The organism is Spongiactinospora rosea (assembly GCF_003315795.1).
Lineage (GTDB): Bacteria > Actinomycetota > Actinomycetes > Streptosporangiales > Streptosporangiaceae > Spongiactinospora > Spongiactinospora rosea.
The window spans coordinates 115,344-172,091 of record NZ_QMEY01000004.1; the positions used below are offsets into that span (position 1 = coordinate 115,344).

At 72.7% G+C, this 56,748-nt stretch carries 52 protein-coding genes and 1 riboswitch (2 of these 53 running past the window's edge); of the genes, 25 read left to right on the plus strand and 27 right to left on the minus strand.

Annotated features, from left to right (window positions below):
- The 4 genes from DP939_RS12485 to DP939_RS12500 form a co-directional block, all read right to left on the minus strand.
- Positions 1–454, minus strand: partial view of an acetyl-CoA carboxylase carboxyltransferase subunit alpha/beta gene (locus tag DP939_RS12485; RefSeq protein ID WP_225878203.1) — the 5' portion only. Its footprint begins 1,046 nt before the window's first position; only the first 454 of its 1,500 coding nucleotides appear in the window; it begins with the start codon at positions 452–454; its stop codon lies beyond the left edge, outside the window.
- Positions 451–1,617 (minus strand): CaiB/BaiF CoA transferase family protein, encoded by a 1,167-nt coding sequence (locus tag DP939_RS12490; protein WP_113980838.1) that lies wholly within the window; start codon positions 1,615–1,617, stop codon positions 451–453. The genes DP939_RS12485 and DP939_RS12490 overlap by 4 nt, the downstream gene beginning before the upstream one ends.
- A 191-nt stretch (positions 1,618–1,808) precedes the next feature.
- On the minus strand, positions 1,809–2,711 hold the full coding sequence (locus DP939_RS12495) for a hypothetical protein (RefSeq protein WP_113980839.1): 903 nt from the start codon (positions 2,709–2,711) through the stop codon (positions 1,809–1,811).
- A 70-nt stretch (positions 2,712–2,781) separates the two neighbouring features.
- Positions 2,782–4,068: a hypothetical protein gene (locus DP939_RS12500; protein WP_113980840.1), complete on the minus strand. Its 1,287-nt coding sequence runs from the start codon at positions 4,066–4,068 to the stop codon at positions 2,782–2,784.
- A 174-nt stretch (positions 4,069–4,242) separates the two neighbouring features.
- Here DP939_RS12500 and DP939_RS12505 point away from each other — a divergent pair, with 174 nt between their 5' ends.
- Positions 4,243–4,542: a hypothetical protein gene (locus DP939_RS12505; protein ID WP_113980841.1), complete on the plus strand. Its 300-nt coding sequence runs from the start codon at positions 4,243–4,245 to the stop codon at positions 4,540–4,542.
- Between the two features lie 15 nt (positions 4,543–4,557).
- On the opposite strand, the gene DP939_RS12510 is transcribed toward DP939_RS12505, so the two are convergent.
- Positions 4,558–5,286 carry a CoxG family protein gene (locus DP939_RS12510; protein WP_113980842.1) on the minus strand — a complete coding sequence of 243 codons (729 nt, stop codon included), beginning with the start codon at positions 5,284–5,286 and terminating at the stop codon, positions 4,558–4,560.
- A gap of 331 nt (positions 5,287–5,617) precedes the next feature.
- On the opposite strand from DP939_RS12510, the gene DP939_RS12515 reads away from it, so the two are divergent.
- The 3 genes from DP939_RS12515 (at position 5,618) to DP939_RS12525 (ending at position 8,489) form a co-directional block, all read left to right on the plus strand.
- A complete protein-coding gene (locus DP939_RS12515) occupies positions 5,618–6,832 on the plus strand; it encodes a sensor histidine kinase (protein ID WP_113980843.1) in 1,215 nt (404 codons plus the stop codon).
- A complete protein-coding gene (locus tag DP939_RS12520) occupies positions 6,832–7,473 on the plus strand; it encodes a response regulator (protein ID WP_113980844.1) in 642 nt (213 codons plus the stop codon). The genes DP939_RS12515 and DP939_RS12520 overlap by 1 nt, the downstream gene beginning before the upstream one ends.
- Positions 7,474–7,556: 83 nt before the next feature.
- Positions 7,557–8,489 carry a hypothetical protein gene (locus DP939_RS12525; RefSeq protein WP_147267968.1) on the plus strand — a complete coding sequence of 311 codons (933 nt, stop codon included), beginning with the start codon at positions 7,557–7,559 and terminating at the stop codon, positions 8,487–8,489.
- A 50-nt stretch (positions 8,490–8,539) separates the two neighbouring features.
- Here DP939_RS12525 and DP939_RS12530 read toward each other — a convergent pair whose 3' ends face one another.
- Positions 8,540–12,262, minus strand: coding sequence for a S8 family peptidase (locus DP939_RS12530; RefSeq protein WP_113980846.1), 3,723 nt, complete (start codon positions 12,260–12,262; stop codon positions 8,540–8,542).
- 428 nt (positions 12,263–12,690) lie between these two features.
- Here DP939_RS12530 and DP939_RS12535 point away from each other — a divergent pair, with 428 nt between their 5' ends.
- Both DP939_RS12535 and cydB read left to right on the plus strand, forming a co-directional pair.
- Positions 12,691–14,088, plus strand: coding sequence for a cytochrome ubiquinol oxidase subunit I (locus DP939_RS12535; protein WP_113980847.1), 1,398 nt, complete (start codon positions 12,691–12,693; stop codon positions 14,086–14,088).
- A gap of 12 nt (positions 14,089–14,100) precedes the next feature.
- Positions 14,101–15,030 (plus strand): cytochrome d ubiquinol oxidase subunit II, encoded by a 930-nt coding sequence (gene cydB, locus DP939_RS12540; RefSeq protein WP_113980848.1) that lies wholly within the window; start codon positions 14,101–14,103, stop codon positions 15,028–15,030.
- Between the two features lies 1 nt (position 15,031).
- Here cydB and cutA read toward each other — a convergent pair whose 3' ends face one another.
- The 5 genes from cutA to DP939_RS12565 all read right to left on the minus strand — a co-directional run bounded on the left by cutA (position 15,032) and on the right by DP939_RS12565 (position 20,806).
- Positions 15,032–17,428: an aerobic carbon-monoxide dehydrogenase large subunit gene (gene cutA / locus DP939_RS12545; protein ID WP_113980849.1), complete on the minus strand. Its 2,397-nt coding sequence runs from the start codon at positions 17,426–17,428 to the stop codon at positions 15,032–15,034.
- On the minus strand, positions 17,425–18,003 hold the full coding sequence (locus tag DP939_RS12550) for a (2Fe-2S)-binding protein (protein ID WP_113980850.1): 579 nt from the start codon (positions 18,001–18,003) through the stop codon (positions 17,425–17,427). The genes cutA and DP939_RS12550 overlap by 4 nt, the downstream gene beginning before the upstream one ends.
- The gene (locus DP939_RS12555) at positions 17,996–18,853 is read right to left on the minus strand and encodes an FAD binding domain-containing protein (RefSeq protein WP_113980851.1); all 858 of its coding nucleotides are present in this window, start codon (positions 18,851–18,853) and stop codon (positions 17,996–17,998) included. The genes DP939_RS12550 and DP939_RS12555 overlap by 8 nt, the downstream gene beginning before the upstream one ends.
- A gap of 105 nt (positions 18,854–18,958) precedes the next feature.
- On the minus strand, positions 18,959–19,177 hold the full coding sequence (locus DP939_RS12560; protein WP_113980852.1) for an RNA-binding S4 domain-containing protein: 219 nt from the start codon (positions 19,175–19,177) through the stop codon (positions 18,959–18,961).
- A gap of 30 nt (positions 19,178–19,207) precedes the next feature.
- On the minus strand, positions 19,208–20,806 hold the full coding sequence (locus DP939_RS12565) for a PucR family transcriptional regulator (RefSeq protein WP_113980853.1): 1,599 nt from the start codon (positions 20,804–20,806) through the stop codon (positions 19,208–19,210).
- A gap of 178 nt (positions 20,807–20,984) precedes the next feature.
- Between DP939_RS12565 and DP939_RS12570 the strand changes: the two genes are divergently transcribed.
- The 4 genes from DP939_RS12570 to DP939_RS12585 all read left to right on the plus strand — a co-directional run bounded on the left by DP939_RS12570 (position 20,985) and on the right by DP939_RS12585 (position 25,705).
- Positions 20,985–21,878, plus strand: a complete 894-nt coding sequence (locus DP939_RS12570) for a DUF2877 domain-containing protein (RefSeq protein WP_113980854.1) — start codon at positions 20,985–20,987, stop codon at positions 21,876–21,878.
- On the plus strand, positions 21,875–22,177 hold the full coding sequence (locus tag DP939_RS47795; protein ID WP_225878204.1) for a hypothetical protein: 303 nt from the start codon (positions 21,875–21,877) through the stop codon (positions 22,175–22,177). Before DP939_RS12570 ends, DP939_RS47795 begins: the two co-directional genes overlap by 4 nt.
- Positions 22,178–22,337: 160 nt before the next feature.
- Entirely contained in the window at positions 22,338–24,329 is a 1,992-nt protein-coding gene (locus DP939_RS12580; RefSeq protein WP_113980855.1) for a serine/threonine protein kinase, read from the plus strand.
- A gap of 35 nt (positions 24,330–24,364) precedes the next feature.
- A complete protein-coding gene (locus DP939_RS12585) occupies positions 24,365–25,705 on the plus strand; it encodes an MFS transporter (protein ID WP_225878205.1) in 1,341 nt (446 codons plus the stop codon).
- Between the two features lie 29 nt (positions 25,706–25,734).
- Here DP939_RS12585 and DP939_RS12590 read toward each other — a convergent pair whose 3' ends face one another.
- The 4 genes from DP939_RS12590 to DP939_RS12605 form a co-directional block, all read right to left on the minus strand.
- On the minus strand, positions 25,735–27,366 hold the full coding sequence (locus DP939_RS12590; protein ID WP_113980856.1) for a bifunctional 3'-5' exonuclease/DNA polymerase: 1,632 nt from the start codon (positions 27,364–27,366) through the stop codon (positions 25,735–25,737).
- 53 nt (positions 27,367–27,419) lie between these two features.
- Positions 27,420–28,925 carry a metallophosphoesterase family protein gene (locus DP939_RS12595; protein ID WP_225878206.1) on the minus strand — a complete coding sequence of 502 codons (1,506 nt, stop codon included), beginning with the start codon at positions 28,923–28,925 and terminating at the stop codon, positions 27,420–27,422.
- Between the two features lie 74 nt (positions 28,926–28,999).
- Positions 29,000–30,652, minus strand: a complete 1,653-nt coding sequence (locus tag DP939_RS12600; RefSeq protein ID WP_225878207.1) for a serine/threonine-protein kinase — start codon at positions 30,650–30,652, stop codon at positions 29,000–29,002.
- Positions 30,653–30,715: 63 nt separating this feature from the next.
- Positions 30,716–32,281 carry an FAD-binding oxidoreductase gene (locus DP939_RS12605; protein ID WP_113980858.1) on the minus strand — a complete coding sequence of 522 codons (1,566 nt, stop codon included), beginning with the start codon at positions 32,279–32,281 and terminating at the stop codon, positions 30,716–30,718.
- 47 nt (positions 32,282–32,328) lie between these two features.
- Here DP939_RS12605 and DP939_RS12610 point away from each other — a divergent pair, with 47 nt between their 5' ends.
- The 3 genes from DP939_RS12610 (at position 32,329) to DP939_RS12620 (ending at position 35,370) form a co-directional block, all read left to right on the plus strand.
- A complete protein-coding gene (locus tag DP939_RS12610; RefSeq protein ID WP_113980859.1) occupies positions 32,329–33,909 on the plus strand; it encodes a glycerol-3-phosphate dehydrogenase/oxidase in 1,581 nt (526 codons plus the stop codon).
- Between the two features lie 104 nt (positions 33,910–34,013).
- Complete coding sequence (locus tag DP939_RS12615) at positions 34,014–34,955, plus strand: sucrase ferredoxin (protein ID WP_113980860.1); 942 nt, start codon at positions 34,014–34,016, stop codon at positions 34,953–34,955.
- Positions 34,956–35,058: 103 nt separating this feature from the next.
- Positions 35,059–35,370: a WhiB family transcriptional regulator gene (locus DP939_RS12620; protein WP_111171958.1), complete on the plus strand. Its 312-nt coding sequence runs from the start codon at positions 35,059–35,061 to the stop codon at positions 35,368–35,370.
- Between the two features lie 58 nt (positions 35,371–35,428).
- On the opposite strand, the gene DP939_RS12625 is transcribed toward DP939_RS12620, so the two are convergent.
- The 5 genes from DP939_RS12625 to DP939_RS12645 all read right to left on the minus strand — a co-directional run bounded on the left by DP939_RS12625 (position 35,429) and on the right by DP939_RS12645 (position 40,482).
- Positions 35,429–36,103 (minus strand): phosphoribosyltransferase, encoded by a 675-nt coding sequence (locus DP939_RS12625; protein ID WP_113980861.1) that lies wholly within the window; start codon positions 36,101–36,103, stop codon positions 35,429–35,431.
- A 79-nt stretch (positions 36,104–36,182) separates the two neighbouring features.
- Positions 36,183–37,289, minus strand: coding sequence for a ribosome small subunit-dependent GTPase A (rsgA, locus tag DP939_RS12630; protein WP_225878208.1), 1,107 nt, complete (start codon positions 37,287–37,289; stop codon positions 36,183–36,185).
- A gap of 278 nt (positions 37,290–37,567) precedes the next feature.
- Complete coding sequence (glyA, locus tag DP939_RS12635) at positions 37,568–38,815, minus strand: serine hydroxymethyltransferase (RefSeq protein ID WP_113980863.1); 1,248 nt, start codon at positions 38,813–38,815, stop codon at positions 37,568–37,570.
- 23 nt (positions 38,816–38,838) lie between these two features.
- Positions 38,839–38,924: riboswitch (ZMP/ZTP riboswitch) on the minus strand.
- Between the two features lie 55 nt (positions 38,925–38,979).
- Entirely contained in the window at positions 38,980–39,888 is a 909-nt protein-coding gene (locus DP939_RS12640) for a YihY/virulence factor BrkB family protein (RefSeq protein WP_113980864.1), read from the minus strand.
- A 198-nt stretch (positions 39,889–40,086) separates the two neighbouring features.
- Positions 40,087–40,482 carry a YccF domain-containing protein gene (locus DP939_RS12645; protein ID WP_113981142.1) on the minus strand — a complete coding sequence of 132 codons (396 nt, stop codon included), beginning with the start codon at positions 40,480–40,482 and terminating at the stop codon, positions 40,087–40,089.
- A 62-nt stretch (positions 40,483–40,544) separates the two neighbouring features.
- On the opposite strand from DP939_RS12645, the gene DP939_RS48665 reads away from it, so the two are divergent.
- The 5 genes from DP939_RS48665 to DP939_RS12665 all read left to right on the plus strand — a co-directional run bounded on the left by DP939_RS48665 (position 40,545) and on the right by DP939_RS12665 (position 44,398).
- The gene (locus DP939_RS48665) at positions 40,545–40,667 is read left to right on the plus strand and encodes a hypothetical protein (RefSeq protein WP_263972311.1); all 123 of its coding nucleotides are present in this window, start codon (positions 40,545–40,547) and stop codon (positions 40,665–40,667) included.
- A 356-nt stretch (positions 40,668–41,023) separates the two neighbouring features.
- The gene (locus tag DP939_RS12650) at positions 41,024–42,706 is read left to right on the plus strand and encodes a nitrite/sulfite reductase (RefSeq protein WP_113980865.1); all 1,683 of its coding nucleotides are present in this window, start codon (positions 41,024–41,026) and stop codon (positions 42,704–42,706) included.
- A complete protein-coding gene (locus DP939_RS12655) occupies positions 42,703–42,852 on the plus strand; it encodes an Insertion element protein (RefSeq protein WP_113980866.1) in 150 nt (49 codons plus the stop codon). The genes DP939_RS12650 and DP939_RS12655 overlap by 4 nt, the downstream gene beginning before the upstream one ends.
- Positions 42,849–43,577, plus strand: coding sequence for a phosphoadenylyl-sulfate reductase (locus DP939_RS12660; protein WP_113980867.1), 729 nt, complete (start codon positions 42,849–42,851; stop codon positions 43,575–43,577). Before DP939_RS12655 ends, DP939_RS12660 begins: the two co-directional genes overlap by 4 nt.
- 62 nt (positions 43,578–43,639) lie before the next feature.
- Positions 43,640–44,398, plus strand: coding sequence for a sirohydrochlorin chelatase (locus DP939_RS12665; protein ID WP_225878242.1), 759 nt, complete (start codon positions 43,640–43,642; stop codon positions 44,396–44,398).
- A gap of 1 nt (position 44,399) precedes the next feature.
- On the opposite strand, the gene DP939_RS12670 is transcribed toward DP939_RS12665, so the two are convergent.
- The 6 genes from DP939_RS12670 to DP939_RS12695 form a co-directional block, all read right to left on the minus strand.
- Positions 44,400–45,221 carry a hypothetical protein gene (locus DP939_RS12670; RefSeq protein WP_113980869.1) on the minus strand — a complete coding sequence of 274 codons (822 nt, stop codon included), beginning with the start codon at positions 45,219–45,221 and terminating at the stop codon, positions 44,400–44,402.
- Positions 45,222–45,259: 38 nt separating this feature from the next.
- Entirely contained in the window at positions 45,260–45,949 is a 690-nt protein-coding gene (locus DP939_RS12675; protein ID WP_113980870.1) for a hypothetical protein, read from the minus strand.
- Positions 45,950–46,024: 75 nt separating this feature from the next.
- Complete coding sequence (locus tag DP939_RS12680; RefSeq protein WP_113980871.1) at positions 46,025–46,231, minus strand: hypothetical protein; 207 nt, start codon at positions 46,229–46,231, stop codon at positions 46,025–46,027.
- Positions 46,232–46,265: 34 nt separating this feature from the next.
- Complete coding sequence (locus DP939_RS49105) at positions 46,266–46,979, minus strand: DUF1707 SHOCT-like domain-containing protein (RefSeq protein ID WP_113980872.1); 714 nt, start codon at positions 46,977–46,979, stop codon at positions 46,266–46,268.
- Between the two features lie 72 nt (positions 46,980–47,051).
- Positions 47,052–47,942, minus strand: coding sequence for a maleylpyruvate isomerase family mycothiol-dependent enzyme (locus DP939_RS12690; protein ID WP_113980873.1), 891 nt, complete (start codon positions 47,940–47,942; stop codon positions 47,052–47,054).
- Positions 47,943–47,944: 2 nt separating this feature from the next.
- Complete coding sequence (locus DP939_RS12695) at positions 47,945–48,505, minus strand: RNA polymerase sigma factor (RefSeq protein ID WP_199565124.1); 561 nt, start codon at positions 48,503–48,505, stop codon at positions 47,945–47,947.
- Positions 48,506–48,655: 150 nt separating this feature from the next.
- Between DP939_RS12695 and DP939_RS12700 the strand changes: the two genes are divergently transcribed.
- The 6 genes from DP939_RS12700 to DP939_RS12725 all read left to right on the plus strand — a co-directional run bounded on the left by DP939_RS12700 (position 48,656) and on the right by DP939_RS12725 (position 55,331).
- A complete protein-coding gene (locus DP939_RS12700; protein WP_113980875.1) occupies positions 48,656–50,293 on the plus strand; it encodes an isovaleryl-CoA dehydrogenase in 1,638 nt (545 codons plus the stop codon).
- A gap of 56 nt (positions 50,294–50,349) precedes the next feature.
- The gene (locus DP939_RS12705; RefSeq protein ID WP_113980876.1) at positions 50,350–50,778 is read left to right on the plus strand and encodes an OsmC family protein; all 429 of its coding nucleotides are present in this window, start codon (positions 50,350–50,352) and stop codon (positions 50,776–50,778) included.
- Between the two features lie 104 nt (positions 50,779–50,882).
- Positions 50,883–53,009, plus strand: coding sequence for a glycogen debranching protein GlgX (gene glgX, locus DP939_RS12710; protein WP_113980877.1), 2,127 nt, complete (start codon positions 50,883–50,885; stop codon positions 53,007–53,009).
- A 96-nt stretch (positions 53,010–53,105) separates the two neighbouring features.
- Positions 53,106–53,828 carry a pyrimidine reductase family protein gene (locus tag DP939_RS12715; protein WP_225878209.1) on the plus strand — a complete coding sequence of 241 codons (723 nt, stop codon included), beginning with the start codon at positions 53,106–53,108 and terminating at the stop codon, positions 53,826–53,828.
- Positions 53,825–54,925 (plus strand): ATP-dependent DNA ligase, encoded by a 1,101-nt coding sequence (locus DP939_RS12720; protein ID WP_113980878.1) that lies wholly within the window; start codon positions 53,825–53,827, stop codon positions 54,923–54,925. The genes DP939_RS12715 and DP939_RS12720 overlap by 4 nt, the downstream gene beginning before the upstream one ends.
- 55 nt (positions 54,926–54,980) lie before the next feature.
- Positions 54,981–55,331: a hypothetical protein gene (locus DP939_RS12725; protein ID WP_225878210.1), complete on the plus strand. Its 351-nt coding sequence runs from the start codon at positions 54,981–54,983 to the stop codon at positions 55,329–55,331.
- Positions 55,332–55,362: 31 nt separating this feature from the next.
- On the opposite strand, the gene DP939_RS12730 is transcribed toward DP939_RS12725, so the two are convergent.
- Positions 55,363–55,911, minus strand: a complete 549-nt coding sequence (locus DP939_RS12730; RefSeq protein ID WP_225878211.1) for a CGNR zinc finger domain-containing protein — start codon at positions 55,909–55,911, stop codon at positions 55,363–55,365.
- 58 nt (positions 55,912–55,969) lie between these two features.
- Here DP939_RS12730 and DP939_RS12735 point away from each other — a divergent pair, with 58 nt between their 5' ends.
- Positions 55,970–56,748, plus strand: partial view of a class I SAM-dependent methyltransferase gene (locus tag DP939_RS12735; protein WP_113980880.1) — the 5' portion only. Its footprint extends 52 nt past the window's final position; only the first 779 of its 831 coding nucleotides appear in the window; it begins with the start codon at positions 55,970–55,972; its stop codon lies beyond the right edge, outside the window.

Genomic DNA, 56,748 nt, shown 5'->3' on the forward strand with positions numbered 1-56,748 from the left:
TCACCGGGTGGCGCAGGTACACGATGTAGGGCAGGCCCGCCGCCCGGTGCGCGGACACGGCCGCGGTGATCTTCACCATCTGGACGAACGCCAGCGCGCCCTCCTGCATCCGCGTCCCGCCCGAGGCGGGCGTGGCCAGCAGCGGCAGCCGTTCCCTGGTCGCCCGTTCCACCGCCGTGACCAGCCGGTCGGCCGCGGCCACCCCGATGGACCCGGCCAGGAAGGAGAACTCGCAGATCACCACGGCCACCCTGCGTCCCTCCAGCAGGCCCTCCCCGGTGATCACCGCCTCGTCGTAGCCGGACTTGGCCCGCGCCGCGGCGAGTTCTTCCGCATAGGCCGAACCCGGCTCGGCCCGGTCGGCGGGCGGCTCGTCCCAGGACCGCCACGAACCCGGGTCGAGCACGATGTCGATCAGCGCCCGGGCGTCCGGGCGGCGGGCCGGGGTCGTCACCGCCGGCCGCCCTCCTGGCCGGACAGCCACGCCAGGACGTCCGCTGTGTCCTGGCCGAGCATGGGCGGGGCCGTGTGATCGGCGGCGGGTCGGCCGTCCAGGCGTACCGGCGGGCCGGGCAGCGCGATCCGGCCGAGCACCGGGTGCTCGACCTCGATCAGCAGGCCCTGGGAGCGGGTCTGCTCCCAGTCGTAGACCTCGTCGAGGGTGCGGATCGCGCCCGCCGGGACACCGGCCTCGGTCAGCGCGGTCAGCCAGTACGCGCGGTCGTGCGCGGCCAGGGGCTTCTCCATGTCGGCGACGAGGTCGCCGCGGTGGGCGAACCTGTCGCGGTTGGTCGCATATTTCGGTATATCGGGGTCGATATCGAGGAGGACGGCCACCTTGCGCCACAGCGCGTCGTTCCCGGCGGCGATCTGGATCATCCCGTCGGCGCAGCGGAACGCGCCGTAGGGGGCGATGGTGGCGTGGTGGTTGCCGGTGGGGGCCGGGACCTGGCCGCCGACCGTCCAGGCCGTCCCGTGGTAGGCGTGCACGCCGACGATCCCCGCGAGGAGCGACGTACGGACCACCCGGCCGCGCCCGGTCCGCGCCCGCTCGTGCAGCGCGGCGAGGACGCCGTAGGCGCCGTACATGCCCGCCAGCACGTCACCGACGGACGCCCCGACCCGGTACGGCTCGTCGGCGGACGGGCCGGTGAGGCTCATCAGGCCCGCCTCGCCCTGGGCGATCTGGTCGTAGCCCGGCCTGCCCCCTTCGGGGCCGTCGTGGCCAAAGCCGGTGATGGACAGGACGATCAGGCGGGGGTTCAGCTCGTGCAGCCGGGCGACCGGGAAACCGAGGCGGTCCAGCACGCCGGTGCGGAAGTTCTCGATCAGTACGTCGCCGTGCCGGACCAGCCGCTCGATCAGTGTCCTGCCCTCGGGGGTCTTCAGGTCGGCGGTGATGGACTGCTTGTTGCGGTTGGCCGCCAGGAAGTACGTGGACATGTCGTGTTCCGGTCCGACGAACGGAGGTCCCCAGCCGCGCGAATCGTCACCGCCCGACGGATGCTCCACCTTGATGACCTTGGCACCCATGTCACCGAGCATCTGCGCGGCGTGCGGCCCCGCAAGGGCTCGCGAGAGATCGAGCACGACGATGTCGTCCAGAGGTCCCTGCAAGATCAGCCTCCCATGGTGGTCGCCGAGCCTAGCCCACGCGTTGGTGGGGCTTGCATTCTGCCCGGTATGAGGCGCGTTGCGAGGCAGGCCGATGGCCGGGGCGGTACGGGTCGGCTGAGCATTCAACCAGCTCGGCGACCTTCACAGGGGGCGCCTACCGGCTGTGTCGCCATCTTCCCCGGACGGCCGTGTCAGGGGGCGGCGTCCATGTCGTCCATGCGGGCGGCGAGCTGGGCGCTGTCGCCGTCCACCAGCGCCGATACCGCCCGCCACCAGCCGAACCACTCGCCGCTGCGCCACATCCAGTCCACCCGCTCGATGGCGGCGATCACCTCGCCCTTGCGCCGCCACGGGTCGCCGGTCGCCTCCACGCTCGCGCCGTGGCGCAGCGCCCAGGTACGCAGCGGCTCCGCCGCGCCCTCCTCGACCGGCTCGGCGTAGGGGTCGGGCCGCTCGCCCGCCAGCGGATGCGGCCCCAGCCCGGCCGCCACGCCCCAGCTCCACTGCGCCTCGGCGGGCCGCGAGTAGCGCAGCGTGGAAAAGTCCAGGTCGGAGCCCAGTTCGCCGCCCTCCCGCCGTACCACCACGGCGTCCAGCCGCCCGCCCGCGTCGAACCCGACGACCAGCCGCTCACCCTCCCGCGCCTCGCCCGGAAGCTCGATGCGGTCCTCGGCGTGCCAGGAGTTGAGGTCGGCAGAGGCGACGGCGGGCCCCCACTCGGCGTCCGCCGCGTCGTCGGCGACCCAGGTGGCGAGCATCTCCAGCACGGTCAGGTCGGTCCACGGATCGATCGCGGCACTGGTGGACAGCGCCTCGTCCGGAGAGGGCAGCTTGCCGCCCCTGGCCCGCTCCCACCAGCCCGCACCGAGGTCACGAGTGCCGATCAGCAACCCGGCCACCGCGGCCAGCTCCGTGGACCTCCGGGTCAACGGGGCCCAGCGGACCAACTCGACACACCGTGCGGCCCGTTTGTCACCCAATGTCCGCACCGCATGTCCGACCAGCGCCCGGGCGGTCGGGCTCTCCTCACCCAGGAGATCGCCGATCAGTTGCCTGGCCTGGCTCCGAGCATCCTCTGCGCGCGCCTCCCGCATACTCGCCACGTTACGCCTGGAGATCCTCTTCCGCGAGACTCCGTCACACCGGCACGAACCGGACGGCGGGTCAGTCGAGCAGATCCGGTCGGCGGGCGGTCAGCGCCCGGCGGGTGGCGACGAAGCGTTCGTGGTACTCCTGGGCGGGTGCCTCGCGGGGGTAGCGGTGGCGTAGGGCGTGGTCGAGGTCGGCGGCCCGGTTGACCAGATCGATGAGGGATCGGCGGTCGATGTCCAGGGCGGCCGTGCCTTCGGCCACGGCGGCGTCCAGGTGGCCTTGGCGGGCGTGGATGATGCCCAGGTCGATATGTGCGTTGGCGACGCGCATGGGGGAGTTGCTGGTGCCATCGGGGCGGGTGTGCATGGCGATGGTCTCGCGGGCGTGCTCTTCGGCGCGGTCGTCGTCTTCGAGCCAGGTGTAACAGGTGGCCGCGTAGAACACCCACTTGGAGTGGTCGAACACGAAGTGGTGGTCGGCGTGGGCGGGGAGCGGAAGCTTCGACAGTACTTCGGCGCCACGGGTGAGGGCCCTGTCGGCTTGACGGCGGTCGCCGATGCGGGCCAGGCCGCGGGCCTCCTGAAGGGCGAGTTGGACCATGGCGCTGGAGGTGCCCGCGGCGGCCTGGCCGGTGCGGGCCGCGGTCACGACGTCCTCATAGCGGCCTTCGGACAGGGCGAACCAGGCCGACATCTCATGGGACCAGCCGATGAGTTCGCCGTGGCCGACCTGGCGGCCCATCTCGTAGGCGGCGCGGCGGGCGGTCTCGGCCTCCTCGCGCTCTCCCAGGTCGAAATGGACACAACCGAGCAACGCGGTGAGCCATCCGGTGATGACCAGGAGTTCGCGGTGCTGGTCGAGGGTGATACGTCCGGCGAGGAGCCGGTTGATCTGGGCGAGGCGCTGGTGGGTACGGTCGCGCAGGGGGGCGGCGGGGACCACGGGGTAGGCGCGGCACAGCAGATCGACCGCCTCGCGGAGGGCGTCAAGGGTGCCGGTGCCGATGTCGGACGCCTGGAGTTGCCGGGCGAGTTCGAGGGTGCGGTACAGGTCGGCCTCGGCGCGCAGGGTGTCGGCGGGGATCTCTGAAGCTTGGACGAGCCTGGACCCTCGCGGTCGGGGGGCGAAACCGAGCGCTTCCGGTCGCCTGCCGGTGAGCTGGGTGAGGGCGAGCCGGTACGGCGTACGCGGCCAGGCGACCTCCCCGGCCTCCCAGCGCCGGATGCGCTCCTCGTCGCACACCAGCCGCTCGGCGATTCCCACCGGGGTCGCGTTGATGCGTGCGGCCATCTCCCCGCGGGTGAGCAGGTGCTCGTTTCGCCATGCTCGCAGCAGTACGTTCGGGACAGGGTCGGGCATCGCGCACCTACCTCCCAGCAGGGGGACCGGACGGGGGGAATCAGCGGGGCGCTTCGGGGTGCCGCCGATTCGCGATCACCGGTGGACTTGCCATCAAGTGACCACGGTACGTCACACGGGCTCCTGTAGGAGGGAGCACCGGACGAACACAAGGCCCGGCGAAGGAAGCGCGCGATGAATCCGAACATGGCCGTACGGCTGACCGACATGGCGATGACCACCAGGGAGGAACGGGCGGCCGAAGCGAGCAAGCTGATCCGGCTCCGTGACACGCTCCGGCGACTTGACGTGGAGGGCGAACTGCGGGACGAGAACACGGCACTGCTGATCCGCAGACGCGAGCCGGGGATGCCGGTGTGGGTGTTCGTCGGCTACGGCGGCGAGTACTACTCCTGGCAGGCGGCGGAGAAGCGGCATCCGGTGGCCGACGTGGAGGGCGCGGCCAAAGCGCTCGCGGCCTACATCGGCCGGTGAGACCGGCGGGGTGGGTCAGCGGCGGCGGGTGGTGCGGCCGAGGAGCCAGCCGATGACGGCGCTGCCTAGGGCGATGCCCGCGCCGGTACCGAAGGCGGCGATCAAGGAGCGGTCGGGGGCTCCTGGGCGGCGGGTCGGGGGTGTGGGGCGGACGTACACCCGGGGGCCCTCGGTCACCGGCTCCTGCACGGTGGCCGGGTCCTCCGGGAGGATTCCGGCGGGTGAAGGGACCGGTACCGCAACGGCCCCGGCGGGCGACGGGACCGGTACTGGGAGGATTCCGGCGGGTGAGGGGACCGGGATCGGGGTGGTGAGGTGGGTTTCGAGGGCGGTGAAGAAGCGGGTGGCGGTGCGTTTGGCGATGGAGGCGAGGAGGCGCTGGCCGACTCCGCCGATCATGCCGCCGATCACCGCCTCGGCGTCGTACTCGATCCGGGTGCCGCCGTCTCCGGCGTCGTCGAGGCGGATCTGGACGGTGGCGTCCACCGTGCCCGGCTCACCCTGGCCACCGGCCCTGAGCGTGAAGCTCTCCGGCTCGGTGAGGTCGGACAGGGCGACCTGGCCCTGGTAGACGCCCTTGATGGCGGCCACGCCGATGGCGACCGTCATCCGGTAGGAGTCGTCGCCGAGGTCTTCGAGGCGGCGGCAGCCGGGGATGGCGTGGACCAGTACGGCGGGGTCGCGCAGCGCGGACCACACCCGCGGACGGTCCACGCCGAGCACGGCACTTCCGACGACCTTCATCGCCACCTCCAGAGTCCTGAGGTTAGACAATTCCCGCCCGGCGGGGCATCGCTAACGCCGAAACAGGCACCAACCCGCCATCCGCCCGCAGGGACGCGGCCCCAGGGTGTCCTGGCGGGCGGATACTCGCTGAGGACAGGGCCGCCGCCGACCGCCCGCACTGGGACACGCCCCGGGTGCGAAGGGCGCGTACCGCACCTGTGCGTCGTACCCGCCGTCACGAAGGCGGTGGCGGGCGCGCCTGCCCGATCCGCGGTGGAATCCGTCGGGATGGTGAACATACTGCTCTGGGGGGATCACAGAGCGGCGTCGGGATTCTAGTGTCGTTCCCATGGCGCGTCTGGTGCGGCGAGGCGAAGCGCGGTGGATGTGGCTGGGCGATCCGGACCGGCCCACGCTGATCAATGTGGTGTTCTGGGTGGTGCTGCTGGCCACGGTCGGCGATCACATGTTGCGGCCCGCCGAGACCCTGTACTCGGTGCTGTTCGCGATCAACATCGTCGTGGTCGTGGGCCTGTGGCTGGTACTCCCGTGGCGGCCCGCCACCCGCCACCGGTTCATCCCGCTGCTGTTCCTCCCGGCGACGATCGCGCTCGGCATGACCGGTTCCTATGGCACCCACCTGCTGCTGACCCTCATCGGCACGGCCGGTATCGCCTTCGTGTACGGCATGCGGTTGGCCCTCGCCGCGCTGGCCGGGATGCTCGCGTTCATCGTCGCCGGGACGCTGTTGTTCAACCGGACCATGCAGGAGGCGCTGTTGCAGGCCGGTGTGGTCGGGGTGTTCGCCATCTTCGTGCTCGGCATGACGTCGGCCATCCTGGAGGCGCGGCTGCGCCGTGCGGAGGCGCAGGCCCTGCTCGAACGGGTACGTGAGCTGGCCGTGGCCGAGGAGCGGGCCCGGATGGGCGCGGAGATGCACGACTCCATCGGCCACCACCTGACCGTGATCAAGGTGGGGCTGGAGAACGCCGAGCGCTACCGCGAACGCCGTCCCGACGCCGCCTGGCAGGAGGTGCGCCAGGCCAAGGAGGTCACCGCGGAGGCGCTGGCCGACGCGCGGCGGTGGGTGCGCGCGCTGCGTCCGCTCGCGCTGGACGGGCGGGTCGGCAGCGCCGCGCTGGAACAGCTCGCCGCCTCCTTCGACGGCACCGGGCTCAGCGTCACCTTCGAGGTCGAGGGCCCAGAACGCCCGCTCGACCCGGACGTGGAGCTGGTCCTCTACCGGGTGCTCCAGGAGGGACTGACCAACGCGCTGCGGCACGCGGAGGCGCGAGAGGTGCACGGGCGGCTGACCTTCGGCGAGGACCGCGTGACGCTGGTGATCAATGACGACGGCAAGGGCGGCGAGCGGGACGGCGCGGGCGGGTTCGGGCTGCCGTCGCTGGCCGAGCGCACCAGGGCGCTGCGCGGGGTGCTCACCGCGGGCAACGCCGAGGGCGGCGGGTTCGAGCTGCGCGCCGAACTGCCCGACCGGCCGCCCGCCGCGACCCAGGAGGGCCCGCCCCGCAAGCCCGGCGTGCGGCCCGGAGTGGAGGTGCGGTGATGAGGCGGGTCAGGGTGCTGCTCGTGGACGACCAGGTGCTGCTGCGCCAGGGACTGCGCAAGCTGCTGGAGATCGAGGAGGAGATCGAGGTGGTGGGCGACGCCGCCGACGGGCACGCCGCGCTGCGCGCGATCCCCGAGTGCCGCCCGGACGTGGCGCTGGTGGACGCCCGCATGCCCGGAATGGACGGGGTCGAGCTGATCGGCCACCTGTCCAGGGAGCATCCGCAGGTCGCCGCGATCGTGCTCAGCACGTTCGACCAGGACGACTACATCTTCGGCGCGCTGCGCGCGGGCGCGGCCGGTTACCTGATCAAGGACTGCTCCCCCGACGACCTGGTCGCGGCCATCCGCCGGGCGGCCCGCGGCGAGACCGTGCTGGCCAGCCCGGTGGCCGCGCGGCTGGTGGCCGAACTGCGCGGCGCGCCGGTCATCGCCGCAGGCCGCGGCCCGGCCGGTCACGAGAAGCTGTCGGCCCGGGAGATCGAGGTGGCCCGCCTGGTCAGCGCCGGGGCCGCCAACAAGGAGATCGCGGCCCGCCTCTACATCACCGAGGGCACGGTGAAGAACCACGTCTCGGCCGTACTGCGCAAGCTGGGCCTGCGCGACCGGACCCAGCTCGCCGGGCATTTCAACGGCTGACGCCGCCGGGGATCCTCCACCGGGGCGATCACCGTATTACCGGTGATCCGTCTCATCCGCCCTGTTCGCAGGAGGTGGAGCTCATGACCCGATCCGTCAGCCGATCCCCTACCGCCACCGTCGCCCTCCCCGCCCGTCCATGGCGGGTGGTGTGGATCGCCGCGGTGGCGGGATTCCTGCTCAGCGTCGTCTGGTCGGCCCAGTTCGTGGACCAGACGATCGGCGCCAACGTCGCGGGCACGATCCTCGGGCGTGACGCCGCCGAGGCCCCCATCGCCGGGATCCTGTCCGGTGTCGTGTACGCCTTCACCACCGGCCTGGCCGGGACCTTCACCGCCTGCAACATCGCCGCGCTGGGCGCGGTCGCGCCGATGCTGGGCGAGCGGAGTTCGGCTCTGGCGCGGGTACGCGAGACGCTCCGGCCGCTCGGCTGGCTGTGCGTCGGGATGCTCGCCGTCTCCGGCGTCTACGGGGCCGTGGTCGGCTTCGTGGGCACGGCCATGCCGCAGTTCTCCACCGCCTCGTCCGCGTCGGGGCTGGTGCCGCGCAACGTGCAGTCGATGGTGGTGTTCGGCCTGATCGGCGTGGTGTTCGTGTACCTGGGCCTGGCCTCGCTCGGGGTGGTCCCGGACCCGCTCGCGTCGATCTCCCAGCGGTTCCCGAACGCGCGCATGGTGCTGATGGGCGCGCTGATCGGCGGGTTCTTGATCGGCCGGCCGTTCGGGCTGTTCCGGAAGCTGTTCCGGGACGCGGCCGAGAGCCACAACCCGCTCTACGGGGCGCTGGCGTTCATGCTCCAGTCGGCGGGCAACATCGTGATCATGGCGTTGCTGTTCGTGGTGCTGGCGCTGGGACTGGGCGACCGGACCCGGCGGTGGCTCGCCGCCCGGCCGGGCCGGGCCGCGTTGATCACCGGTGCGATCTTCATCACGGTCGGCGTGTTCACGGTCCTGTACTGGGACCTGCGGATGCTCGCCTTCCGTGACGTGATCTGGTACCCGGTGCTCTGGAGATGACCGCGCACGGCCGGGACACCGCTCGCCGCGGTGCCCCGGCCGTGGGCCGATCACTTCAGGGCGAAGGCCCTGATGACGGTCTGCTCGACCTTGGCGCCCGCCGCGTCCCAGGCGGTCACCCGCAGCGAGACGTGCCCGGTGCGGCGCTTGTGGTCGGCGCGGACCTGGTACCGGCCGTCGCCGCGCCGGTCCAGCCGGGCCTCGCTCCAGGTCGCCCCGTCGTCGTAGGAGAGCTGGACCTTGGCGCCCGCCATGCGCGGGGACGCCGCGCCGGTCGGGTGCCGCACGGTGAGGCCGAACGTGTGGCGTCCGTGGGCCCGTACGGCGTTGCGCAGGTCCACGCCGAGGTCGTAGTCGATCCGCAGCAGCGGCAGCACCTCCCGCTCGGCGGTGTGCGCCGAGGTGAAGGTGTGGGTGGTCGCCGTGCGGACGGCGGTCCCCCACCACTGCTCGGTGCGCTCACTGGTCTGCTCCAGGCGGTACGCGGCCCGCTCCGGCGGCATCGGCACGGCCGTGTTGTACAGCCGGTCGCCCTCGTGCAGCAGCGTGCCGTCGCGGTACAGCCGCGCGTGGGTGCGGTCGCCCGGAGTGGACACGAACCCGAAGTGGTCGGGGTCGGAGTCGCCGAACTCGGGCACGATGAACCGCGCGGTGTCGCCCGTGCGGAAGGGCGGCAGACCGTAGGGGGTGTGGCTGGGCGCGTCGATCCGCGGCTGGCCGGGGCCGCCGGGGGCGAACCAGTGCTCGGTGACCTTCTGCCCGGCCCGGTAGGTCCGGTCGCCGGTCATCAGCTCGCCGCGGCCGAAGCCCGAGCGGTCGGCGCGGACGCGCACGGAAAGGTCGCCGCCGGTCGTCCACTCGTCGCGGCTCATCGCCCCGTCGATCGTGGACGGCTTGACCGCCACGCCGCCCATGTACGGGCGGAAACTGGCCCGCGAGACCGAGCCCTGCTCATCGGTGGTGTCGTGGTAGTTCGCGTCGATCCTGGCCATGGTCCGCGGCGAGATGTCGTAGCGCAGGTCGCGCGGCACGCCGTCGCTCCAGCGGATCACGTCGTACCAGTAGGGGCTGACGGGCGTGCCCTCAAGGCGGACCCTGCGGGCCTTGCGCAGCTTGGCCGCCTCCTCGTACCCGGCGGTGAACGCGGGGGCCCCGAGGTCGAAGCCCCAGTACGACAGCGCGCCGGCGCGCTCGTTGTTGGCCAGTACCACGACGGCCGCGCCCGCCGCGATGGCGCTCTCCACGGCCGGGAACCCGGGCCGTCCCGACTGGTAGGTCAGCAGCGCGAGCCTGCCGCGCAGATCCACGCCGGTGAAGTCCTCGCGGGTGCCGCCGTCGAAGACCGGCAGGTCCAGCCGCCCGTCGAAGGCCGGGCCGTGTTCCATGTGGACCAGCCGGACCTTCTCACCGCGCGGGATCGTCCTGGCGGTGGCGACCGGCGCGTACAGGTCCCAGCGGTGGTAGACCTCGAACCAGCCGGACTTCGCCTTGGGGATGGGCGCGGCGTAGGCGCGTTCGGTGGCCCGGGTCATCATCCAGGAGGAGTGCAGCCCGCCCTGGCCTTCGGTGCCCTGCCGGATGTGCCCGATGGTGACCTGGGAGTGCTCGACCGGGCGCGCGGTGGAGAGCCTGATCTGGCCGGCCCGGCGTCCGTCGATGCGCACCGTGGCCGGGCCGGTGATCTTGACGTCCGGGTCGCCCGCGAAGACGAACTCGGCCGGGTGGATGCCGGGCTGCCTGCGCTCCAGCATGGTGGCCATCATCGAGTAGCGGCCCGCGGGGAGTTCGGCGCGCAGCGTGCCCTCGTCGGTGAAGGCGAGGTCGTGGAACTCGTCGGTGTCCAGGTTGAGGACGTCCAGGCCGGAGTCCGCGCCGGGCCTGCCGCCGTCCCGGTAGACCGCGTCGATCCGCACCGGGTACAGCTCGGGGGTGACGGACTGGGCGACCGCGACGGAGATCTCCGCGCCGGGGCCGGTGGCCCGCAGGTGGCCGCCGTAGCGGCCGTAGTCGCCCTTGGCGGGATCGACGGTGACCACCACAGGCGCCCGGCCGCCTGCCGGGATCTCGGTGCGCGCGGTGGAGAGGGCGAACATGCCCGCGGGGGCGGGGGCGCCCTTGGCGTCGCGTACGTCCAGGGCGAGGTCCAGCGCGGCGGGGGCGGTGCCGGTGTTGACCAGTTCCACGGTCGCGGTGCGGGGCTCGCTGCCGGCCATGGCCCGGGGCATGCTGAGCGTGCCGGGCTCGGCGTGGACCTGCTGGGACACCGCCCTGGCGGCGTCCAGCCGCCCCGAGCCCATCGCGTCCAGCGGGCCGTCCACCGGCTTGGCGGTGGAGACCAGCGCGGCCTTGAGCTGCGCCGGGGTCCAGTCGGGGTGGCGCTGGACGAGCAGCGCGGCGGCCCCCGCGACGTGCGGGGTCGCCATCGACGTGCCGTTCAGCGAGGTGTGCAGGTCGTCCACGGGGGTGCCGAGCGCGGTGCCCGCCGCGCGGGCGGCGACGATGCCGACGCCGGGGGCGGTGATCTCCGGCTTGAGCGCGTCGTCGCCGAGGCGCGGCCCGCGGGAGGAGAAGGACGCGAGTTCGTCGGTCTTGCTCACCGCGCCGACGGTGAGCGCCGAGTCGGCGGCGGCCGGGGAGGCGACGGTCCTGTCCTGCGGTCCGGAGTTGCCCGCGGCCACCACGAACAGCGCGCCCGATTCCTGCGACATGCCGTCCAGGGCGCGGCTCAGCGGGTCCTGGCCGTCGCTCGGCTCGCTGGTGCCGAGGCTCATGTTGATGACGTCCACCCGCTGGGCGGCGGCCCACTCCATGCCCGCGACGATCTGCGACAGCGAGCCCTCGCCCTTGGCGTTGAGCACCTTGCCGACGTACAGGGACGCGCCCGGGGCGACGCCCTTGCCCTTGCCGCCGGAGGCGGCCCCGCTGCCCGCGACGGTCGCGGCCACGTGCGTGCCGTGGCCGTTGCGGTCCACGGCGTCGGTGGTGTCGGTGAAGTCGGCCGTCTCGGCGATGCGGTCCTTGACGTCGGGGTGGGCGGGGTCGATGCCGGTGTCGAGCACGGCGACCTTGACGCCCTTGCCGTCGAAGCCCGCCTGCCAGGCGGCGGGCGCGCCGATCCGCGGCACGCTGTCGGCGAGTGTGGCCCGTACCGGGCGGTCCAGCCACACCTTGGCGTACGACGCGGCGGCCCGGCCGCGCTCCCCCGCCGAGATGGCGTTCCAGAACTCGGCGGCCTTGGCGGGCGGCCGTTCCACGGCGGTGGCCGAGGCGCTGCGCAGCACGCGCGTACGCCGCGCGCCCGCCGGGGCGGGCTGGGCGGCCAGCGTGCGCGCCGCGTCCTTGCCATAGGTGAGGACCAGCGGCAGCGCCGGGCGGTGCGCGTCGTCGTAGCCCGCCTCGATCAGGCCGGTGACGTTGAACAGCTCGCGGTCCAGCCGGTCGGCGGCGAGCAGCGGGCGCGCGTCCGAGGGCACCACGTACATGTCGCCGTGCCGCTCGGTGACCTTGAGGTCGGGCAGCGGCCGACCGGCGGGGCCGGGGCGGGGCGCGACCGCCCGCCGCCCGTCGGGGTAGGTCTGGACTTCGACGACGTCGCCGGTGATCAGTGTGAGCGTGTGCCTGGACGCCGGTGCGGCGGGCGCCGCACCGGGACTCTCCGGCTCCGCGCCCGCGGGCGCGGCGGGCCCGAGGGCCAGGCAGGCGGCCAGCAGCCCGGCCCCCGCCGTCACCGCGGCGACCCGGGGAACTCGGGTAACGCGGGAAAGTGGTCGCATCCTTGGGGTCCTCCCTGAATCCACGCGGTGGCCACGGGGGTGCGGCGCTACCACGCGGAGATCATGCTTGAGAAGAACGGATCTGCCGACAATCCTTTTTGACGGCGGTTATCCGTCATGTCGCCTTCTCGCCACCCAGCCGCCATGGGCGCGGGCTAATCCACCCCCCGGTGTAGTCCCAGATCAGCCGAGCGGGGGACGACCGCGCGGGGGCCGCTCGCGCAGGATGTGAACGTGCGGCACGAGGGGGTTCGGGCCGCACTGGAGGGGGTGCCGCCGGGCGGTCCCGCGCCGGGGGCGCGGGTCCGCCGGTGGTGTGACGAAGATCGCAGCGGTTCACGGCGCCACCCCGGCCCAATGCTCTACGGCTTGTAGTACTACTGAAGGTAGAACTACAGCTTGTAGAGCTTCGCTCGTGAGGGGGAAGATTGGAAGCCCTGGACCTGGCCCGGTGGCAGTTCGGGATCACCACCGTGTACCACTTTCTGTTCGTACCGCTGACCATCGGCCTGGGCGTCTTCGTGGCCGGTCTGCAGACGGCCTGGCACCGCACCGGCAAAGCGCACTACCTCACGCTGACCAAGTTCTTCGGCAAGCTGTTTCTGATCAACTTCGCCATGGGCGTGGTCACCGGCATCGTGCAGGAGTTCCAGTTCGGAATGAACTGGAGTGAGTACTCCATATTCGTCGGGGACGTCTTCGGCGCGCCGCTGGCGATGGAGGCGCTGCTGGCGTTCTTCCTTGAGTCGACGTTCCTGGGATTGTGGATCTTCGGCTGGGACCGGTTGCCCAAGCGCGTCCACCTGGCCACCATCTGGGCCGCGGCTATCGGCTCCAACCTGTCGGCGTACTTCATCCTCGCCGCCAACGCCTGGATGAAGCACCCGGTCGGGTACACCGTGGTGGACGGCAAGGCCCGGATGACCGACCTGTGGGCGGTGCTCACCAACTCCACGGCAGTCGCGCAGGTCCCCCACGTGGTGGGGGCGGCCTTCGTGGTGGCGGGCGGCTTCGTGATCGCCGTCAGCGGCTACCGCATCCTGCGCGAACGCCGGGCGGGCAACGGCGCCGACGCCCGGACCTGGCGCAGCGGCCTGCGCGCCGCGCTGGTCATGACGGCGGTGGCGGGGGCCGTGGTGGCCGGTACCGGCGACATGTCGGCCAAGCTGCTGCACGAGCAGCAGCCGATGAAGCTGGCCGCCGCCGAAGGGCTGCGCCACGACGAGAGCGGCGCGCCGTTCTCGGTCGTGCCCGGTGTGGAGATCCCCGGCCTGCTCAGCCTCCTGGCCACGAACGACCCCGGCGCGGTGATCCAGGGCGCCGACGACATCCAGCGCCGCTTCGCCGCCGAATTCGGGCCCGGCGACTACCAGCCGAACATGCCCGTCGTCTTCTGGTCCTTCCGGGTCATGATCGTGTTCGGCATGGCCACGGTGGGGCTCTCGCTGCTCGGCCTGTGGCTCACCCGCAAGCGCCGGCGCGGCGGCGAACGTCCGCTGCCCGCCTGGTTCGCCCGCGCATGCCTGCTCGCCCTGCCGCTGCCCACGCTCGCGGTGATCGCCGGCTGGCTGCTCAGCGAGATCGGCAGGCAGCCGTGGACCGTCGCCGGCGAACTGCTCACCGCGGCCAGCGTGTCGCCCGGCGTCAGCCTGACCGAGGTCGCCATCTCCCTCGCGGTCTTCACCGCCCTGTACGGCGTGCTCGCCGTCGCCGAGTTCGCGCTGCTGGCCCGCTACGTCAAGGCGGGGCCGCAGGAGGAGCCCGCCGTACGGCAGGGCCAGGACGACGACGACTCCCCCGCCCTCCAGCCCACCCTCATGTACTGATCTGGGGCACGCATGGAACTCACCACCGTCTGGTTCGTCATCATCGCCTTCCTGTGGACCGGCTACTTCGTCCTTGAGGGCTTCGACTTCGGCGTCGGGATGCTCGCGCCCGTCCTTTCCCGCAGCGAGCCCGAGCGCCGCCAGGTGCTCACCACCATCGGCCCGGTGTGGGACGGCAACGAGGTGTGGCTGATCACCGCGGTCGGCGCCATGTTCGCCGCGTTCCCCGCCTGGTACGCGGGCCTGTTCAGCACCTTCTACCTGCCGGTGCTGCTCGTCCTCGCCGGGCTGATCGTGCGCGGCGTCGCGCTGGAGTGGCGCGGGAAGGTCGCCACGGACCGCGAGCGGTCCTGGTGCGACCTGGCCATCTTCGCGGGCAGCGCGCTGCCGGCGTTCCTGTGGGGCGCGATCTTCGCGGCCGTGCTGACCGGCAGCGGCCCGGCCGCCATCGTCGGCGGGGTGTTCGCGCTGGCCCTGTGCCTGCTGCACGGCGCGGTGTTCCTCGCGCTGCGGACCGAGGGCCCGGTACGCCGGCGCGCCCGCCGGGCCGCGCTGACCGCCTCCCTGGCCGCCGTCCCCACCGGCGTGGCCGCCCTGTCGGCCATCCCCGCGGGCGGTTCCCCGCTGCTCTGGGCGGTCGCGCTGGCCGCGATGGCCGCCCTCGCCTCGGCGGTGGCGTTCGCCTGGCGGCGCCGGGAGGGCTGGGCGTTCGCGGCGACCGCGGGGGCCATCGCGCTGGGCACGGCGGCGCTGTTCGGCGCGCTGTGGCCGGAGCCGCTGCCCGGCCTCACGGTCACCGAGGCCGCCTCGGCCCCGTACACGCTGGGCGTGCTCACCTGGATCGGGCTGATCGCGCTGCCGTTCGTGATGGGCTACCAGGGCTGGACGTACTGGGTGTTCCGCAAGCGCGTGGCCAGCGCCCCGCTGTCCAAGGTCGGCTGACTCAGCGCGGCCGGGCGGCCTCCTCACGCAGCCGGAACAGGTCCGACGGGGACAGCGGCATCCGGTCGATGACGATGCCCTCGGCGTCCTCCACGGCTCCGGCGATGACCGCGGCCACCGGGATCACCCCCGCCTCCCCCGCGCCCTTGACGCCCAGCGGGTTCAGGGGGGAGGGGGTCTCCAGGTGGGCGGTCTCGATGTGCGGGATCTCGGTGGCGTAGGGCATCAGGAAGTCCATGAAGGAGGCGTTGCGGAGCTGGCCGTGGGAGTCGTAGGCCATCCGCTCGTACAGCGCGCCGCCGACGCCCTGCGCCACCCCGCCATGGATCTGGCCCTCCACGATCATCGGGTTGATCAGCCGCCCGCAGTCGTGGACCACCGCGTACCGCAGGATCTTGATCTCCGCCGTGTCCGGGTCGGTCTCCACGATCGCCGCGTGCATCCCCGAGGCGAACGTCGAGCGCAGCGGCGAGTAGTACGCGCGGCCCTCCAGCCCCGGCTCCTCGCCCTCGGCGATCGGCGGCCGGTCCGGATCGCCCGGCGCGGCGAACTGGGTGGCGCCGGCCGCCTGCTCGTCGAACGCGTAGCGCAGCGGGTTGGCCAGGGTGGCGACCGTGGCCAGCTCGATCCCCGCGCCGGGCGACCCGGCGACGCGGATCACGCCGTCCTCCACCACCAGGTCGGCCGGGTCGGCCTCCAGGGCCTCGGCGGCGATCCGCAGCGCCTTCTCGCGTACCTTGCGGCAGGCGAGCGCGATGGCGCTGCCGCTGACCACGGCGGCCCGGGAGGCGAACGTGCCGGTCGCGTAGCCGAGCCTGCGGGTGTCACCGGTCACCACCGAGACGCGGTCCAGTGGCACGCCCAGCTCGCCCGCCGCGATCTGCGCGAACACCGTCTCATGGCCCTGACCCTGTGAGGTCAGCCCGGTCGAGACGTGCACCCGCCCGTCGGAGGTGATCTGCACGTGGCCGCCCTCGTACGGCCCGACGCCGGTGCCCTCCACGTAGCAGCCGATGCCGATGCCGACCCGGCGTCCGTCGGCGGCGGCAGCGGCCCGGAACTCGGCGAAGGAGTCCCAGCCGATCAGCTCCTTGATCATCCGTAGCGACTCGGGGTAGTCGCCGCTGTCGTAGATCAGCGGGCGGCCGTCCTGGAAGGTCATGCGCTGGTCGTAGGGGAACTCGCCGGGCTGGATGAGGTTGGCCGCGCGTACCGCCGTACGGTCCAGGTCCAGGTAGGCGGCGATGCGGTCCATCGTCCGCTCCATGCAGAACACGCCCTGCGGGCGGCCCGCGCCCCGGTAGGGGGTGACCTGCACGGTGTTGGTGTAGACGGAGGAGAACTCCACCCGGTAGGCCCCGATCCGGTAGGGGCCGAGCAACTGGGTGGCGGTGACGATCGGGACGATGATGCCGTAGGGGGTGTAGGCGCCGTGGTCGTGCAGGATCGTGACGTCCAGGCCGAGCACCCGGCCCTCGCCGTCGAACCCGACCCGCACGAACTGCGCCTGCCCGCGCTCGTGCGATGAGGAGACGAAGTGCTCGCGGCGGTCCTCGGTCCACTTGACCTCCCGGCCGAGCGTCATCGCCGCCCAGGGGACCAGTACCTCCTCCGGCCACGGGTGCACGAGCTTGACGCCGAAGCCGCCGCCCACGTCGGGGGCGATCACCTCCACCGACGGCAGCGGCAGGCCCAGCCTGGCGGCGATGGCCATGCGCACGCCGGTCGAGGTCTGGGTGCTGGAGTAGACGCGCAGCGAACGGTCGTCGGGGTCCCAGCGGGCGAGCACGCCGCGGCCCTCCAGCGGCGTGGGCGCGCTGCGCTCGATGTCCAGCCGGAACGCCAGGGTGTACGGCGCGGACTCGATCACCTGCCGGGCCGACACCCCGGCCGCCGACGGCACCTCCTGCACCAGGTGCGCCGCCACGTTGCCGGGCACGTCCTCGTGTACGGCGGGGCCGCCCTCGGCCGCCTCCTCCACGCCCACCACGGGCGTGCGCGGCTCGTAGTCCACGCGGATCAGCGCGCAGGCGTCCTCGGCCAGGTAGCGGTCGCGGGCCACCACCATCGCCACCGGCTCCCCCACGTGCCTGACCACGTCCTTGGCCAGCGGGCGGGCCGTGCGCCCGTGCGCGAGCGCCGGGTGCGGGATCAGCATCGGCAGCGGCTCGGCGACCCGGGGCGGCAGGTCCTCGAAGGTGTAGACGGCCACCAGGCCATCGACGTCGAGCGCGCCGGACACGTCGATGTCGCGGATGCGCGCGTGCGCGTGCGGCGAGCGCACGAACGCCGCGGCCAGCGCGCCGGATCCGAGATCGTCGAGGTAACGCCCGTGCCCGGTGAGCAGCCGCGGATCCTCCCGCCGCCCGACCGGCTCGCCGAACAGGCTCGCCGTCACGACTCCTCCGCGATCAGGCCGGCCGCGCGGTGGACGGCCTTGACGATGTTCTGGTAGCCGGTGCAGCGGCACAGGTTGCCGGAGATGCCCTCGCGCACCCGGCGTTCGGTGGGCGTGGGGTCCTCCCGCAGCAGGGCGGTCACCGCGCACAGGAAGCCGGGGGTGCAGAAGCCGCACTGCAGGGCGTGGCACTCGGCGAAGGCCCGCTGCACGGGCGACATCGCGCCGTCCGCGCGGGCGAGTCCTTCGACCGTGGTGACCTCCCGGCCGTCCACGGTGACCGCGAGGGTCAGGCAGGAGCGGACCGGCTCGCCGTCCAGCAGTACGGTGCAGCAGCCGCACACGCCGTGCTCGCAGCCGACGTGAGTGCCGGTCAGGGCGAGGTCGTGGCGCAGGAAGTCCGACAGCAGGCGGCGGGGCGGCACGATCGCCCGCCGCCGCACGCCGTTGACCGTCAACTCCACGGGCAACTCCACGGGCAACTCCACGGGCAGCTCACCAGGCGGCCGGGCCGATGGGGCGGCAGGTGGGGCGGCGGGCGGCGGGGAGGCGTCCGGGCCGTCCTGGTCAGGCATCGGCGGCCCTCCTGGACGCCTCGGCCAGCGCCCGCTCGGTCAGGACCCCGGTCAGGTGCCGCCGGTAGGCGGCGCTCGCGTGGACGTCGTCCTCGGGCTCGATCCGCTCGCGTACGGTGTGCGCCGCCGCCGCCCAGTCGCCCGCGCCCGCCTCGGCGGTGACATCGACGACGATCGGGACCGGGCCGACGCCCGCGCACGCCACCCTGGCCTCCTCCAGCCCGAGGTCGGCGCGCATGGTGACCACCGCGGCCACCCCCGCCAGCGCGAAGTCGCCGTGCCGCCGCGACACCTCGTGGAAGGCCGTGCCGGTGCGCGGCGGCAGGGCCGGGAAGAGCGCCGAGACCGCGAGGTCGCCGGGCCCGGCGGCCACTTCCAGCGGACCGGTGAAGAACGCCCGCGCGGGCACGTCGCGCTCGCCGCCATCAGCGCTCGCCAGCCGTACCGAGCCGTCCAGCACCGCGAGCACGGCGGGCAGCTCGGCGGCCGGGTCGGCGTGGACCAGGCTGCCCACCACCGTGCCGCGGTTGCGGATCACCGGGTGGGCGACCAGCCGCAGCGCCTGGCGCAGCAGCGGCTGGACGGCGGCGGCCTCCTCGGAACGCTCCACGCGCGCCTGCCGGGTGAGCGCGCCGACGCGCACCCCGTCCGGCCCGGCGGTGAGGGTGTCCAGCCCCGCGACACGGTTGATGTCGACGACCGTGCCAGGGGCGGCGAGGCGCATGTTCAGCAGCGGGATCAGGCTCTGCCCGCCGGCCAGGACCTTGCCGTCCTCGCCCACCGCGGCGAGGTCGGCGAGCGCCTGCCCGACCTCGCGCGGCGCGCGGTACGCGAATGGAGGTGGCTTCACGCTCCCTCCAGTACCCAAGTCGCGGCGCGGTCCCCCGTCCCCCGGCCACGATCTTTCAATGCGATGATCTTCCACATCGTGGAAGACGGCCGGTGAGCGGCGGTGTCAGGTGGCCGCGACGACGCGGATCTGGAAGCCTTCGCCGGTGACGGTGTGCCCGGCGCGGATCTTGCGGGCCTTGCGGAGCTCCACCTCGCCGTCGACCATGACCTCGCCCTCGGCGACCAGGTGCTTGGCCGCGCCGCCGGTGTCGGTGACGCCGCACACCTTGAGCAGGTCGCACAGCGGAATGTATTCGGTCTCCAGCTCGAAGGTCTCGTTCACCCGGCCAGGATACGGCCCCGGCGGGCCCGCTCAGATGCCGCGCATGCGCAGGACGTGCAACGCGAGGGTCAGGTTGAGCCGCAGGTGCGCGTCGGCGGTGAAGCCGCCCAGGATGCGTTCCAGCTTGCCGATCCGGTAGCGCAGGGTGTTGTAGTGGAAGTGCAGCCGCCGCGCGGTCTCGGCCACGTTCAGGTTGGTGTCCAGCAGGACCTGAAGGGTGCGGCGCAAATCGGCGTTCTCGGGGTCGGCGTCGCCCGCCAGCGGGCCGAGCGTCTCGCGTACGAACGCGTGCAGCTCCTCGGTGTCGCTGACCAGGGACAGCAGCCGGTAGACGCCGAGCTGGTCGAAGTGGGCGACCGCGCCGGGGCCGTGCAGCTGGCGGCCGACCCTGGCGGCCTTGAGCGCCTGGTTGTACGCCTCGGGCAGCGCGTCGGGGCCGGGCGCGGTACGGCTGGTGCCGGTGGAGAAGGTGGCGGGCGGGCTGTCGGCGAACGCGGCGGCGGCGTCCTTGGCGACGCGGGCCGTCTCGGCGGAGGCGTCCACGACGGCGACCACCTCGTGGGAGAAGCCCGCCACCGCGCCCTTGGGGTCGTGCCTGCGCATGGCGGCGGTCCAGGAGGCCACCAGGCGGTCCTGGGCGGTGCGCTCGTCGCCCTCGGGGTCCAGCTCGGCGACCATGACGATCACCGGCCGGGCCAGGTCCCAGCCGAACGCCTGGGCCCGCGCCGCGACCCGCTCCGCCGTACCGGCCCGGCCGGTCAGCACGTCGCGCAGGAAGTCGGCGCGGTACTTGCTCTCCACCGCGTTGACCGCCTCCTGCCTGGTCACCACCAGGGCGGCGACCGTGGCGGCGCTCTCCAGGATGCCGACGTCGCTGTCCTGGATCGTGCCCGCCGGGCTGTAGGCGACCATCCGGCCGTGGTGGTGGCCGCCCGCCATGACCGGCACGGCGGCGATCGACCGCCCCGCCGGACCCGGGGCGGGCGGCGGGCCGCCCTCGGCCGCGAACCGGCGCAGCGCCGCCACATGCTCCTCCGGCCCGGCGGCGGCGAGGACCTGCCCGGTGCCGTCGAGCGTGGCCACCGCCACGTCGAGCAGCCCGGCCACCTCCGCGCTGACCTCGCGCAGCCCGCCCCCGGCCAGCACCACCGCGACCAGCGCGCGGTGCGCCTCCCCGGCCCTGGCCAGCACGGCGGCCTGCCGGTTGAGGATGTCGGTGAGCACCTGGTTGAGGATGTCGTCGAACCCGACGTCGCCCGGCAACTGGATCAGCGGGAAGCCCAGCCGGTCGGCCTGCTCGACCATCTCCTCGGGCAGTACGTCCACGTAGCGGCCCAGCTTGATGGCCATCGCGGCCAGGCCACGCTCGTCGAGGTCGGCGACCAGGCGGCCGAGCGACTGCGGGGTGTGGCGCAGCGGGTAGCCGGTGGTGAGCAGCAGTTCGTGCGGCTTGACCCAGGCCAGGATGTCGGGGACCTCCATCACGTTGAGCCGCTGCACGATCCGGCTCAGACCGGACTCTCCGGCGATCAGCCGCGCTCCGGTCAGGCTGGAGACGCCGAGCACCTCCCTTACCGAGACACCGTGGATGATCGTGCCGGTGCTCGCCAGGCGCGCAGGGGGGTTCATGAAGGAATTTTGACCGATGCTTCCTCTGTCAGGAAGAGCCAACCATCGAGCCGACTGTTGGCAGCTTTCTCCGTACGGGCGCCGGAAGCGCGCAATCTACTTTCGGATTCAAAGGTCACGCTCGGGGGGAGCATCCTGGTACCCGCTCGACGCGGGCCGATCCGATCAGGGAGGTCCGGTGACCGTTGGAACGCGCCCGAGGGCGCGGAGGGGGCCGATCCGCACGGGTCATCCCCCGGCGCAGGTCTCCGGCGCCGCCAGCAGCGCGCTCCGGCCCGTCTTCGAGGCGCCGCGCCGCCCGGCGCGGGTCCTCGCCGCCTTTCCCACCGGGATCTACCTGGAGATCCGGGCCGATCTGGAGCCGCGCGTCGTCGCCCTGGTGACCGGCGACGGGGCCCGGCTGCCCAACAGCGTGGTGCTCGGCGACCCGCTGCCCGGCGTCGCCGCGGGCGATGACGCCATGGTCGGCGAGGGCATGATCGAGCTGGGCGGATACGTCCTGCGTCCCCGCCGCTGGTGGAACCCCGCGCCGCCGCTCGGGCCGGTCGGCTCCGCCGGGCTGGCGCGGGCGGCCGAGACCATGGCCACGGTCTGCGCGCGCAGCCCGCGCCGTCCCGGCCTTGAGGACACCGGCGCGGCCACCCTGCTCGCCGACGGATGCGCGAGCGGTTCCCTGATCCGGATGATCACCGCGGCCGAGCACCTGGTCGGGCTCGGTCCAGGGCTCACGCCGAGCGGCGATGACATGCTGGCCGGGCTGCTGGTGGCGCTGCGCGGGCTGGGCGGGGCGAGCGGCGCTGCGCGGGCCGTGTGGACGGCCGGGTGGCTGGCCGCCGCCGTCACCTTCGACGCGCGCACCCGTACCACGCCGATCTCTGCGACCCTGCTGCACTGCGCCGCCAAGGGCGAGGCGAGCGCCGAGGTCATCGCGGTACTGCGCGGCGTGTGCGGACGCCAGGCCCTCGAACCCGCCCTCGCCCGGCTGCTGTCGCTCGGCCACACCTCGGGGGCCGACCTCGCGTGGGGACTGCGGGTGGGGCTCGCGGCCGTGCGCGGGCTGGCCGGGGCATGAGCGACCCGTTGCTGGTGCGCACCGGGGTCTACCACGCGCCGCGGATGTACGCGATCACGCTCACCGAGCACCCCGCGCCGGGGTTCCGCGGCACGCCCACGGGCGTCGACGTGGCGTTGGTCATGCGCACCGGCCTGCCCGGGAGGGACGCGGGCGTGGGGCAGGTCGGCGCGGGCCTGGCCGTACCGCCCGTATCGGCCTTCACCACCGCGTCGGCGGCGCTCGCCGAGGCCGTACCGCCGTCCGGCAGCGCCGCCACCTGGGCGTATCCCCGTCACCCCAGCTCAACGGACATTTAGCGGTTTGCCGTCACAGTGGGTGGCATCGCCTATTAGCATCCCGATAGCGTGTCGAGCCACGCATTATTCACAAATCATTGGATTCAGCAGAGGGCCGATGTGGCGCTGATGCCGCCGGGCACGGGCGTTTTCATTTGGTTCCCGGACACAGGGGCCTGGTATGACCGATCGCACGCTGGGCGATCTCCCCTCCGCGCCGCGAGGCGGTGACAGCGGGGGGCTCGCCGAAGGTCAGGGCCGGCTGGTGGGGAGGCGCTACCGCCTCGGGTCGCCGGTCGGCCGGGGCGGCATGGGGGTCGTCTGGCAGGCCCATGACGTACTGCTGGACCGGCCCGTGGCGGTCAAGGAGCTGATCCTGCCCTTCGGGCTCGACCACGCGGGCAAGCAGGTCGCGCACCGCCGGATGATCCGCGAGGCGCGTTCGGCCGCCCGGCTCAGCCACCCGGGCATCGTGACCGTCCACGACGTGGTCGAGGACGACGGGCGGCCCTGGATCGTGATGGAGCTGGTCCGCGCCTGGTCGCTGGAGCAGGCCGTACGCGAGACCGGCCCGCTGCCGGTGGCCCAGGCCGCCGAGATCGGCATCCGGGTGCTCGACGCGCTGCGCCACGCGCACGACGCCGGGATCCTGCACCGCGACGTCAAGCCGGGCAACGTGCTGCTGACCGCCGACCGGGTGGTGCTGACCGACTTCGGCATCGCGGCCATCGAGGGCGACGTGTCGGTGACGCAGACCGGGCTGCTGATGGGCTCCCCCGCCTACATCCCGCCGGAGCGGCTGCGCGGGCTGGCGATCACGCAGGCGGCCGACCTGTGGTCGTTCGGCGCGACGATGTACGCGGCGCTGGAGGGACGCCCGCCGTACGAGGGGCCGGACGCGGTGGCGGTGCTCGGCGCGGTGCTGACCGAGGAGCCCGCCCGCCCGGAGCGCGCGGGTGAACTGCTGCCGCTGATCGACGGGCTGTTGCGCAAGGACCCCGCGGCGCGGCTGTCGGCGTCGCAGGTGTCGGACATCCTGGAACAGGTGCTGCGCGGCCACGGGTCGGCCGGGCGGGCGTACCGCAACGCGGCGGGCCCGCCGTCCTACGAGCCCGCCCCGCCCGCGCACCTGCTGCCGCCGCTCGACCCGCCTTCGGGACCGATGCCCTCGCGGATCATCGAGACGCCCTCGGGGCCGGTCCGCATTCCCTACGACCCGGTGACGGGATTCAGCGGCGCACCCGAGACGTTCGGCCCGGAGCCGGACCCCTTCGGCGGGCCCTCCGGCGGCCATCAGACCTTGGGCGGCCACTCCGGACCGCATCGCACCGGCTATGACTCCCTGGCCAGCCCGTCCCAGCCGCTGCCCCCCGAGTTCGGCGGCCCGTCGGGGCCGCACCGCGCCGGGTACGACGCGCTGGCCAGCCCCTCCCAGCCCCTGGCCGCGGACTTCGGTGGTCCCTCCGGGGGGCACGATCTGCGCGGCGGTGGGCAGGCACGCCGCCCGGCCCCCAAGGGGCGGCACGACGGCGGTGAACGCCCGCCGGTCCGCACCCCCGTCAAGGCCGAGCGGCGGCCGGGGACGCGCGGGCGGCTGCTGATCGCGGGAGCGGGCCTGGCCGCCGTGGTCGTGGTGGCCGTGGTCCTGGTCCGGTCCGGCGACGCGCCCAGCGAGCAGGCGGTCCCGCCCGTCCCCACCGCGCAGTCCCCGACGAACGTCGTCGTGGGCGCCAAGGAGGTGCCCAAGGGGTTCGCGCTGCGCGAGAAGGGCGGCGTGGCGGCGGCGGTGCCGCGCGACTGGCGGGTCTCGGCCAAGGAGGGCCGGGTGACCTTCGCCGCCCCCGGCGACACCGAGCAGTCGGTGACCGTGGACAAGGCCGCCCCCGCCGCGGACGGCGGGATGGCGGCGCTGCGCAAGGCTCGGGAGTCCACCGAGCTCGCCGACTACATCCAGGTACGGCTGCAGGGCGTCACCTACGGGGCGTGGAAGGCCGCCGAGTGGGAGTACACGCACACGCTGACCAACGGGGTGCCGATGCACACGCTGGTTCGGTACGTGTCGGTGGACGCCGAGCGGGCCTACCGGATCACCTTCTCCATGCCGGACATGCGCTGGGACGACGGCGCCGACATCCGGCACACCTTCTTCGGCACGTTCGGCCCGGAGGACTGACCGGCCGAGGCCCGGACTGCTGGCACACTGCACTGGTGGCAGCAAAACCGACAAACCCCGAGAAACCCTCCGATTCGGTCATTGCACCGGCCCCCGCCGAGCCGTTCGCGTCACCCTCGATCCGCGCCGCCCAGCGCCGGACCCTCCTGGTCCTGACCGCCGCGCAGATCGTCGGCGGCGTCGGGGTGGCCCTCGGGCTCGCCCTGAGCGCCTGGGTCGTCTACAAGCTGTCCGGTTCCGAGCCGATCAGCGGCCTGGCCGGGACCGCCTCCGTGCTCGGCGCGGCGCTGCTGGCCGTACCGGCGGCCAAGGCCGCGAACACCGGAGGCCGCAGACGCGGCCTCGCCCTCGCCTACGGCTGCGCCGCCGCCGGCTGCCTGATCGCGGTCGCGGCCATCGCGGGCTCCTCCTGGCCGGGGCTGCTGTGCGGGCTGGTGCTCATGGGCGGCGGCAGCGCGGGCAACCTGGCGGCCCGCTACTCCGCCACCGACCTGTCGCCCCCGGGACACGCGGCCAGGCACCTGTCCCTGGTGGTCTGGTCGGCCACGATCGGCTCGGTACTCGGCCCCAACCTGGCCGAACCGGCCGAGGCGTTCGGGCCGCCGCTCGGCCTGCACCCGTGGACGGGACCGTTCCTGCTGGCCGCGGCGTCCTTCGCGGTCTCGCTGGCGGTCGTCTCGCTCGGGCTGCGCCCCGACCCGCTGCTCCTGGCCCGCCGCCTGGCCACCGCCGCAGGCCCGGCGGCCCCCGCCGAGGGCCGCGAACGCACGATGCGCGCCGCCTGGCAGGCCATCCGCGCGAGCGGCGCGGCCCGGAGGGCGCTGACCGCCATCGCGGTCACGCACACCGCGATGGTGTCGATCATGTCCATGACGCCGGTCCACCTGGACCACGGCGGCGCGGGCATCTCGGTGATCGGGCTGGTGCTCAGCCTGCACATCGCCGGGATGTACGCCCTGTCGCCGCTGGTCGGCTGGCTCGCCGACCGGATCGGCAGGCCCGCCGTGCTGCTGATCGGCATGGGCGTACTGCTGGCCGCCGCGGCGCTGTCCGGCACCGCGGGCGAACACGACATCGCCCAGATCACCGCCGGGCTCGTCCTGCTGGGCGTGGGCTGGTCATGCGGGCTGGTCGCCGGTTCGGCGCTGCTCACCGAGTCGGTCCCGATCGAGCGCCGGCCCGCCGTACAGGGCCTCTCCGACCTGCTGATGAACGTCTGCGGCGCGGCCGGCACGGTACTGGCGGGCGCGATCGTGGGCGGCCTGTCCTACGGCGCCCTGGGGCTCACCACCGGAATCATGGTGACCCTGTGCGCCATCCCACTGGCCGGAATGCTCACCTCGCGACCGCCCGCATCAGAAAACCGCCCCGGCTGACGCCGGCGCCGTCCTGCTGGGCAGGGTGCTCACTTGGCGTCCGCGTAGCGGTCGACTGCGACCGTGTGCATGGGGAAGCGGACCGGGGTGTCGGCGAACAGCAGCCGGGTCGCCTCGTGGGCGGCGTCGCCGACCGCGGCGATCACCTCGGCGGCCATCTCGGCAGGGCAGTGCACCATGACCTCGTCGTGCTGGAAGAACACCAGACGCGCGGGGGCGGGCAGGCTGCCGCGCAGCACCGCGATCAGCACCAGGGCCCACTCGGCGGCGGTGGCCTGCACCACGAAGTTGCGGGTGAAGCGGCCCCGGTCGCGGGCGGCCCGTGCCCCCTCAGGGCCGAGCACCAGCTCGCGCCAGCGTGGGGAGGGCGGCGGGGAGGTGCGGCCCAGCCAGGACCGCACCAGCCTGCCCTCCTCGCCCGCGCGGGCGGCGTCCTCGACGAACGCGTAGGCCATCGGGAACCGCTGGCGCATCACCGCCAGCAGCTTGGGGGCGTCGCCGCTGGTGCCGCCGTACATCGCGGACAGCATGGCGATCTTGGCGTTGTCGCGCTGCCCGCCGAACGCCTGGGCCAGCGCGGCGTACAGGTCGATCTCCCCGGCCGCCCTGGCCAGCCCGCGGTCACCGGCCATCGCGGCGAGCACCCGGGGCTCAAGCTGGGCGGCGTCGGCCACCACCAGCTTCCATCCGTCGTCGGCGACGACCACGCGGCGCATGACCTTGGGGATCTGCAGGGCTCCTCCCCCGCTGGTCGCCCAGCGGCCCGAGACCACGCCGCCCGCGACGTACTCCGGCCGGAACCGGCCCTCGCGCACCCACTGGTCGGCCCACGCCCAGCCGTGGAAGCTGTGCAGCCGGGCCAGCTCCTTGTAGGCCAGCAGCGGGGCCACACCCGGGTGCTCGACCTGTTTGAGCACCTCGGAGCGGGTCGAGGGGACGCTGATCCCCGCCGACTTGAACGCCTTGAGGATCTGCTGGGGCGAGTCGGGGTTGACCGGCCGCCCGAAGGCCGCGTCGATCTGGTCGGCGAGGGCCTGGAGCCGGGCCGGGCGCATGCCGTGGGCGGGACGCGGGCCCAGCATCTCGGTCAGCAGCTCGTCGTGGACGTCGCGCCGCCAGGGCATGCCGTCGTTGCCCATCTCGGCGGCGACCAGCGCGCCCGCCGACTCGGCGGCGACCAGCAGCCGGAACCGGCGAGGGTCGGCGGTCGCGGCGATCCGCCGGAGCTGGTCGTCGTAGACCTCGGCGACGACGTCGATCTCCTCGGCGGGCGGGGCGGGCGGCTCGGTGTCGAACAGCGCGGCCTGGGCGGGCTCGGCCGCCTCGCGATCCTCGGGCACCGGCAGGCCGTGCAACCTGGCGTAGGCCGCGGCGGCGGACCTGGGCTCGCCGTACCGGCCCTCGTAGGCCAGCAGCAGCGACTCGGTGAGCGCGATGTCGTGGCAGCGGGCGGGCCGCACGCCCTTGGCGAGCAGCAGGGGGTAGATCAGCCGGGCGTCGGCCCACACCCAGCGCGGCGACTCCCCCAGGGGCTCGGCGCCGCCCGGCTCGCGCGCATGGGCGCGCTCGGCCGCGCGGACGGCCTCCCCCAGGTCGGGCACCGGGCCACCGGGACGGAGCACGCCCGTGCCGCCCGGACCGGCCGCCACCGCAATGTGCACACCGCAAGCCTGCCAGGTGAGTCCGACAATTCAGGCACACGCCCGGCCCATGTTCAGGTCAGCGGGATGCGGACCTCGTCTTCGAGCGGCGGGTCGATCTCCTGGGCCAGGCAGCCGGTGGCGGCGAAGCAGCGAATGCGCAGCTCCGTAGGCGTGACCGAGATGTGCAGGAAGCTCTTGAAGAAGGGCGGGGTGTCCCAGTCGGACAGCTCCGACAGCCAGCGGTGGAAGACGCGTCCGACCGGCAGGCGTAAGGGCATCGGCCAGGCGCCGAGGAACCGTGCCGCCCAGCGCATGCGGCGGGTGATGCGGACCTCCTCGGTGATCGGCCGCACCGGGTCGTTGCCGATCTGCTCGCGCATGATGCACGCCGCCTCGGCGGGCCGCAGGTAGAGCCACTTCATCCGCAGCCGCCTGCTGTACAGGCGGCTGTAGAAGGACAGTGAGTCGCCGCGCAGCGGATAACAGCGGAAGTCGTGCTCGGCCACGCCGCCCACGGTGACCTTCCGGATCGTGTGCGTGGCGTGGGTGAACGCGCCCGAGCCGCCCGCCACGATGTACTGGATGACCCGGCCGTCCACCGCGACCGGGTAGCGCTGGTAGTTGTGGATGTCGCCGCCGATGGCGGCGACATAGCGGTTGGCCGGGTCGCGGACCACGTCATCGACCGTGCCGCCGCCCTCGATCGGGCAGGGTTTGTGCTGGTTGCGGGCGTAGATCGGCTTGCCGGTGATCAGCAGCTTGGGCTTGGGGATCGCCGAGACCCGGCGCAGCCACTCGCCCTGCTCGCGGTCGAGCGACCCGGCGATGCCGGTGTCGATGCCGACGATGACCAGGTTGTCGCTCTCCATGAACCAGTAGGGGCCCGGCTGGACGGCCTGCTGCTCGGGGAGCGGGCGCATGGCCCTCGCGCGTTCGAGGAGCTTCTCGTCGATCCGCTCGGGCCTGGACCACAGCAGCCCGCGCAGCCCGCCCGGCGAGAGGCTGAACCCCTCCTCCTGGACCTTCAGTGGAGCCGCCTCGCAGAAGACCCGCATGAAGCCGCCGAGCCCGTCGTACCAGTCGTGGTTGCCGGGGATCGCGTAGATCGGGGCCTTGTAGTCCTTGTAGGGGCGGTAGAACTTGTCCGGGTATTCGTTGCCCGCCCCCGCGGGGTAGATCACGTCGCTGGCGATCACCGCGAAGTCGGTGTCCTGGCCGATCTTGAGGATGCCCGGCACGGTGGCGTACTGCGACGCGTCGCCCTCGCCGGGGTCGCCGAGCAGCAGGAAGGAAAAGCTCGGTGCGTCCGCGCGGTCGATCCGGCACTCCGGGTCGGCTCCCCGCGCGCGCTGCGCCCGCATCCACCGGACCCGCACCTTGCCGGAGGGATCGCCGAACAGCGCGGCCAGCACATCGTTGCGGGAGCGCCACAGGGTAAGCGGATTGAACCAGGAGAAACCAGCCTTATCCGGACGAAGCGCCCGGTAGGTCCCGATCTCCCCGCAATCCCACCCCGCCCCCGCCTCGGAGACCCGCGATGACGCCTGTTTCCCTCGCTCCGCCGCCACTTCGACCATGACCATATTTTGACTCTCCGCCGACCTTCGCGTGCGCGAACGTCGCGGAAGGTAAGCGATTGGGCACCGGGCGGTCAGGACAGGCGGCTGACGACGAAGTCGTCGAAGTACGCGCGGGTGGCGGCGTCGTCGAACTCGGACTGGCTGATGCCGAGACCGAACTTCGGCCGGCCGGCCCCGCGGGCGATGTCGGTGTCGGTCACTTCGGCGATCTTGGCGTCCCCGGCCCACAGGGAAAGGCGGATCGCGCCCCCGCCGCGCGAGCACAGCGCCCGCAGCACCGTCCCCTCCTTGTACCCGGGCACCCTGATGTCGGACGTCAGGTCCGTGACCAGGGCGCCGTCGGTCTTGACGATCCTGGCCTGGCCCTCCTTGCGCACGTAGAAGGTGTAGTAGAAGAAGGCCTCCGGCTTGTCGATGGTGGAGTACTCGCAGTACAGGCCCGCCCAGCCGGAGGTGTCCGCCTGGGGAATGCCGACCTTGGCCGAGACCAGCACCTCTTCCGGGACCTGCACGTTCACCGGGGCCGGCGCCCACTTGTCGCGCGAGCCGGAGTCGCTGGACATGGTGTAGCGGCCGTCGCCGGTGTAGCCTCTGGCGCCTTTGACGCCGCCGGCATCGTTCCGCCAGCCGGTGTCGCCCTTGTCGAACGTCTCCTTGAAGATCACGCCGGCCGCGGACGGCGGGCCGGACGGCAGGCTCCTGCTCAGCTCGCCGACGCCCACGGCCAGCCCCACCGTCGCGGCGCCCGCCGCGGCGGCGAGCAGAAGCCGCCATTTCCCGGTCCGCCTGACCGCGGGCAGGTGCGGGTTCTGCACGCCCCCGGCGAGAGAGGTCGGCGGCGTCCCCACCGAGCTGAGGTCCAGGCGCAGGCCGCCGGCCAGGTCGGCGGTGTCGGCGTGCGAGCGCCCGGTCAGCACCGCGAGGAGCTGGTCGGCGGTGGGCCGGGCGGCCGGGTCCTTGTTCAGCGCGGCACCCACCGGCCCGCGCAGCGCCGGGTCGAGGGCGTCCAGGGAGGGCGTGTCGTGCGAGACCCGGTACAGCGCCTCCGGCACGGTCTTGGAGGCGAACGGCGAGCGCCCGGTGGCCGCCGCGACGACCACGCAGCCCCAGGCGAAGATGTCGGCGGGCGGTCCGGCCTTCTCCCCGGCGACCAGCTCGGGGGCCATGTACTCCGGCGTGCCGAGCAGCCGCCCGGTCGCGGTCTGCCCGAGCCCGCTGTCGAGGGCGCGGGCGATGCCGAAGTCGATCACCCGCGGGCCGAGCGGGGACAGCAGGACGTTCGCCGGCTTCAGGTCGCGGTGGACGACCCCCGCGCCGTGGATGGCGCTGAGCGCGGTCGCCACGCCGACCGCCAGGGCCTCGACGTTGGACCCGGCGAGCGGGCCGCCGTTGCGCAGCACCCGGGACAGGTCGGGCCCGGCGACGTACTCGGTGACCAGCCACAACGGCTCGCCCTCCAGGCGAGCGTCCAGCACCGGCGCAGTACAGAACCTGCGCACCTTGCGGGCCGCGGCCACCTCGCGCTGGAAGCGCATGACGAACTCACGGTCCCTGGCCAGGTTGTTGTTGATCATCTTCAACGCCACGGGCCCCTGCGGGCCCTCGGCCAGATACACCGTTCCCATGCCACCCATGCCCAGCACCCCGGCGAGGCGATATGGGCCGAGCTGAACCGGATCGCGCGGTCCGAGACCGGCCACCGGGGGAATGCCGTACGCCGTCACAGCGGTCGATCTTATTGGGGTTGACCGTCGATTATGACGTTTGTGAGGAATGTGAAGAGATCATCATGCGAGGAGAACGCCGGGATTGAGCACTCCGGCGGGGTCCAGACGGTCCTTCACGGCGCGGATCACCGCCACGCCCAGTTCGCCGATCTCCTCCGCGTACGCCTCCCGGTGGTCGCGGCCGACGCCATGGTGGTGGGAGATGGTCCCACCCGCCCGCCCGATGGCCTGGCAGGCGGCCTCTTTGGCGCGTTCCCACTGCGCGACGGGGTCGTCGTCCTGGGCGGTGACGACGGTGAAGTACAGGGAGGCCCCGGTCTCGTAGACGTGGGAGATGTGGCACATGACCAGGGCGGAGCCGAGCCGGTCCTGGAGGGCCCGCCGTACCTCCTGGTACAGGCCCGGCAGCGCCGACCAGAAGGCGGCCGTCTCCAGCGTCTCGGCGGTCGCCCCCGCGCCGAGCAGCGAATCGCGCAGGTACGGCGCGGCGAACCTGCCCGCCGCCCACGACTCCCCCGGCCCCTCCCCCAGCGGGACGCCGCCGAATCCGGACAGGGCGGCGGACACCCGCTCGCGTACCGGCCGCACGTCCTCGGCCGTGCCCTCGTACCCCGCGATGGCCAGGCAGCCGCCCTCGGGCTCTGGGTCGCCGCTCCCCTCTGACATGGCCTGGCCCGCCATCGTCTCGGTCTCGTCGGACAGCCGCAGCACCGCGGGCAGCGGCCCGCGCTGGGCCAGGTGGCGCAGCGCCGCCGCGCCTTCGGCGAAGGAGACGAACCGCCAGCCCTCGTAGACCCTCTCGGCGGGAGCCCGCCGCACCCGCAGGCGCAGGGAGGTGATGACGCCGAACGCGCCCTCCGAGCCGAGCACGAGCTGACGCAGGTCCGGACCGGCGGCGGAGCGCGGGGCCCGGCCCAGGCGGAGCGTCCCGGTGGGGGTCGCGACGGTCATGCCCATCACCATGTCGTCGAAGCGGCCGTAGCCCGCCGACGCCTGGCCGCTGGAGCGCGCGGCGGCGAACCCGCCGAGGGTCGCGTACTCATAGGACTGCGGGAAGTGGCCCAGGGTGAGGCCGTGCCCGGCGAGCATCCGCTCGGCGTCGGCGGCCCGGACGCCCGGCTCCAGCTCGGCGATCATCGAGGTGGTGTCCAGGGCCGACAGGCGGTTCATCCGGGACAGGTCCAGCGCCACCACCCCGGCGAACCCGTGCCCGGCGGCGGTCAGGCCGCCGACCACCGAGGTCCCGCCGCCGAACGGCACGACCGCGATCCGGCCCGCGGAGCTGTACGCCAGGAGGGCGGCGACCTCCTCGTGGGAGCCCGGCAGGACCACCGCGTCCGGAGCGTCGGAGCCGTCGCCCGCGCGGATCTTCAGCAGGTCCGGCGTGGACTTGCCGCGGGTGTGCCGGACGCGGGTCTCGTCATCGAGGCGCACATGGTCGCGGCCGGCGATGTCGCTCAGCCCGGCCAGCAGGGGCGCGGGCAGGGCGACCGGCCGCAGGCGCACCCGCCCGAGCGGTACGGCGGGCGCGGCCGGCCGTACGCCGAGCAGGGCGGCCAGCAGCCCGCGCACCCGTTCCGGCAGGTCAGCGGCCTTGTCGGGATCGCCCCAGCCGGACCAGAGCATCGGCCGGGCGGGGGTGGTCGGATGTTGCACGGCATAAACTGTGGCATATGCCGTACGCCCGCAGACGGCGCGCCCGCAGCCGCCCGGAGAGCAACAGGTCCGGATACAACGGGCTGAGCAGCCCTGGCGGGCACAGCACCTCGCTCAACGCGGCGCGCCGGGAGCGTGAGCTGGCCGAGGTCGCCGAGACGACGGTGGACGTGCTCGTGGTCGGGCTGGGCGCCACCGGCGCGGGAGCCGCCCTCGACGCCGCCGCGCGCGGCCTGTCGGTGGCCGCGATCGACGCCAACGACCTCGCGTTCGGCACCTCCAGGTGGAGTTCCAAGATGATCCACGGCGGGCTCCGGTACCTGGCCAGGGGCCAGGTGGGCGTGGCCGCCGAGAGCGCGGCCGAACGGGGGGTGCTGCTCGCCAGGACCGCCCCGCACCTGGTACGCGCCCAGCCGTACCTGCTGCCGCTGACACCGCAGGTCTCCCGCAGGTCGGCGGCGGCGCTGATGGCCGGGTACCGGCTCGGCGACGCGATGCGGGCCGCCGCGCGCACCCCGCGCCGGTTGCTGCCCGGCCCCTCCCGGCTCGACGCGGCCCACGCGCTGCGGCTCGTCCCCGGCCTGGCCCCGGACGATCTGCGCGGAGCGCTGCTGTCCTGGGACGGCCGGGTGGTGGACGACGCCCGGCTGGTGGTGGCCATCGCCCGGACCGCCGCCGGGTACGGGGCCCGGGTGCTCACCCGCTGCCGCGCGACCGAACTGCGCGCCGACGGTGCCGTGGCCCGCGACGAGCTGAGCGGCGAACCGCTGACGATCCGCGCTCGCGCGGTCATCAACGCGACCGGCGTGTGGGCCGCGACCCTGGACCCGTCCATCAGCCTGCGGCCCTCCCGGGGCACCCACCTGGTGCTGGGCCCGGAGACCCTGCCGCACTCGCGGATCGGCATGCACGTGCCGATCCCGGGCGAACGCGACCGGTTCGTCCTGGTGCTCCCGCAACCGGACGGACGGGTCCACGTCGGGCTCACCGACGAGCCGGTGGAGGGCCCGGTGCCGGACGTGGCGGAGGTCCCGGAGTCCGACGTGGCGTTCCTGCTCGACGTGCTCAACTCGGTGCTCGCCGAGCCGGTCGGGCGCTCGCAGGTGGCGGGGACCTACGCGGGTCTGCGGCCCCTGCTGGCGGGCGACGGGCGCACGGCCGACCTCTCGCGGCGGCACGCGGTGCTGACCTCGCCCGAGGGGATCGTCACGGTGATCGGCGGCAAGCTCACGACCTATCGCCGGATGGCCGAGGACGCCGTGGACCGCGCGGTGGCCCTGAGATCGCTGCAGGCGGGCCCGAGCCCCACCGCGCGCCTCTCACTCGTCGGCGCCGCCTCGGGGGCCGTGCAGGGCCCCTGGCGGCTCGTGGAGCGGTACGGGGCCGAGGCGCCCGCCGTGCAGGCGCTGGCGGAGGCCGATCCGGCGCTGGCCGAGCCGGTCGGGCCGGGGGTCATCGCGGCCGAGTTCGCCTGGGGCGCCCGGCACGAGGGCGCGCTCGACGCGGCGGATCTGCTCGACCGCAGGACCCGCGTGGGGCTCGTCCCGGCCGACCGGGAGGCCGCGCTTCCCGCGGCCGTGGCCGTCATGTCCGGATAAGGGTTCTTTAGGCAATCCCGACGTACGTCCGGAGTGTCACCCCGGGTACACGATGACCCTATGGTTAGGTTAGGGTTACCTAAGCGACCTGATGAGGGGGTGTCGTGCCCGTCAGCCCGGAGCCCGAAGCCGCGCCGAAAGGCTGCCCGCATCCGCGGGGATGCCACACCGGCGACGTGCCCGCGCTCGCGAGCGCCACGGTGGGCGCGCGAAACTGGCTCCTGATAGAGCACGACGGCCCCTGGGCGGCACGACTGCCCGAATGCCGGGTCCCTGACGAAGTCGCCACGCTCATCGCGCGGGCCTCGGCGGCGGGCGTACGCCCCCAGCTCATCCGCCGGCCTGGAAGGCGGACCCGCTCGACACGCCGGGGCGTCCATGTGCTACTGGCGCACGCCACCGGCGACGCCCCCTGGGTGGCCGAAGGCGTTTTCGCTGATCCAGACGATCTTGACCTGGACTCGCTGGTGCGCGGAGTGGTCCCGGAGTCCTGCATACTGGTGAGCGAGCCGGTATTTCTGGTCTGCACGCACGCCAAGCGCAATGCGTGTTGTGCCCGCATAGGTCTACCTCTCGCGCGATATCTCGGGGAAAGGCTCCCGGGCAGAGTGTGGGAAACGTCACACGTTGGCGGCGATCGATACGCCGCCAACCTGGTGTGCTTGCCACACGGGCTTTACTACGGCAACATGTCTGAGGCTGCCGCGCTCGCGGCGGCAAACGCGTACCGGCACGGCGAGGTGGTTCTCGATCGTTTCCGGGGACGCGCGGGCATCCCTGAGCCACTGCAGGCCGCCGAGCACTTCGTGCGTGACCATACGGGCGAACTCTCCGTCGGCGGAGTGGCCGTGGAATCCTCACGGTCGGACGGTGACGTCACCGCGGCGGTCATGCGCCACGGCGACGCACGGTTCCGGGTTGTGGTCGAACCGATGGTGTTCCCAACACCGTGCGGTACGGCTTGCGCCGAGACGATCACGACCTACCGGCTGGTTTCGCTGGACAGGCTGACGCCTGTACGGTACGCCACGCCTGCTCTGACTTGACCGTCGGGAACACCACGGGCACGCAACGCGTTGACTCAGAGACGCCTTAAGCGTCCAATGCGGCAGAAACCCGAAATACCTCTCACTATAAGGTGGTTGTCTCATGTCTCAGGTACGTCGGCAGATCGCCCGCCCGCGACCAAGCTGGGGCTGGCAGGACGACGCCGCGTGCCGGGGTGAGGACCTCGTACTTTTCTTCGGCCCTGACGGCGAGCGTCAGCCCGAGCGTGACATTCGAGAGCGCAAGGCCAAGGCCATCTGCGCCCAGTGCCCCGTCCGCGTAGAGTGTCTCGACTACGCGCTGTCTCGCCCGGAAAAGTACGGCACCTGGGGCGGACTCAACGAGGACGAGCGCGCGTCCGAGCGCCGTCGTCGCATGCGCCGTGCCGCAAGCGCCGGCATCAGTGCCGCCTGATCCCCTCAAACCCGGCAGCAGCCGTTTCCCCCTGGCGCGTGATCATGCAACAGCATGATCACGCGTTTGGTCCGTAACGGCGCAGAACATCCAGTACGTCGGCATCGGAGAGCTGCCCGAACCGCGCGTACCACTGGCCGACCGCCTGAAACTCCGGCGGCGCCGCCAGCGTCACGACCTCATCGGCCTCCTCCCACATCGACGCGACCGTCTCCGGCGCGCCGACCGGTACGGCCAGCACCAGCCGCGCGGGGCCTTTCCCGCGCGCAGCGCGCAGCCCGGCCCGGGCCGTGTTCCCCGTGGCCAGCCCGTCGTCCACGACGATGACATCACGCCCGCCCAGTTCGGGCAGCGGCCGATCCCCCCGGTAGGCGGCCACCCGCCGCCGCAGCTCGGCCCGTTCCTCCTCCACCACGGCGGCCAGCGCCTCCCTTGACAGGCCCAGCCGCCGCATCAGCCCGGTGTCGAAGACCGGCTCACCGCCCTCGGCGATGGCCCCGACGCCCAGCTCGGGCTGCGGCGGATAGCCGAGCTTCCTGGTGACCAGCACGTCGAGCACTCCCCCGAGCCGCCGCGCCACCGGCGCCCCGACCGGCAGTCCCCCGCGCGGCAGCGCGAGCACCACCGGGCCTTCGGCGTCCGCCCCCAGATCCAGATCCACCAGCCTGGCGGCGAGCAGCCGGCCGGCCTCCGCCCGGTCCGCGAAGGGCAGCCGCACCCCATGCTCACCCATGCACCTCGCCTACCCCCACGACGAGCACCGAGTCGTGCCCCCACCGGCCCCCCGCGTGGCGGGCCGGTGGGGTGGCGGGTCAGGGCCGGTTGCGGCCGCTGCGGCGCATCTCCTTGTGGATGATCTTCCATTTCCTGGTCTGCTCGGTGCGGAGCCGCGCGTCGGTGCGCGCCGCCATCCAGGCCGCCTCGCGCTGCAACTTGTGCCAGCTCGCGAGCCGCCGTTCGGCCAGCTCCCCGGACTCCATCGCGGCCAGCACCGCGCAGCCCGGCTCGCTCTGGTGGCCGCAGTCGGCGAACCTGCACCCCTCCGCCAGCGCCTCGATGTCGGAGAAGACCAGATCGACCCCGTCGCTCATCTCGTAAAGGCCCACCCGGCGGATGCCGGGCGTGTCGATGACCAGGCCGCCGCCGGGCAGCGGGATCAGCTCGCGGTGCACGGTGGTGTGCCTGCCCCGCCCGTCCGCCGCCCTGACCTGCTGGGTCTCCATGACCTGCGCGCCCGCCATGGCGTTGACCAGCGTGGACTTGCCCGCGCCCGAGGGCCCGAGCACGACCGCCGTCTTCGCCCCGGACAGGTGCCCGCGAACGTCGTCCACGCCCTCGCCGTTCATCGCCGAGACGGCGTGGACGTCGATGCCGGGGGCAGCGCTCCGCACGTCGCCGAGCAGGTCGTCGAGCCCCAGGTGGAGCAGGTCGGTCTTGGTGATCACCACGACGGGCGTGCCGCCGCTCTCCCAGGCCAGCGCCACCAGCCGTTCCACCCGGCCGAGGTCGGCCAGGTCGGTGGCGTGCATCGCGGGCTCGGCCACGAACACCACATCGACGTTGGCGGCGAGCACCTGACCCTGGCCGTCGCCGGACAGCCCGCCGCGCGAGTCGCGGCTCACCCCGCCCCTGACGAAGGCCGTGCGCCGGGGCAGCAGCGCGGTCAGCTCGTGCCGGCCCTCGGGCAGCGCCCGCAGCGCGGCCCAGTCGCCCACGCACGGCAGCTCCAGCGGGTCGGCCGCGGCGGCCCGTCTGACCTGCGCGGAGTACTGGACCTGGAACTGGCCTGCGGCGGCGATCACCTCGGCCGCGCCCCGGTCCACCCGCGCCACCCGCGCGGGAAGGGTGCCCTCGGGCAGCTCGGCGGCGAGTGAGTCGTCCCAGCCGAGCAGAGAAAGATCGAAAGAACCAGTGTTCACTGGCAGAGACATTCGGTGCATCCTTTTGTGTTCGCGGGATGCCGCGCGAGGGCGCCTCGATCAGGCGGGCCCGGGCATCCCAGAGGTGAGTGACGTCGCAGGACACGTCAGAAAGACCCGCATGGTCCTCACCTCCATCAGATGCCGTGGCCGCCCGCTGACAGGCGGCCGCTTTTCCCGAACCCTACCGGAAACCGATGCGAGCGTCACTCCCATATCGCCCGCGCCTGGAACCGGAGGCGCCCGCCCCGCCGGGACGGGCGCTCGCCGCCGTTCTGCTACAGGCCCGGGGTCGGGAAGCGGCCGGTCAGCTCGGTGACCTCGTTCCTGACCCGGGTGATGACCGCCTCGGCGTCGCCCTTGGCGAGCGCCCCGACGACCTCGTCCATCCACGCGCCGATCTGCCGCATCTCGGCCTCGCCCATGCCCCGCGAGGTCACCGAGGGGGTGCCGATGCGGATGCCGGAGGGGTCGAACGGCTTGCGCGGGTCGAACGGGACCGTGTTGTAGTTGGTCTCCAGACCGGCCCGGTCGAGCGCCTGGGCGGCGGGCTTGCCCGCCACACCCTTGGAGGTGAGGTCGATCAGGATGAGGTGGTTGTCGGTGCCGCCGGACACCAGGTCGAACCCGCGCGCCAGCAGCTCCTCGGCGAGGGCCTTGGCGTTGGCGACCACCTGGTGGGCGTAGGTGGAGAAGCCGGGCTGGGCCGCCTCGTGCAGCGCCACCGCGATGGCGGCGGTGGTGTGGTTGTGCGGGCCGCCCTGCAGGCCGGGGAAGACGGCCTTGTTGAGCGCGGTCGCGTGCTCGTCGGCCGACGCCATCAGCATCGCGCCGCGCGGGCCGCGCAGCGTCTTGTGGGTGGTGGTGGAGATGACATCGGCGTGCCCGACCGGGGTCGGGTGCGCGCCGCCCGCCACCAGGCCGGCGATGTGCGCGATGTCGGCGGCCAGCACCGCGCCGGCCTCCTTGGCGATCGAGGCGAACGCCGGGAAGTCGATCTGGCGCGGGATCGCGGTGCCGCCGCAGAAGATCAGCTTGGGCCGGTGTTCCAGGGCGAGCGCCCGGACCTCGTCCATGTCGATGCGGCCGGTGTCCTGGCGCACGCCGTACCGGACCGGGTTGAACCACTTGCCGGTCGCCGAAACCGACCAGCCGTGGGTCAGGTGGCCGCCGAACGGCAGGCCCATGCCCAGCACCGTGTCACCCGGCTGGAGGAACGCCAGGTAGATGGCGAGGTTGGCGGGCGAGCCGGAGTAGGGCTGGACGTTGGCGTGCGCGACGCCGAACAGCGACTTGGCCCGCTCGATGGCCACGGTCTCGATCTGGTCGATGACCTGCTGGCCCTCGTAGTAGCGTCGGCCGGCGTAGCCCTCGGAGTACTTGTTGGTGAGGACCGTGCCGGTGGCCTCGAGCACCGCCTTGGAGACGTAGTTCTCCGACGGGATGAGCTTGACGGTGCCTGCCTGGCGGCGTTCTTCGGCCCCGATCAGCTCGGCGATCTGCGGATCGACCTGGGCGAGACTCATTGCTCCTCCTTGAGTTGAGATCCCGCGAAGACCCAGGCGCACGGCCTCCGCCCCAAACGCTCCCCGGTGGTTTGTCCCCACCCCTGACGCGCCAGTCGCGACGCTTTTAGACGATAGCGGATGTGGCCGGTCCGGGCCCTGGCTCGGGCCGGACGCCGGGGTGGTCAGCGTGCCGTACGACCGGTCCGGGCCGCGCCCGCGACCGGCCACAGCCGGTCCACCTCGGCGTTGAGCGTCGCCCCGATCAGCACCGCCAGTGCGGTGATGTAGAGCCACAGCAGCACCGCGATGGGCGCGGCCAGCGAGCCGTACACCGAAAGCGGGGTGAACCAGGCGGCCAGCACGGCGCGCAGCACGGCGGCGCAGAGGATCCAGATGACCAGCGCGAGCATCGCGCCGGGCACCTCCCGCCACCACCGCGTCCGCACCGGCACGCTGACGTGGTACAGGACGGTGAGGAACAGCACCGACCCGGCGACCAGGACCGGCCAGTAGATCACGTCCACCACGACGGCGTAGGGCGCGGGCAGGACGTCGACCAGCAGGGTCGGGCCCACCACCAGCACCGGCATCACGATGAGCGCGATGAGCAGCGCCACGATGTACAGGCCGAAGGACATGATCCGGGTCCGGATGATGCCGCGCTCCTCGCCGAGGCCGTAGGCGACCGAGATGAGGTCCACGTAGACGAACAGCGCCCGCGAACCCGACCACAATGACAGCAGGAAGCCCAGGGAGATCAGCGGGACCTGGCCGCCGCCGAGCACGTCGTCCAGCAGCGGGGTCACCACCCGGTCCACCGCGTTGTCGGTGAACAGGACGTGCGCCTGCTCCTCGATGTTCCTGCGCACGTCCTGGACGACCTCGGCCCCGAGGAACCTGCTCAGGTGCGCCAGGATGCCGATGAGCCCGAGCACGAACGGCGGCAGCGACAGCAGCGCGAAGAACGCCGCCTCTCCCGCGAGGCCGGTCACCCGGTAGGCGACGCCCGCCATGGTGGTGGCGCGCACCACGGCCCAGGTGCGGGTGCCCGCGATCCGGCGGAGCTCGCCCCGGGCGTGATCAAGGGCCATCCGGGGCACGCGCCGGATCAGGCGCGCCCGGCGTGCCAGGCTACGCGTTTTGTCGCGTTTGCCGCCTCGCGCGCCCTTTGCCCCCTGCGAGGAGGCGTCGGTTGACGTCATGGCACCCAACGGTCACGGCTGCGGGCGATTCAGCCCGCCGATAACGAACGTTTCGCAGACTACCCGGGCGCGCACCCGGCTAACGAGTCATCGGGGCAGGTAATACGGGTCGTCCACGGACACGATCCGGGCGCCGAGGGGGAGCAGGGAGATCGGGATCATCTTGAGGTTGGCGATCCCCAGCGGGATGCCGATGATCGAGATGAACAGCGGGACGGCGGTCACCACATGCCCGATGGCCAGCCAGATCCCGCCGAAGATCAGCCAGATCACGTTGGCGATCGTGGTCAGGCAGCCCGCGGAGGGATTTCGCTGGACGGTGCGCCCGAACGGCCACAGCGCGTACGCCGCGATCCTGAACGAGGCGATCCCGAACGGGATGGTGATGATCAGAATGCAGCAGATGATGCCCGCCAGGACGTAACCGGCGGCCAGCCATACCCCGGCGAAGATCAGCCAGATCACGTTCAGAAGGGTGCGCATGATCTGATACTGCCCCCTCCGCCCGATGGGGACGCGGCGCACGGGCGGGAAATAATGAGGATGTGATCTGCCAGAAGTGCAAGGAACGCCGGCACGACGAGTGCCGGGGCGGCTCCTGGTGCGACTGCCAGCACCAGCCGCCCCGCCCGCCGGAGCCGCCGGTCGGCTGGCGCCGCCAGGGCTGACCTGCCCGATATCCCGATTTGGGGCCCGTACCCGAAGCGTCCCGATCCGGACATCCATCCCAAAGTGTGGACCCGACATTGGACATCCGTGATGTGGAAGGTATCGTTTGGGACATGCCAGCGGATCCGCTTCTCGTCGTGCGACGCCACGTCGACTTCCTGCGTGTCCGCAGCGCGATCTGTATCGACGCCCGCTGACCCTGCCCAGTTCTGTTCTCTCACCTGGGCGCGTGGTCGGTCAGGCGTCGTTTCCATGAGACGGCCCCGGCACTCGACGGCGAGTCCCGGGCGGCAGACCTGAACCGCGCGTCCACCGCCAGATCGTTCGCCAGATCGTTGACGCAAAGGACCGCGCCATGACAACCCCGGCCAGGCCGGCGAACCGCCACCACAAGCGCCCTCGTGGCGAAGGCCAATGGGCCCTCGGTTTTCGCGAGCCGCTCAACAAGAACGAAGAGAACAAGAAGAACGACGACGGGCTGAACGTCCGCCAGAGGATCATCGACATCTACTCCAAGCGGGGCTTCGACTCCATCGACCCCGCCGACCTGCGCGGCAGGTTCCGCTGGTTCGGCCTCTACACCCAGCGCAAGCCCGGCATCGACGGCGGCAAGACCGCCATCCTGGAGCCGGAGGAGCTCGATGACCGCTACTTCATGCTGCGGGTCCGCATCGACGGCGGCCAGCTCAGCCTGGAGCAGCTGCGGGTGATCGCCGACATCTCCAACGACTACGCGCGCGGCACCGCCGACATCACCGACCGGCAGAACGTCCAGTTCCACTGGATCGAGATCGAGTCCGTCCCGGACATCTGGGAGCGTCTGGAGTCGGTCGGGCTGTCCACCACCGAGGCGTGCGGCGACACCCCTCGGGTGATCATCGGCTGTCCGGTGGCCGGCATCGACGCCGAGGAGACCATCGACGGCCGCGACCAGATCCGCGACATCTACGACCGGTACATCGGCGACCAGGCGTTCTCCAACCTGCCGCGTAAGTTCAAGACCGCGATCAGCGGCTGCGCGGCGCACTGCACGGTCCACGAGATCAACGACATCGCGTTCGTCGGCGTCGAGCTGGCCGACGGCACCAAGGGCTTCGACGTGTGGGTGGGCGGCGGCCTGTCCACCAACCCGATGCTGGGCAAGCGGCTCGGCGCGTTCGTCTCGCCCGAGCGGGTGCACGAGGTGTGGGCCGGGGTCGCGAGCGTCTTCCGCGACTACGGCTACCGCAGGCTGCGGCACCGCGCCCGGATCAAGTTCCTGGTGCACGACTGGGGCGCGGAGAAGTTCCGGGAGGTCCTGGAGAAGGAATACCTCGGCTACGCGCTTCCCGACGGGCCCTCCCCCGAGCTGCCGCGCGGCGGACGCCGTGACCACGTCGGCGTCTTCCCGCAGCACGACGGCAACTTCTACGTCGGCTTCGCGCCCCGGGTGGGCCGGGTCAGCGGCGACCAGCTCCACCTGATCGCCGACATCGCCGAACGGCACGGCTCGCGCAGGGTCGCCGCCACCGTCGAGCAGAAGATGGTCATCCTCGACGTCGCGCCCGACCAGGTGAAGTCCATGGTGGCCGAGCTTGAGGCCGCAGACCTCCAGGTCAACCCCTCCACGTTCCGCCGCCAGACGATGGCCTGCACCGGCATCGAGTACTGCAAGCTGGCCATCATCGAGACCAAGGCCAGCGCCTCGCGCCTGATCGACGAGCTGGAGGCGCGGCTGCCCGACTTCACCGACCCGCTGACCATCAACGTCAACGGCTGCCCCAACTCCTGCGCCCGCATCCAGGTCGCCGACATCGGCCTCAAGGGACAGCTGGTGGTCGACGGCGACGGCAACCAGGTGGAGGGCTACCAGATCCACCTCGGCGGGTCGATCGGGGTCAACCCGGGCTTCGGCCGCAAGGTGCGCGGCCTGAAGGCCACCGCCGCCGACCTGCCCGACTACATCGAGCGGGTGGCCCGCAACTTCGACTCCCAGAAGAAGGAAGGCGAGACCTTCGCCGAGTGGGTCCAGCGTGCGGAGGAGGCGGATCTCAAGTGACCGAGCGCGCCGTCCCCTTCCACTGCCCCTACTGCGGTGAGGAGGACCTGGAGCCGTACGAGGGCGATGGGGGCTGGTTCTGCAGGTCCTGCGTGCGGGCGTTCAAGCTGAAGTTCCTCGGGATCGGAGTGGTGAACAGCCAATGAGCGTTGTGGAGATAGAGATCGGCCTACGAGAGCAGCGCAACACCCTCGACCTGCAGGACATCGTCGAGTCGGCCGCCGAGTTCCTGGAGGGCGCGTCCGCCCGGGAGATCATCCGCTGGGCGGCGGCGACCTTCGGCGACCGCCTGTGCCTGACCTCCTCGATGAGCGACGCGCTGCTGATCGACCTGGTCAGCCGGGTGAAGCCGGGCATCGACGTGCTCTTCATCGACACCGGCTACCACTTCGCCGAGACCATCGGCACGCGCGACGCCGTGCAGCAGGTGTACGACGTCAACCTGATCAACATCCAGCCCTCGCGCACGGTGGAGGAGCAGGAGCGCGACCTCGGGCCCCGGCTGTTCGGCCGCAACCCCGACCTGTGCTGCTTCCTGCGCAAGGTGGAGCCGCTGAACCGCGCGCTGGAGCCGTACCACGCCTGGATCTCCGGCATCCGCCGCGACGAGGCCGTCACCCGCACCGACACCAAGGTCGTCGAGTGGGACGCCAAGCGGCAGATGGTCAAGGTCAACCCGATCGCCGCCTGGTCGCAGGAGGACGTGGACAACTACATCTCCGACAACGGCGTGCTGATCAACCCGCTGCACTACGACAACTACCCGTCCATCGGCTGCGCGCCCTGCACCCGCCAGGTCCTCGACGGGGACGATCCGCGCAGCGGCCGGTGGTCCGGGATGGGCAAGACCGAATGCGGCATCCACCTTTGACCCGGCCCCTGGCCGGGCCGGGGCTCGCCGAGTCCCCTGAGTTCTCCGGGTTCACGGGGTCCCTGGCCGGGCCTGGTCCCGGCGCGCGCAGGGTTCCGCTGGTCGCGGTCGCGCACGGCTCGCGCGACCCGCGCGCCGCCGAGACCGTGGAGGAACTGCTCGACCTCGTGCGCCAGGCGCGTCCCGGCCTGCCGGTCCGCTCGGCCTATCTCGACCACGCCGCGCCGACCCTCGGCCAGGCCCTCCGCGGCCTGTCCGAGGCGGTCGTGCTGCCCCTGCTGCTCACCGAGGCATACCACAGCGGGGTCGACATCCCGGCCGTCCTGGCCACCGCCACGGCCCACGACCCCGGCCTGCGCGTCCACCGGGCCACCACCCTGGGCCCGCACCCGCTGCTGGTCGCCACGCTGGAACACCGCCTCGCCGAGGCGGGCGTCCCGCTGGGCGACCCGGACACGGCCGTCGTGCTGGTCTCCGCAGGTTCCAGCGACCCCCGCGCCAACGCCGTCGTGGCGGGCATCGCCGGAGACTGGCGGCGCTCCCGCCCATGGTGGTCGGTCGCCCCGGCGTACGCCTCGGCAGGCTCGCCCACCCCGGCCGAGGCCGTGGCCCGGCTGCTCCGCTCCGGCGCGCCGCGCGTCGTGGTGGCCCCCTACCTGCTGGCCCCCGGCTACTTCGCCGACAAGATCCGCAGGGACACCCTGGCGGCGGGCGCGCACACCGTCGCGGCCGTCCTCGGCCCCTCCCCCGAACTCGCCTCCCTCGTCCTGCGCCGGCACGCCGAGGCGCTGATCGCCTCGGACCTCACCGCGGGCGCGTAGGTCACCCTTCGCGACCGGCGAGGCGGGCGAGGCCGAGGGTCACCAGGGCCGCGATCTCGCCCGGCCGCCGGGTCGTGGCGAGGGTCAGGTTCTCGGCGTCCGACAGGCCGTTGCGCGGCGCCTCCGGGGCGAGGGCGCGCAGGCGGTCGAGCCCGGCGGTGAGCCGCGGGGCTGCGGGGTCATCGGGGTGCCCGCCGCCCATGCCGAGCGCGTGGGCGATGTCCGCCGTCACCCCGCCGAAACCGGCCGCCGGGTACACCGGGGTGCCGCCGCCGACCGCCAGCAGGGCCTCCTCCAGCGGGCCGGGCAGCTCTCCCTGGAAGCCGTGCCGCCTGCCGCCGATCAGCACCCTGGCGTGCGTCCGGTCGTTCAGGTAGCGGCGCATGCCGGTCAGGGCGCGCCGCCGCAGGTCCGGGTCGGTCACCGGTTCGGCGTCCTCGGTACGCCCTGCGGCGGGATCGACCTCGCGCCCGTCGGGGTCCAGGCACACCACGTCGCCGATCGGCCCCAGGCCGGCGCGCCGCCGCAGCTCGGAGAGCGCCAGGCGGCGATGCTCGGGCCAGGCCAGGCAGACCAGCAACGGCCGGGCCTCGTGCCCGTGGCGGGACAGCTCCGACACCAGGAAGGCGGTGTATCCGCCGGGGTCCAGGTGGCCGCCGTACGCGAGCCCGCCCCCGGAGGCCGTCACGGCGCGGGCCAGCTCGCCCAGCGCCGACCGCAGGTGCTCCTCTGCCAGGCCCAGCCGCTCAAGATCCGCGGATCCGGAGACGGAGATCCCCACCCGGACCCCGCTGAGCGCGCCGGCGGGCAACGGCTCGGTCATCTCAAACCCCCCAATTCACCGAAGGACCAGTCTTGCATCTACCTCTCGGGCGGGCGCGAGAAGATCATCTCGTTGGCCGCGCCGACCCCGGCGAGCCTCGCGAAGTTCATCGCGTACTCGTGGATGCGGCTTTGGACCTGCTGGAGCTCGGTACGGCAGGCCGGGGCGTCGGGCCATTCCGGCTCCGCCCGCCCCTCACCGGCCTGCTCGAACCGCCGCAGCCGCGGGTGCCACTTGGCCAGGAAGGGCCGTAACTCCCGGTTCAGCATCGTGATGGCCAGATGCTCCACGCTCTGCCTGCCGGGCACCACCGCCGAGGGGCGGCTGCCCGTGAGGATCTCCCTGGTCGTCGCGAACAAGCCGTACAGCGAGGTCAGCGCCTCCCGGAGCACTCCTTCGTCCTCCCGCAGCGGCTGGGTGGACACCCGCGTGACGGTCTCGACGAACAGTTTCCAGGCGATCTGCCGCGCGTCGTCGTTCACCACGAAGGTGAACTCGGAGATCTGCGGGACGGTCAGGCGTACCTCGGTCAGCCGGGCGGCGCGGTTGTAGGCCCCGAGGGCCAGCGCGGCCACGGCCCCGGCGATCCCGCCGGTGATGAGGAACAGGCTCAGCCCGCTCGTCCGGGTGAGCTGGAAGACACCGGCCCCGGCCAGCGCCCCGGCGGCCGTCGCCGCGGCCACCCGGAACGCCCGGCTCGCCGCGACCGTCCGGACAAGCGCCCTCACCGCACCCCAATCGTCCCTCGGCACCGACGCATGTGATCATCGTGCAGGGCGCGGTCTTCTGTCCATACGGCCGCCTCAGCCGGGGTCCGGGGCGCAGGTGGTGGCCAGGACGCGACGGCCGCCGGCCGGGTCGGGGCAGTGGACGTGGTCGTTCTCGTCGACCGTCGCCTCGATGTCGATGGGGAAGGACCGCGGGCTCGCCGTCAGGGCGGCGGCCTCGGCCGGGGTGACCACGAGCGGGCCCTCGGCCTCGCGGGAGGCGATGGCCGACAGCGGGATCACCGCGCGCTGGGCGCCCTCCGGCGTTGCACGCGATTCACCATTGCGGGGGGCGCGGCGGGTGGGGAGGATGCGGCGGGCGCGGGGGATTGGGAGGATGCGGGGGATATGGCGGCAGCGCGCCCAGCCCGAGGTCGTGGCGGAGCGCCCGCCAGTGCTCGCGCCAGGCGGCGAACCCGCGCTGGATGGGGTCGGCCCGCGAGTCACCGATGATCTTGACGTCGCCCATGACCGCGTACGCCTTCACCCGGATCACCGGCGCGTTCACCCCGGAGGGGGCCTCCATGACATCGACCCGCTTCTCGCCCATGACCGCGAGCCCTTCGAGGTCGACCGCCACGCCGTCCGGCACGATGATCTTGACATCGCCCATCACCGAGGTGGCCGCGATGTCCACCATGTCACCGCGCACCTCCGCCTCGCGCAGGTCGAGCACGACGTCGCCCAGCACCGCGAGCGCGCCGATCTGCTGGTCGACGCGCCACTTGCCGCGCCGCTTGGTCTCGCCCATCACCGAGACGAACCAGCGGCGCTTGGGCCCCTGCGGCTGGGCCGGGAGCGGGGCCTGCTGCCCGGCGGCGGGCAGGTCGGACATGATCGCGTCGAGTTCGGCCCTGGTGGTGGCCGTGTAGGCGGCCTCGGTGCGCTCGGTCAGCTCACCAAGCGTCAGCCTGCCCTCCACCGAGGCGGTCTTCAATCGGTCGACCACGGCTTCCCGTTCGGCGTCAGAGGCCCGCATCGCATCGCTCACGCCTTCAATGTACGGCGTGCGAGGCCCCTCCCCCTTCCTCCTTTCGGAGGAATCCCCTCCCAAAGGAGTACGTCACGGCCCGGACAGGGCGGGCGCGCTGAGCAGGATCTCCCGGGCGAGGCCCCGGTCCCCCTCGATCTCGACGGCGAACTCCTCCGGTCGCGTGCGCCCGCCCAGCAGGAAGCAGAACTCCACCACGTCACAGGTGATGCGGACCTGCGTGGCCGACACGGGCTCGTCCAGGCCGAGGGCGATGTCCCACTCTCCGCCGCCCTCCCCGGTCAGGGTCACGTGCGCGGCCCGGCCCGAGCCGTCCCTGCCGGAGACCAGCATGGTCAGCGGCAGCAGCCGGACGCACAGGTCGGCGGCGGGACGGATGTGGGCGGGCAGCGGGAGCGGCAGCGGCAGGCCGATCGCCTTGGCGGCGTCGTCGGTGTGGACCCAGGTCTCCATCATCAGGGCCAGTACGTGGTCGGCCACGGGCAGCGCGAAGCCGCCCAGGTCCACGACGTCGGCGGCCTCGAACGCGGCCAGGCGCCCGCACAGCGCGTCTGCCTGGGCCCGCCACTCCGCGCGGGTGAGTTCGGGCGGGCGTCCGCGTTCGTACTCCTGCACCTCCGCGGTACGGCCGTCCGCGTCGTGCGCGGTGATCGGCGGCCCGCCCACGGGCGCGCCGACGGCGGCGGCCAGCAGGCCGTGCTTGGCCGTCAGGTGCGCGACCAGCTCTTGCACGTTCCAGCCCTCGACGACCACGGTGTCCCAGTCGGCCGGGCGGACGGAGCCGAGCAGGGCGTCCATCGCGGCGACGCGCCCCGCGTACGGCTCGGCCCAGGCGGGCCCCTGCGGCATCGGCCGCCTGCGCGCGCGGGCGGCCGCCAGCAGCCCGGACCGCCCGGGGGCCTGTACGGCGTCGGCGAGCGTGTCCAGTGAGTCCAGATAAAGTCGTTCGGTCGCCCCGTCCATGGTCAGACGGCCTCCTCGGTCAGGGCGTCGGCGAGGGTGCGCAGCCCCAGCCTGATCCGCGACTTCGCCGTACCCTCGGGCAGGCCGAGCTCGTCGGCCACCTGCCGGTACGTACGGCCCCCGAAATAGGCCAGCTCGATCACCTCGCGCAGCGCGGCGGGCAGCCGCTGGACGGCCTGGCGCACCCGGTCCGCCTCGTCGGCGTCCAGGACCTGGTCCTCAAGGCCGGGCGGTCGCGGCTCGGTCAGCCGCGGCCCGATCACCGCGCCCTTCCTGCGTTCCTCGGCCCGCACGTGGTCCACCGACCTGCGGTGCGCGATGGTCGCGAGCCACGTGCGCAGCGACCCCCGGGCGGGATCGTACGCGAGCGGCCGTTCCCACAAGGTGATGAAGACCTCCTGCGCGATGTCCTCCGCCACGGATCTGTCGCGGGTCACCCTGACCGCCATGTTGACGATCAGCGGCCCGAGGCGATCGTAGAGTTCCCCCAGCGCGGTCTCGTCACCGCCTACGATGCGCTGATGCAGTCGGCGGTCGTCGACCACCACGTCCGGCGCTTCCACCAAACACCACGCTCCAGCGTCGCGGACAGTTCCGGCTGGCCCCCACCCCACCCAAGCATGCCATTGTTCCCCGGCAAAGTTCCGCCAGATTATGACCTTTGGTGACATATAGAGATTCGCGGCAATAGTCCATTTCAGGAGGCCAGTCACGTGACTCATGAAGTCTTCAACCAGGCTCCGCAGTTGGCCGGTCACGACGTGTCCGCCGATGCCGCGCTGCTGGAGGGAATCGAGCGCGAGGGGGCCGGCTGGGCGTCGGAGGAACTGCACCGGCTGGGCACGCTGGCCGGTTCCGAGCGCGCCCGGGAATGGGGACGGCTGGCCAACGAGCACCCACCGGTCCTGCGCACCCACGACCGGTACGGCAACCGAGTGGACGAGGTCGAGTTTCATCCCGCCTGGCACGAACTGATGACCGTGGCCGTGGAGAACGGCCTGCACGCCGCGCCGTGGGCCGCCGGGCGTCCAGGCGCGCACGTGGCCAGGGCCGCCAAGTTCTACGTCTGGTCCCAGGTGGAGGCCGGGCACAGCTGCCCGATCTCGATGACCTACGCCGCCGTCGCGGCGCTGCGCCACTCTCCCGCCCTGGCCGCCGAGTGGGAACCGCTGCTCACCGCGCCCGCCTACGACCCGGGGCTGCGGCCCCCCGCGGGCAAGCGCGGGGTGCTGGCCGGGATGGCGATGACCGAGAAGCAGGGCGGCTCCGACGTACGCGCCGGGACCACCCAGGCGAAACCGCTCGGACCCGGCAGGTACGCCCTCACCGGCCACAAGTGGTTCAACTCCGCGCCGATGTGCGACCTGTTCCTGGTGCTGGCCCAGACCGGGGAGGGCCTGTCGTGCTTCCTGCTGCCCCGGGTGCTGCCGGATGGCACGCGCAACGCGATGCGGCTCATGCGGCTGAAGGACAAGCTCGGCAACCGCTCCAACGCCTCCGCCGAGGTCGAGTACGAGGGCGCGGTCGCCTGGCTGGTCGGCGAGGCGGGCGGCGGGGTGCGGACCATCCTGGAGATGGTCAACATGACCCGGCTGGACTGCGTGATCGGCTCGGCGGCGGGCATGCGGGCGGGCGTGGTCCAGGCGGTGCACCACGCCGGGCACCGCTCGGCGTTCGGCCGCAGGCTCGCGGACCAGCCGCTGATGCGCAACGTGCTGGCCGACCTCGCGCTGGAGTCGGAGGCGGCGACCACGCTGATGACCCGGCTGGCGGGCGCGACGGACCGGGCGCTGGGCGGGGACCGGGCGGAGGCGGCGTTCCGCCGTACGGCCGTGGCGGTGGCCAAGTACTGGGTGTGCCGCCGCGCGCCCGCGCACGCCGCCGAGGCCCTGGAGTGCCTGGGCGGCAACGGCTACGTGGAGGAGTCGCAGATGCCGCGGCTGTTCCGCGAGTCGCCGCTGAACGGGATCTGGGAGGGTTCGGGCAACGTGGCCGCGCTCGACGTGCTGCGCGCGCTGACGCGCGAGCCCGGGGCACGGGAGGCGTTCGCGGCCGAGGTGGCACTGGCCAAGGGCGCCGACCGGCGGCTCGACGCGGCGGCCGGACGGCTGGACGGCTCGCTGCGCGCCCTGGCCGGGCTCAGCGCCGACGAGGCCGCGTTCGGCGCCCGGCGGATCGCCGAGGAGATGGCCCTGCTCCTGTGCGGACCTCTGCTGGTCAGGCTGGCTCCGCCCGCCGTCGCCGACGCCTTCTGCGCCTCCCGGCTGGACGGGGACGGAGGCCGCGCGTTCGGCACCCTGCCGGCCGGGCCGGATCTCGACACGCTCATCGGGCGCGCCCTGCCCACCTGATGCCGAGATGACAGCGCCGGACCCATAGGCTTCTACTCCGTAGAAGGGAGTACCACATGGCTACCACACGCAAGGCGACCGCCCACTGGAAGGGCTCGCTCATCGAGGGCAACGGCACGGTCGACCTTGAGTCCTCCGGCGTCGGCTCCTATGAGGTCACCTGGCCCTCCAGGGCCGAGGAGCCCAACGGCAAGACCTCCCCCGAGGAGCTGCTCGCCGCGGCCCACTCCACCTGCTTCTCCATGGCGCTGTCGCACGGCCTGGCCGGCGCGGGCACGCCGCCGCAGACCGTGGACACCAGCGCCGAGGTGACGTTCCAGCCGGGTGAGGGCATCACCGGCATCGTGCTGTCGGTCAAGGCCCAGGTGCCGGGGATCTCCGAGGCGGACTTCCAGGCCGCCGCCGAGAAGGCCAAGGTGAACTGCCCGGTGAGCAAGGCGCTGACCGGGACGACGATCAGCCTGAACGCCGAGCTGATCGGCTGATACCCGCCGCGCGCCCGCCCTGCTCGCCGGGTGCGGGCGCGCGCGGGTGACATCTGGGCGAACGGCCTGCGCGAGAGCGCCGGTGGGGAGGACAATGGGGCCACATGCGTGAGGTCTGGCCTGGGCAGGCGTACCCGCTCGGCGGCACCTGGGACGGCGTCGGCACGAGCTTTTCGGTGTTCTCCGAGGTCGCAGACCGGGTGGAGCTGTGCCTGTTCGACGATCGGGGCCGCGAGGAGCGCGTCGACCTGCCGGAGATCGACGGGTTCGTCTGGCACGGCTACTTCCCGGGGATCACCCCCGGGCAGCGGTACGGCTTCCGCGTCCACGGCCCCTACGAGCCCGCCAAGGGACACCGCTGCAACCCGGCCAAGCTGCTGCTCGACCCCTACGCCAAGGCGATCGAGGGCGAGGTCGCCTGGGACGAGGCGCTGTTCTCCTACCGCTTCACCGATCCGGCGCGGGCCAACGGCGCCGACAGCGCGCCGTTCATGCCGAAGAACGTGGTGGTCAACCCGTTCTTCGACTGGGGCTCCGACCGCAGGCCCGGCACGCCGTACCACCAGACGGTGATCTACGAGGCGCACGTGCGCGGGCTGACCATGCGCCACCCCGCCGTGCCGCGCGAGCAGCGCGGCACCTACGCCGGGCTGGCCCACCCCGCGGTCATCGAGCACCTGCTGGGCCTGGGCGTCACCGCGGTCGAGCTGATGCCGGTGCACCAGTTCGTGCCCGAGCACGCGATGGTGGCCAGGGGCCTGACCAACTACTGGGGCTACAACACCATCGCCTACTTCGCGCCGCACAACGGCTACGCCTCCTCCGGGCAGAGCGGCGAGCAGGTGACGGAGTTCAAGGCGATGGTCAAGGCGCTGCACGAGGCGGGCATCGAGGTGATCCTCGACGTGGTCTACAACCACACCGCCGAGGGCGACCACATGGGGCCCACGCTGTGCTTCCGCGGCATCGACAACGCGGCCTACTACCGGCTGCACGACGGCGACCGGCGCTACTACCTCGACTACACCGGCTGCGGCAACTCCCTCAACGTCCGCTCCCCGCACGCCCTCCAGCTCATCATGGACTCGCTGCGCTACTGGGTGCTGGAGATGCATGTGGACGGCTTCCGGTTCGACCTCGCCGCGGCGCTGGCCCGCGAGCTGCACGACGTGGACCGGCTGAGCGCGTTCTTCGACCTCATCCAGCAGGACCCGGTGATCTCCCAGGTGAAGCTGATCGCCGAGCCGTGGGACGTCGGGCCGGGCGGCTACCAGGTGGGCAACTTCCCGCCGCTGTGGACCGAGTGGAACGGCAAGTACCGCGACTCGATGCGCGACTTCTGGCGCGGGCACGGGTCGATGCTGCCGGAGTTCGCCTCCAGGCTGACCGGCTCCCAGGACCTGTACGCCTCCTCCGGCCGCCGCCCGGTCGCCTCGATCAACTTCGTGACCTGCCACGACGGGTTCACGCTCAGCGACCTGGTCTCCTACAACCGCAAGCACAACGAGGCCAACGGCGAGAGCAACCGCGACGGCACCGACGACAACCGGTCCTGGAACTGCGGCGCCGAAGGCCCGGTGGAGGACCCCGAGATCGTCCGGCTGCGGCGGCGGCAGCGGCGCAACTTCCTGGCCACCCTGTTCGTCTCGCAGGGAGTGCCGATGCTGACCGCGGGCGATGAGTTCGGGCGCACCCAGCGGGGCAACAACAACGCCTACTGCCAGGACAACGAGGTGTCCTGGGTGGACTGGTCGCTGGCCCGCGCGGAGTCCGGGCTGCTGGAGTTCGTCCGCGCCGTGGCGGCGCTGCGCCGGGCCCACCCGGTCTTCCAGCGCAGGCGGTTCTTCCACGGCCGCCGGGCCGGTGACGGGCGGCGCGACATCGTGTGGTTCACCCCGGCGGGCAAGGAGATGACGGCCGCCGACTGGCACACCGGCTACGCCAAGTCGCTGGCCGTCTACCTGAACGGCGAGGCGATCGACGAACCCGGCCCGCGCGGCGAGCGGATCATCGACGACTCGTTCCTGCTGCTGGTCAACGCCCATCACGAGGACATCACGTTCACCCTGCCGGAGGCGGAGTACGGCGAGGGCTGGCTGACGGTGCTGGACACGGCCGACGAGGGGCCGCACGAGGAGCCGCCCGCCGACGAGGCGTGGCCCGCGGGCACGCCGGTGGCGGTCACGGGCCGTTCCATGCGCATCCTGTACCGGCCGCGCGCCGCCGGCTGATCCCCTCACCTCCACCGCCGCGCGGCGAATGGGAACAGCCGCGCGAATACCACCGGAAATCGCAGGTGGGGAGTGGGTTATGACAAGGTAGAGGGTGTGCGGCGAATCTACCCAGCCGAGCGGGTCGAGGTGGACCCGGCCACGGCGTACGCGTACCCGGATCGGGAGTGGTTGCGGATCAACATGGTCGCCAGCCTGGACGGCGCGGCCTGGTCCAAGGGGGTCTCGGAGGGGCTGTCCGGCTCCGCCGACCGGCGGCTCTTCCAGGTGATGCGCGGCCTGGCGGACGTGATCCTGGTGGGCGCGGCGACGGTCAGGACCGAGGGGTACGGGCCGGTGGCCCCGCGCGACTCGTGGGACGCGCTGCGGGCCGGACGCCCGCCGACGCCGCCGATCGCGGTGGTGACCCGCAAGATCGACCTGGACCTCGGCGGGACGTTCTTCGCGGCGAAGGGCGCGGAGGCCAGGCCGATCGTGATCACCTGCGCCGCCGCGCCGCCCGACCGGCGGGAGGCCGCCGCGGCGGTCGCCGACGTGATCGTCGCGGGCGACGACCGGGTCGAACCGGACCTGGCCCTGCGCGCGCTGCGCGAACGAGGGCTGAACCACGTGCTGTGCGAGGGCGGGCCCCGGCTCAACGGCGGCCTGGCCGCGGCCGGGCTGATCGACGAGGTGTGCCTGACGGTCAGCCCGCTGCTGATCGGCGGGGGCGCGGCCCGGGTGCTCAACGGGCCCGTCGGCCGTACGCCGCTCCGCATCGCGCAGATCCTCGAAGAGGACGGCTTCCTCTTCACCAGATATGTCAGGGAGAAACCATGACCCTGCCCATCGAACCACCGGTGGCGCCGATGCTGGCCAAGGCCGTCAAGGGCCTGCCGGCGCAGGACGGCACCCTGTTGTACGAGCCCAAGTGGGACGGCTTTCGCTGCATCATCTTCCGCGACGGCGACGAGGTCTACCTGGGCAGCCGCAACGAGCGGCCGTTCACCCGCTACTTCCCCGAGCTGGTCGAGGCGGCGCGGCGGGAGCTGCCGGACCGCGTCGTGGTGGACGGCGAGATCGTGCTGCGGCAGGGGCAGGTGCTCGACTTCGACGCGCTGCAACAGCGCATCCACCCCGCCGCCTCCCGGGTGAAGCTGCTGGCCGAGCGGACACCGGCCTCGTTCATCGCCTTCGACCTGCTGGCCCTGGGCGATGACAACCTGATGGAGACGCCGTTCAGGCGCCGCCGCGAGCTGCTGGCCGGTCTCTTCGGTGAGGCGGGCGAGCCGGGCGGATCGGTGCGGCTGACCCCGATCACCGACGACGCGGCGCTCGCCGGGCGCTGGTTCGAGACCTTCGAGGGGGCCGGGCTGGACGGGATCGTGGTGAAGCCCGGCGACCTGCCGTACGAGCCGGACCGGCGCACGATGTTCAAGGTGAAGCACGAGCGCACGGCCGACGTGGTCGTGGCGGGCTACCGGGAGCACAAGAAGGGCCCGATCGTCGGCTCGCTGCTGCTCGGCCTCTACGACGACACCGGCCGCCTGCACCACGTGGGGGTGGCCGCGTCCTTCCCGATGACGCGCAGGGCCGAGCTGATCGAGGAGGTCAAGCCCTACCTCACCGACCTGGCGACCCACCCGTGGGGGGCGTGGATGACCCCCGCCGCCGAGGCCGGTGGCGAGCAGGCCCCCGGCGGGCCGCGCCGCCCCGGGTCCAACGTCTCACGCTGGAACGCCAAGAAGGACCTGTCCTTCGTCCCGCTGCGGCCGGAGCTGGTGATGGAGGTGGCCTACGACCACATGGAGGGCGAGAGGTTCCGGCACACCGCGCAGTTCCGCCGCTGGCGGCCGGACCGTACACCGGAATCGTGCACCTATGAGCAGCTCGAACGCCCGATCTCCTATGACCTGGACGACATTCTGGCCGGATAATCTCCGGGACATCCCCGATGGACATCCCCCGCCGGGCGCGGCTATATCTCAGAACATGATGACTACTGACTCGGCAGACGAACTGAAGGCGGCCGTCGCGGCGCGGCGCGACCTCGGGCCCGAGTACGAGGACGCCATCGTCGAGGGCTTCTTGGAGAAGGTGGACGACCGGATCGAGCAGCGGGTCCGCGAGCGGGCCGCGGCCCTTCCCGCGCCACCTCCATCGGAGCGGGGAAGGCAGGGCGACGGCCAGGTGCTGGCGCTGGCCATCGTCTCGCTCGGCGTGGGGATGGTCGGCACCATCATCACCGCTGTGAACGACGCCGACATGGGGCTGGCCTTCATGGTGTGGTTCGGCGTGGTGGCGGTCAACGTCGCGTTCATGGTGAGCCGCAAGCGGTCCTGAGCCCTGCCCCTCTATCGCCGCCGCGGCCGGTTCAGCCCGACGATCCCGAGCGGGCCCGGAACGCGGCGGCCTTGACGCGGTTCTGGCAGGCGGTGGAACAGAACCGGCGGGTGCCGTTGCGCGAGGTGTCCACGTAGACGCGGTCGCAGACCGGCGCCGTGCACACGCCCAGGCGGTCGTGCAGTTCCCCGCCGAGCACCACGGCGAGCCCGGTGGCGCAGCTCGCCGCCCAGTCCCTGGCCGGGCTGCCGTCGGAGCCGTGGAAGTGCAGGTGCCAGGGCTCGCCGTCGTGGCGGTCCAGGTGCGGCCTGGCGCGATACTCCGCCAGGAGCCGGTTGACCTGCACGGCCGCAGCGTCGACATCTCCCCTGCCCACGGCGGTGAAGACGGCCCGCAGTTCGGCGGCGATGCCGGCCAGCTCCGCCACCTCCTCCTCGGCGATCTCCGCCCGGCCGCCGCCGGGCCGCAGCGACTCGAAGACGGCCCGCCGCCGCTCCTCCCCTTCGGGCGGGACGTAGGCCCTGCCCCGCCGCGTGCCGTGCGTGAGGACGTTGACCAGGCCGACCGCGACCGCGACCACGCCATCTGTGTGACTGTTGAAGTTCACTTGACCAGTCACGCCCTTCCGCCGTAGGTTCATGACTGACGAAATCATAGACGACAGTCACGAGGAGACGTTCGTGCAGACGCTCAGCCCGCAGACCGCACACGACTGGATCGCCCGCTGGGACGTGCAGCAGGAGGGCTACCTGCCCGACCGCGAAGACCGGTTCACCGCGCTGGTGGACGCGGTGGAGGCGGCGGCCGGGCGGCCCGACCCGCTGGTGATCGACCTGGGGTGCGGGCCGGGGTCGCTGGCCGTCCGGCTGCTCGCCCGGCTCCCGCAGGCCACCGTCGCCGCGGTGGACGCCGACCCGCTGCTGCTGTCCCTCGGCCGCTCCGGGTACGGCCACGTGCGCGGGCTCAGCTTCACCCGGCTCGACCTGCGCGTGCCCGGCTGGAGCGACGCCCTCACCCTGGACCGCCCGGCCGACGTCGCGGTCAGCACCACCGCGCTGCACTGGCTTGCCGAAGACCACCTGCGCGCGGTCTACGCCGAGGTGGCCTCGGTGCTCCGCCCCGGCGGGCTGCTGCTCAACGGCGACCACCTGGACACCGGCGACACCACCCCCGTGCTGTCCGGCCTGGAGAAGCTGGTGCACGACCGCGAGACCGCCCGCCGGTTCGCCGAGGGCCGTCCCGAGGACTGGGCGCAGTGGTGGCAGGCGACCGCGGCGGACCCGGCGCTCGCCGGCCTGATGGCCGAGCGCGAGCGGATGCTCGCCGCCGCCGAGCTCGACCACACCGAGTCGCCGCTGCTGTCCACCCACGTCGCGGCCCTGCGCGACGCGGGCTTCGCCGAGGTCGGCACCCTGTG

What these genes read in the sequence shown, in the direction of transcription:
- DP939_RS12495 (WP_113980839.1), bottom strand. Translation starts at nt 2,711, where the DNA reads ATGCGGGAGGCGCGCGCAGAGGATGCTCGGAGCCAGGCCAGGCAACTG.
- DP939_RS12500 (WP_113980840.1), bottom strand. Translation starts at nt 4,068, where the DNA reads ATGCCCGACCCTGTCCCGAACGTACTGCTGCGAGCATGGCGAAACGAG.
- DP939_RS12505 (WP_113980841.1), top strand. Translation starts at nt 4,243, where the DNA reads ATGAATCCGAACATGGCCGTACGGCTGACCGACATGGCGATGACCACC.
- DP939_RS12510 (WP_113980842.1), bottom strand. Translation starts at nt 5,286, where the DNA reads ATGAAGGTCGTCGGAAGTGCCGTGCTCGGCGTGGACCGTCCGCGGGTG.
- DP939_RS12515 (WP_113980843.1), top strand. Translation starts at nt 5,618, where the DNA reads ATGGCGCGTCTGGTGCGGCGAGGCGAAGCGCGGTGGATGTGGCTGGGC.
- DP939_RS12520 (WP_113980844.1), top strand. Translation starts at nt 6,832, where the DNA reads ATGAGGCGGGTCAGGGTGCTGCTCGTGGACGACCAGGTGCTGCTGCGC.
- DP939_RS12525 (WP_147267968.1), top strand. Translation starts at nt 7,557, where the DNA reads ATGACCCGATCCGTCAGCCGATCCCCTACCGCCACCGTCGCCCTCCCC.
- DP939_RS12530 (WP_113980846.1), bottom strand. Translation starts at nt 12,262, where the DNA reads ATGCGACCACTTTCCCGCGTTACCCGAGTTCCCCGGGTCGCCGCGGTG.
- cydB (WP_113980848.1), top strand. Translation starts at nt 14,101, where the DNA reads ATGGAACTCACCACCGTCTGGTTCGTCATCATCGCCTTCCTGTGGACC.
- DP939_RS12550 (WP_113980850.1), bottom strand. Translation starts at nt 18,003, where the DNA reads ATGCCTGACCAGGACGGCCCGGACGCCTCCCCGCCGCCCGCCGCCCCA.
- DP939_RS12565 (WP_113980853.1), bottom strand. Translation starts at nt 20,806, where the DNA reads ATGAACCCCCCTGCGCGCCTGGCGAGCACCGGCACGATCATCCACGGT.
- DP939_RS47795 (WP_225878204.1), top strand. Translation starts at nt 21,875, where the DNA reads ATGAGCGACCCGTTGCTGGTGCGCACCGGGGTCTACCACGCGCCGCGG.
- DP939_RS12580 (WP_113980855.1), top strand. Translation starts at nt 22,338, where the DNA reads ATGACCGATCGCACGCTGGGCGATCTCCCCTCCGCGCCGCGAGGCGGT.
- DP939_RS12595 (WP_225878206.1), bottom strand. Translation starts at nt 28,925, where the DNA reads ATGGTCGAAGTGGCGGCGGAGCGAGGGAAACAGGCGTCATCGCGGGTC.
- DP939_RS12605 (WP_113980858.1), bottom strand. Translation starts at nt 32,281, where the DNA reads ATGCTCTGGTCCGGCTGGGGCGATCCCGACAAGGCCGCTGACCTGCCG.
- DP939_RS12610 (WP_113980859.1), top strand. Translation starts at nt 32,329, where the DNA reads ATGCCGTACGCCCGCAGACGGCGCGCCCGCAGCCGCCCGGAGAGCAAC.
- DP939_RS12620 (WP_111171958.1), top strand. Translation starts at nt 35,059, where the DNA reads ATGTCTCAGGTACGTCGGCAGATCGCCCGCCCGCGACCAAGCTGGGGC.
- DP939_RS12625 (WP_113980861.1), bottom strand. Translation starts at nt 36,103, where the DNA reads ATGGGTGAGCATGGGGTGCGGCTGCCCTTCGCGGACCGGGCGGAGGCC.
- glyA (WP_113980863.1), bottom strand. Translation starts at nt 38,815, where the DNA reads ATGAGTCTCGCCCAGGTCGATCCGCAGATCGCCGAGCTGATCGGGGCC.
- DP939_RS12640 (WP_113980864.1), bottom strand. Translation starts at nt 39,888, where the DNA reads ATGGCCCTTGATCACGCCCGGGGCGAGCTCCGCCGGATCGCGGGCACC.
- DP939_RS12645 (WP_113981142.1), bottom strand. Translation starts at nt 40,482, where the DNA reads ATGCGCACCCTTCTGAACGTGATCTGGCTGATCTTCGCCGGGGTATGG.
- DP939_RS12650 (WP_113980865.1), top strand. Translation starts at nt 41,024, where the DNA reads ATGACAACCCCGGCCAGGCCGGCGAACCGCCACCACAAGCGCCCTCGT.
- DP939_RS12660 (WP_113980867.1), top strand. Translation starts at nt 42,849, where the DNA reads ATGAGCGTTGTGGAGATAGAGATCGGCCTACGAGAGCAGCGCAACACC.
- DP939_RS12670 (WP_113980869.1), bottom strand. Translation starts at nt 45,221, where the DNA reads ATGACCGAGCCGTTGCCCGCCGGCGCGCTCAGCGGGGTCCGGGTGGGG.
- DP939_RS12690 (WP_113980873.1), bottom strand. Translation starts at nt 47,942, where the DNA reads ATGGACGGGGCGACCGAACGACTTTATCTGGACTCACTGGACACGCTC.
- DP939_RS12705 (WP_113980876.1), top strand. Translation starts at nt 50,350, where the DNA reads ATGGCTACCACACGCAAGGCGACCGCCCACTGGAAGGGCTCGCTCATC.
- glgX (WP_113980877.1), top strand. Translation starts at nt 50,883, where the DNA reads ATGCGTGAGGTCTGGCCTGGGCAGGCGTACCCGCTCGGCGGCACCTGG.
- DP939_RS12720 (WP_113980878.1), top strand. Translation starts at nt 53,825, where the DNA reads ATGACCCTGCCCATCGAACCACCGGTGGCGCCGATGCTGGCCAAGGCC.
- DP939_RS12725 (WP_225878210.1), top strand. Translation starts at nt 54,981, where the DNA reads ATGATGACTACTGACTCGGCAGACGAACTGAAGGCGGCCGTCGCGGCG.